The sequence below is a fragment of the Streptomyces barkulensis genome, assembly GCF_002843305.1.
GTDB classification, from domain to species: domain Bacteria; phylum Actinomycetota; class Actinomycetes; order Streptomycetales; family Streptomycetaceae; genus Streptomyces; species Streptomyces barkulensis.
The window spans coordinates 1-53,846 of sequence record NZ_PGSG01000088.1; the positions used below are offsets into that span (position 1 = coordinate 1).

General features: G+C 73.3%; 59 protein-coding genes and 1 pseudogene (1 of these 60 running past the window's edge). 18 read left to right on the plus strand and 42 right to left on the minus strand.

All coding sequences use genetic code 11. The annotated features are described in order from the left end of the window. Nucleotides 1-473 (plus strand): RNA-guided endonuclease TnpB family protein (locus CUT83_RS16435; RefSeq protein WP_143688532.1); only part of this gene is annotated, 473 nt, incomplete at its 5' end. A 106-nt stretch (nt 474-579) separates the two neighbouring features. On the opposite strand, the gene CUT83_RS16440 is transcribed toward CUT83_RS16435, so the two are convergent. Further along, nucleotides 580-1,380, minus strand: a complete 801-nt coding sequence (locus CUT83_RS16440) for a DUF3152 domain-containing protein (protein ID WP_101256741.1) — start codon at nt 1,378-1,380, stop codon at nt 580-582. Nucleotides 1,381-1,725: 345 nt separating this feature from the next. Further along, nucleotides 1,726-2,757: a sulfotransferase family protein gene (locus CUT83_RS16445; protein ID WP_101256605.1), complete on the minus strand. Its 1,032-nt coding sequence runs from the start codon at nt 2,755-2,757 to the stop codon at nt 1,726-1,728. Nucleotides 2,758-3,018: 261 nt separating this feature from the next. On the opposite strand from CUT83_RS16445, the gene CUT83_RS16450 reads away from it, so the two are divergent. After that, nucleotides 3,019-4,047: a MarR family transcriptional regulator gene (locus tag CUT83_RS16450; protein WP_158239022.1), complete on the plus strand. Its 1,029-nt coding sequence runs from the start codon at nt 3,019-3,021 to the stop codon at nt 4,045-4,047. Nucleotides 4,048-4,123: 76 nt separating this feature from the next. On the opposite strand, the gene CUT83_RS16455 is transcribed toward CUT83_RS16450, so the two are convergent. Then, nucleotides 4,124-5,116 (minus strand): winged helix-turn-helix domain-containing protein, encoded by a 993-nt coding sequence (locus tag CUT83_RS16455; RefSeq protein ID WP_101256607.1) that lies wholly within the window; start codon nt 5,114-5,116, stop codon nt 4,124-4,126. Nucleotides 5,117-5,586: 470 nt separating this feature from the next. Between CUT83_RS16455 and CUT83_RS16460 the strand changes: the two genes are divergently transcribed. Beyond that, nucleotides 5,587-6,087, plus strand: coding sequence for an RICIN domain-containing protein (locus CUT83_RS16460; RefSeq protein ID WP_101256608.1), 501 nt, complete (start codon nt 5,587-5,589; stop codon nt 6,085-6,087). Nucleotides 6,088-6,324: 237 nt separating this feature from the next. On the opposite strand, the gene CUT83_RS16465 is transcribed toward CUT83_RS16460, so the two are convergent. Next, nucleotides 6,325-6,549: a hypothetical protein gene (locus tag CUT83_RS16465; protein WP_240957736.1), complete on the minus strand. Its 225-nt coding sequence runs from the start codon at nt 6,547-6,549 to the stop codon at nt 6,325-6,327. Between the two features lie 101 nt (nt 6,550-6,650). Here CUT83_RS16465 and CUT83_RS16470 point away from each other — a divergent pair, with 101 nt between their 5' ends. Continuing rightward, a complete protein-coding gene (locus CUT83_RS16470; protein WP_165869398.1) occupies nt 6,651-6,869 on the plus strand; it encodes a glycine zipper domain-containing protein in 219 nt (72 codons plus the stop codon). Nucleotides 6,870-6,897: 28 nt separating this feature from the next. On the opposite strand, the gene CUT83_RS16475 is transcribed toward CUT83_RS16470, so the two are convergent. From CUT83_RS16475 to CUT83_RS16500, 6 genes are all read right to left on the minus strand, one after another. Further along, nucleotides 6,898-7,140: a hypothetical protein gene (locus tag CUT83_RS16475; protein WP_165869397.1), complete on the minus strand. Its 243-nt coding sequence runs from the start codon at nt 7,138-7,140 to the stop codon at nt 6,898-6,900. A 416-nt stretch (nt 7,141-7,556) separates the two neighbouring features. Beyond that, nucleotides 7,557-7,976 carry an ankyrin repeat domain-containing protein gene (locus CUT83_RS16480; RefSeq protein ID WP_101256609.1) on the minus strand — a complete coding sequence of 140 codons (420 nt, stop codon included), beginning with the start codon at nt 7,974-7,976 and terminating at the stop codon, nt 7,557-7,559. 153 nt (nt 7,977-8,129) lie between these two features. Next, nucleotides 8,130-9,401, minus strand: a complete 1,272-nt coding sequence (locus tag CUT83_RS16485) for a PP2C family protein-serine/threonine phosphatase (protein WP_101256610.1) — start codon at nt 9,399-9,401, stop codon at nt 8,130-8,132. Nucleotides 9,402-9,759: 358 nt separating this feature from the next. After that, on the minus strand, nt 9,760-11,019 hold the full coding sequence (locus CUT83_RS16490) for a GNAT family N-acetyltransferase (protein ID WP_101256611.1): 1,260 nt from the start codon (nt 11,017-11,019) through the stop codon (nt 9,760-9,762). Between the two features lie 24 nt (nt 11,020-11,043). Continuing rightward, nucleotides 11,044-12,069 (minus strand): asparaginase, encoded by a 1,026-nt coding sequence (locus tag CUT83_RS16495; RefSeq protein WP_101256612.1) that lies wholly within the window; start codon nt 12,067-12,069, stop codon nt 11,044-11,046. A 44-nt stretch (nt 12,070-12,113) separates the two neighbouring features. Beyond that, nucleotides 12,114-12,818 carry an RsiG family protein gene (locus tag CUT83_RS16500; RefSeq protein ID WP_165869399.1) on the minus strand — a complete coding sequence of 235 codons (705 nt, stop codon included), beginning with the start codon at nt 12,816-12,818 and terminating at the stop codon, nt 12,114-12,116. A 190-nt stretch (nt 12,819-13,008) separates the two neighbouring features. On the opposite strand from CUT83_RS16500, the gene dtd reads away from it, so the two are divergent. Next, a complete protein-coding gene (gene dtd, locus CUT83_RS16505) occupies nt 13,009-13,434 on the plus strand; it encodes a D-aminoacyl-tRNA deacylase (RefSeq protein ID WP_101256745.1) in 426 nt (141 codons plus the stop codon). Nucleotides 13,435-13,539: 105 nt separating this feature from the next. Here dtd and CUT83_RS16510 read toward each other — a convergent pair whose 3' ends face one another. The 5 genes from CUT83_RS16510 to CUT83_RS16530 all read right to left on the minus strand — a co-directional run bounded on the left by CUT83_RS16510 (nt 13,540) and on the right by CUT83_RS16530 (nt 20,629). After that, nucleotides 13,540-14,523 carry a carbohydrate ABC transporter permease gene (locus CUT83_RS16510; RefSeq protein ID WP_101256614.1) on the minus strand — a complete coding sequence of 328 codons (984 nt, stop codon included), beginning with the start codon at nt 14,521-14,523 and terminating at the stop codon, nt 13,540-13,542. Next, a complete protein-coding gene (locus CUT83_RS16515) occupies nt 14,520-15,932 on the minus strand; it encodes an ABC transporter permease (protein WP_101256615.1) in 1,413 nt (470 codons plus the stop codon). The genes CUT83_RS16510 and CUT83_RS16515 overlap by 4 nt, the downstream gene beginning before the upstream one ends. Before the next feature lie 14 nt (nt 15,933-15,946). Further along, the gene (locus CUT83_RS16520) at nt 15,947-17,287 is read right to left on the minus strand and encodes an ABC transporter substrate-binding protein (protein ID WP_101256616.1); all 1,341 of its coding nucleotides are present in this window, start codon (nt 17,285-17,287) and stop codon (nt 15,947-15,949) included. Between the two features lie 106 nt (nt 17,288-17,393). Beyond that, complete coding sequence (locus CUT83_RS16525; protein ID WP_101256617.1) at nt 17,394-19,100, minus strand: glycoside hydrolase family 13 protein; 1,707 nt, start codon at nt 19,098-19,100, stop codon at nt 17,394-17,396. A 230-nt stretch (nt 19,101-19,330) separates the two neighbouring features. Further along, nucleotides 19,331-20,629, minus strand: a complete 1,299-nt coding sequence (locus tag CUT83_RS16530) for an ABC transporter substrate-binding protein (RefSeq protein ID WP_101256618.1) — start codon at nt 20,627-20,629, stop codon at nt 19,331-19,333. Nucleotides 20,630-20,825: 196 nt separating this feature from the next. Between CUT83_RS16530 and CUT83_RS16535 the strand changes: the two genes are divergently transcribed. Genes CUT83_RS16535 through CUT83_RS16545 form a run of 3 tightly spaced genes read left to right on the plus strand, consistent with a single transcriptional unit; the run spans nt 20,826 to nt 24,491 of the window. After that, nucleotides 20,826-21,332, plus strand: a complete 507-nt coding sequence (locus CUT83_RS16535; protein ID WP_101256619.1) for a PadR family transcriptional regulator — start codon at nt 20,826-20,828, stop codon at nt 21,330-21,332. Beyond that, nucleotides 21,329-22,129 carry an ABC transporter ATP-binding protein gene (locus CUT83_RS16540; RefSeq protein ID WP_101256620.1) on the plus strand — a complete coding sequence of 267 codons (801 nt, stop codon included), beginning with the start codon at nt 21,329-21,331 and terminating at the stop codon, nt 22,127-22,129. Before CUT83_RS16535 ends, CUT83_RS16540 begins: the two co-directional genes overlap by 4 nt. 7 nt (nt 22,130-22,136) lie before the next feature. Further along, nucleotides 22,137-24,491, plus strand: coding sequence for an ABC transporter permease (locus CUT83_RS16545; RefSeq protein ID WP_101256621.1), 2,355 nt, complete (start codon nt 22,137-22,139; stop codon nt 24,489-24,491). Nucleotides 24,492-24,630: 139 nt separating this feature from the next. Here the strand turns inward: CUT83_RS16545 and CUT83_RS16550 are convergent, their stop codons facing one another. From CUT83_RS16550 to CUT83_RS16560, 3 genes are all read right to left on the minus strand, one after another. Continuing rightward, nucleotides 24,631-25,353: a S1 family peptidase gene (locus CUT83_RS16550; protein WP_165869402.1), complete on the minus strand. Its 723-nt coding sequence runs from the start codon at nt 25,351-25,353 to the stop codon at nt 24,631-24,633. Between the two features lie 147 nt (nt 25,354-25,500). After that, on the minus strand, nt 25,501-25,875 hold the full coding sequence (locus CUT83_RS16555; RefSeq protein WP_240957738.1) for a hypothetical protein: 375 nt from the start codon (nt 25,873-25,875) through the stop codon (nt 25,501-25,503). Continuing rightward, a complete protein-coding gene (locus CUT83_RS16560; protein ID WP_101256747.1) occupies nt 25,872-26,111 on the minus strand; it encodes a hypothetical protein in 240 nt (79 codons plus the stop codon). The genes CUT83_RS16555 and CUT83_RS16560 overlap by 4 nt, the downstream gene beginning before the upstream one ends. A gap of 174 nt (nt 26,112-26,285) precedes the next feature. Here CUT83_RS16560 and CUT83_RS16565 point away from each other — a divergent pair, with 174 nt between their 5' ends. Both CUT83_RS16565 and CUT83_RS16570 read left to right on the plus strand, forming a co-directional pair. Next, a complete protein-coding gene (locus CUT83_RS16565; protein ID WP_101256623.1) occupies nt 26,286-27,116 on the plus strand; it encodes a helix-turn-helix domain-containing protein in 831 nt (276 codons plus the stop codon). Beyond that, the gene (locus CUT83_RS16570) at nt 27,113-27,328 is read left to right on the plus strand and encodes a DUF397 domain-containing protein (protein WP_101256624.1); all 216 of its coding nucleotides are present in this window, start codon (nt 27,113-27,115) and stop codon (nt 27,326-27,328) included. Before CUT83_RS16565 ends, CUT83_RS16570 begins: the two co-directional genes overlap by 4 nt. 90 nt (nt 27,329-27,418) lie before the next feature. Here CUT83_RS16570 and CUT83_RS16575 read toward each other — a convergent pair whose 3' ends face one another. From CUT83_RS16575 to CUT83_RS16585, 3 genes are all read right to left on the minus strand, one after another. Beyond that, entirely contained in the window at nt 27,419-27,673 is a 255-nt protein-coding gene (locus tag CUT83_RS16575) for a Txe/YoeB family addiction module toxin (RefSeq protein ID WP_101256625.1), read from the minus strand. Beyond that, nucleotides 27,670-27,930: a type II toxin-antitoxin system Phd/YefM family antitoxin gene (locus CUT83_RS16580; protein ID WP_101256748.1), complete on the minus strand. Its 261-nt coding sequence runs from the start codon at nt 27,928-27,930 to the stop codon at nt 27,670-27,672. The genes CUT83_RS16575 and CUT83_RS16580 overlap by 4 nt, the downstream gene beginning before the upstream one ends. Before the next feature lie 129 nt (nt 27,931-28,059). Continuing rightward, the gene (locus CUT83_RS16585) at nt 28,060-29,022 is read right to left on the minus strand and encodes a helix-turn-helix transcriptional regulator (protein ID WP_101256626.1); all 963 of its coding nucleotides are present in this window, start codon (nt 29,020-29,022) and stop codon (nt 28,060-28,062) included. A 93-nt stretch (nt 29,023-29,115) separates the two neighbouring features. Between CUT83_RS16585 and CUT83_RS16590 the strand changes: the two genes are divergently transcribed. After that, on the plus strand, nt 29,116-29,577 hold the full coding sequence (locus CUT83_RS16590; RefSeq protein WP_101256627.1) for a hypothetical protein: 462 nt from the start codon (nt 29,116-29,118) through the stop codon (nt 29,575-29,577). Nucleotides 29,578-29,949: 372 nt separating this feature from the next. Here CUT83_RS16590 and CUT83_RS16595 read toward each other — a convergent pair whose 3' ends face one another. The 8 genes and pseudogenes from CUT83_RS16595 to CUT83_RS16635 form a co-directional block, all read right to left on the minus strand. Next, nucleotides 29,950-30,171, minus strand: a complete 222-nt coding sequence (locus CUT83_RS16595) for a hypothetical protein (protein ID WP_101256628.1) — start codon at nt 30,169-30,171, stop codon at nt 29,950-29,952. 85 nt (nt 30,172-30,256) lie between these two features. After that, on the minus strand, nt 30,257-31,228 hold the full coding sequence (gene ygfZ / locus CUT83_RS16600) for a CAF17-like 4Fe-4S cluster assembly/insertion protein YgfZ (RefSeq protein WP_101256629.1): 972 nt from the start codon (nt 31,226-31,228) through the stop codon (nt 30,257-30,259). A 9-nt stretch (nt 31,229-31,237) separates the two neighbouring features. After that, complete coding sequence (locus CUT83_RS16605; RefSeq protein WP_101256630.1) at nt 31,238-31,741, minus strand: Fur family transcriptional regulator; 504 nt, start codon at nt 31,739-31,741, stop codon at nt 31,238-31,240. Nucleotides 31,742-31,909: 168 nt separating this feature from the next. Next, nucleotides 31,910-32,320, minus strand: a pseudogene (locus tag CUT83_RS16610) (cytidine/deoxycytidylate deaminase family protein); the annotation flags it as partial. 123 nt (nt 32,321-32,443) lie between these two features. Further along, nucleotides 32,444-33,013 (minus strand): heme-binding beta-barrel domain-containing protein, encoded by a 570-nt coding sequence (locus CUT83_RS16615; protein ID WP_101256632.1) that lies wholly within the window; start codon nt 33,011-33,013, stop codon nt 32,444-32,446. A 358-nt stretch (nt 33,014-33,371) separates the two neighbouring features. After that, nucleotides 33,372-34,352: a hypothetical protein gene (locus CUT83_RS16625; protein WP_101256634.1), complete on the minus strand. Its 981-nt coding sequence runs from the start codon at nt 34,350-34,352 to the stop codon at nt 33,372-33,374. Next, nucleotides 34,349-35,251, minus strand: coding sequence for a hypothetical protein (locus CUT83_RS16630; protein ID WP_194074714.1), 903 nt, complete (start codon nt 35,249-35,251; stop codon nt 34,349-34,351). The genes CUT83_RS16625 and CUT83_RS16630 overlap by 4 nt, the downstream gene beginning before the upstream one ends. Continuing rightward, the gene (locus CUT83_RS16635) at nt 35,248-36,024 is read right to left on the minus strand and encodes a hypothetical protein (RefSeq protein WP_173915091.1); all 777 of its coding nucleotides are present in this window, start codon (nt 36,022-36,024) and stop codon (nt 35,248-35,250) included. Before CUT83_RS16635 ends, CUT83_RS16630 begins: the two co-directional genes overlap by 4 nt. Before the next feature lie 258 nt (nt 36,025-36,282). On the opposite strand from CUT83_RS16635, the gene CUT83_RS16640 reads away from it, so the two are divergent. After that, nucleotides 36,283-36,645, plus strand: coding sequence for a DsrE family protein (locus CUT83_RS16640; RefSeq protein WP_093847175.1), 363 nt, complete (start codon nt 36,283-36,285; stop codon nt 36,643-36,645). A 147-nt stretch (nt 36,646-36,792) separates the two neighbouring features. Here CUT83_RS16640 and CUT83_RS16645 read toward each other — a convergent pair whose 3' ends face one another. The 7 genes from CUT83_RS16645 to CUT83_RS16670 form a co-directional block, all read right to left on the minus strand. Further along, nucleotides 36,793-37,080, minus strand: coding sequence for a DUF1416 domain-containing protein (locus CUT83_RS16645; RefSeq protein ID WP_093847173.1), 288 nt, complete (start codon nt 37,078-37,080; stop codon nt 36,793-36,795). Between the two features lie 53 nt (nt 37,081-37,133). After that, nucleotides 37,134-37,979 carry a sulfurtransferase gene (locus CUT83_RS16650; RefSeq protein ID WP_093847171.1) on the minus strand — a complete coding sequence of 282 codons (846 nt, stop codon included), beginning with the start codon at nt 37,977-37,979 and terminating at the stop codon, nt 37,134-37,136. A 166-nt stretch (nt 37,980-38,145) separates the two neighbouring features. Continuing rightward, nucleotides 38,146-38,229 carry a putative leader peptide gene (locus CUT83_RS31610; RefSeq protein ID WP_369126573.1) on the minus strand — a complete coding sequence of 28 codons (84 nt, stop codon included), beginning with the start codon at nt 38,227-38,229 and terminating at the stop codon, nt 38,146-38,148. A gap of 233 nt (nt 38,230-38,462) precedes the next feature. Further along, nucleotides 38,463-39,149 carry an LmeA family phospholipid-binding protein gene (locus CUT83_RS16655; RefSeq protein WP_101256636.1) on the minus strand — a complete coding sequence of 229 codons (687 nt, stop codon included), beginning with the start codon at nt 39,147-39,149 and terminating at the stop codon, nt 38,463-38,465. Between the two features lie 254 nt (nt 39,150-39,403). Continuing rightward, on the minus strand, nt 39,404-40,609 hold the full coding sequence (locus tag CUT83_RS16660; protein ID WP_101256637.1) for a hypothetical protein: 1,206 nt from the start codon (nt 40,607-40,609) through the stop codon (nt 39,404-39,406). After that, nucleotides 40,606-40,872, minus strand: coding sequence for a MoaD/ThiS family protein (locus CUT83_RS16665; RefSeq protein WP_101256638.1), 267 nt, complete (start codon nt 40,870-40,872; stop codon nt 40,606-40,608). Before CUT83_RS16665 ends, CUT83_RS16660 begins: the two co-directional genes overlap by 4 nt. A 12-nt stretch (nt 40,873-40,884) precedes the next feature. After that, nucleotides 40,885-41,898 (minus strand): alpha/beta hydrolase, encoded by a 1,014-nt coding sequence (locus tag CUT83_RS16670; RefSeq protein ID WP_101256639.1) that lies wholly within the window; start codon nt 41,896-41,898, stop codon nt 40,885-40,887. 128 nt (nt 41,899-42,026) lie between these two features. On the opposite strand from CUT83_RS16670, the gene CUT83_RS16675 reads away from it, so the two are divergent. The 5 genes from CUT83_RS16675 to CUT83_RS16695 all read left to right on the plus strand — a co-directional run bounded on the left by CUT83_RS16675 (nt 42,027) and on the right by CUT83_RS16695 (nt 47,237). After that, on the plus strand, nt 42,027-42,851 hold the full coding sequence (locus tag CUT83_RS16675) for a response regulator transcription factor (protein WP_101256640.1): 825 nt from the start codon (nt 42,027-42,029) through the stop codon (nt 42,849-42,851). 23 nt (nt 42,852-42,874) lie between these two features. Next, a complete protein-coding gene (locus CUT83_RS16680; protein ID WP_101256641.1) occupies nt 42,875-43,900 on the plus strand; it encodes a LacI family DNA-binding transcriptional regulator in 1,026 nt (341 codons plus the stop codon). 133 nt (nt 43,901-44,033) lie between these two features. Then, nucleotides 44,034-45,005 (plus strand): S1C family serine protease, encoded by a 972-nt coding sequence (locus CUT83_RS16685; protein ID WP_101256642.1) that lies wholly within the window; start codon nt 44,034-44,036, stop codon nt 45,003-45,005. A 22-nt stretch (nt 45,006-45,027) separates the two neighbouring features. Then, on the plus strand, nt 45,028-45,810 hold the full coding sequence (locus CUT83_RS16690) for a response regulator transcription factor (protein WP_101256643.1): 783 nt from the start codon (nt 45,028-45,030) through the stop codon (nt 45,808-45,810). Continuing rightward, nucleotides 45,807-47,237, plus strand: a complete 1,431-nt coding sequence (locus CUT83_RS16695; protein WP_240957740.1) for a HAMP domain-containing sensor histidine kinase — start codon at nt 45,807-45,809, stop codon at nt 47,235-47,237. Before CUT83_RS16690 ends, CUT83_RS16695 begins: the two co-directional genes overlap by 4 nt. A 43-nt stretch (nt 47,238-47,280) precedes the next feature. Here the strand turns inward: CUT83_RS16695 and CUT83_RS16700 are convergent, their stop codons facing one another. The 5 genes from CUT83_RS16700 to CUT83_RS16720 all read right to left on the minus strand — a co-directional run bounded on the left by CUT83_RS16700 (nt 47,281) and on the right by CUT83_RS16720 (nt 51,446). Further along, the gene (locus tag CUT83_RS16700; protein WP_101256644.1) at nt 47,281-48,135 is read right to left on the minus strand and encodes a hypothetical protein; all 855 of its coding nucleotides are present in this window, start codon (nt 48,133-48,135) and stop codon (nt 47,281-47,283) included. Nucleotides 48,136-48,177: 42 nt separating this feature from the next. Next, nucleotides 48,178-49,308, minus strand: a complete 1,131-nt coding sequence (locus CUT83_RS16705; RefSeq protein ID WP_240957741.1) for a helix-turn-helix domain-containing protein — start codon at nt 49,306-49,308, stop codon at nt 48,178-48,180. A 512-nt stretch (nt 49,309-49,820) separates the two neighbouring features. Continuing rightward, entirely contained in the window at nt 49,821-50,180 is a 360-nt protein-coding gene (locus CUT83_RS16710; RefSeq protein ID WP_101256645.1) for a DUF4180 domain-containing protein, read from the minus strand. A 97-nt stretch (nt 50,181-50,277) separates the two neighbouring features. After that, nucleotides 50,278-50,733, minus strand: coding sequence for a hypothetical protein (locus CUT83_RS16715; RefSeq protein ID WP_101256646.1), 456 nt, complete (start codon nt 50,731-50,733; stop codon nt 50,278-50,280). Between the two features lie 164 nt (nt 50,734-50,897). After that, nucleotides 50,898-51,446 (minus strand): hypothetical protein, encoded by a 549-nt coding sequence (locus CUT83_RS16720; protein ID WP_143688573.1) that lies wholly within the window; start codon nt 51,444-51,446, stop codon nt 50,898-50,900. A gap of 302 nt (nt 51,447-51,748) precedes the next feature. Between CUT83_RS16720 and CUT83_RS16725 the strand changes: the two genes are divergently transcribed. Next, entirely contained in the window at nt 51,749-53,530 is a 1,782-nt protein-coding gene (locus CUT83_RS16725; RefSeq protein ID WP_101256648.1) for a serine/threonine-protein kinase, read from the plus strand. 128 nt (nt 53,531-53,658) lie between these two features. On the opposite strand, the gene CUT83_RS16730 is transcribed toward CUT83_RS16725, so the two are convergent. Then, nucleotides 53,659-53,846 carry the 3' portion of a bifunctional metallophosphatase/5'-nucleotidase gene (locus CUT83_RS16730; RefSeq protein WP_101256649.1) on the minus strand. 1,630 nt of this gene lie beyond the right edge of the window, so 188 of the gene's 1,818 nt are visible here — the last part of the coding sequence; the start codon falls outside the window, past its right edge; its stop codon occupies nt 53,659-53,661.

Consider the following 53,846-nt stretch of genomic DNA (forward strand, 5'->3'; position numbering starts at 1 on the left):
CTGCCGAGGTCTACGCCCGCATCACCGACCGCAGGCGTGACCACCTGCACAAGCTCACCACTCGGCTCGTTCGTGAAAACCAAACGATCGTGATCGAGGACCTCACCGTCCGGAACATGGTGAAGAACCGGAGCCTGGCCCGCGCCATCAGCGACGCGGCCTGGTCGGAATTCCGGAGCATGCTGGAGTACAAGGCCCAGTGGTACGGCCGCGAGGTGATCGCGATCGACCGATGGTTCCCCTCCTCCAGGCTGTGCTCGACCTGCGGCACCTTGCAGGACAAGATGCCGCTGAACGTCCGCACCTGGACGTGCGACTGCGGGACGGCCCACGACCGGGACGTGAACGCGGCGAAGAACATCCTGGCCGTCGGGCTGACGGCGTCTGTCTGTGGAGCTGGTGTAAGACCTCAACGGAGTACTCCGGGCGGGCAGTCGGCGATGAAGCAGAAAACCCCACGGCGCGAGCCGTAGGAATCCCCCTCCTTCAGGAGGGGGAGGAAGTCAAGGCCGGACCGTAGCCGTTCCCACCGACAGTGCGGCCGGGCCGGGCCGGGCCGGGAGCGGGCGGCGGGGCGGTTCAAGGCACGGAGGGGCCGCCCAGGTAGGTGGTGCCGTCGGTGTCGTAGGGCCAGGCGTTGGCGACACAGCCCTTGAGCCCCTTGATCTGCTGCATCATCGCGGGCGCGGGCCGCCCGGGGCCCGGGCAGGTCTCGTGGCCGTGGCCGATGCGGTGGCCGACCTCGTGGTTGACGATCAGCGCCCGGTACTCGGTGACGGGACCGGCGAACTGCGGCGAACCCAGCACCCAGCGCTTGAGGTTGACCACCACGGTGGGGCCGACGGCGCAGTTCAGCTCGCCGCGGGTGTTGAGCCCGGCGGCTCCGCAGATGGCGTCGGCGGTGCCGGGGGTGGCGATCTTGACGGTGAAGTCGGCGGGCCCGTCGGCCACCAGGCGGAAGCCGTTGACACCGTCGTTCGTCCAGCCGCGCGGATGGGCGAGGATCGCGGCGACCTCCTGCGCGGCCTGCCGGGCGGAGAGCTCGATGCCGTCCTCCACCTGCACCCGGTAGGTGCGGATGGTGCCCTGGCCGACGGCCTCGCCGGATGCCTGCGCGGTGGTGAAGGTGCCCGGCCCGGTGGCGGGGACCGGAATCGCAGACGGCTCGGTCGGCTCCTGCGTGGAGGGGGACGGCGAGGGGGACGGCGACGCGGAGGCCGAGGCGGAGGCGGAGGAGGAGGGGGAGGGTGGCACGAACACCGCCTCCTCCGAGGCCCTCAGCTCGTCCGGATCCTGCGGCGTGGCCATGGTCCGGGATTCCGCGGAGTCCTGCTGGGCGACGAGTAATCCGCCGAGGGCGAAGGCCCCGACGGTCGCCATGGAGGCCAGCACCCGTATGTGCGGGCGCCTTTGACGGCGGCCGCCCCGGCGGACCCGCCTGCCCCGTCCCTCCTGGCGGACGGCACCGCGGTGAGCGGTACCCCGGCGGGCGGCACCGCGGCGAGCGGTGCCGGTGCGCCGGTCGTTGCGGCGGCGGCTCAAGATGCACTCCCCCCGTGGTTCGGCGTGCGCGAACGTGCCGAACGCGCGGTCTGCGACTCGTGGGGGGGCGGTCGAAGATCACCGTAACACCGCCGTACGACAGACCGGTGGTGGGACCAACGACCGCCGCTCCCGGGGCGGGCCCCGCGGCGCACTCCGCGCCGGTCCGCGCCGCCCCCGGTGTCACACCGCGGCGAGCGCCCGCTCCCCCGGCTCGCAGGCCTCCCGCAGCGTCTCCAGCTCGTCCGGCGGCAACCGCAGCGAGGCCCCCCGCCTGCCCGCGTCGAGCATCGACCGGCCCGCCGCCAGCCACTCCCCGTCGGGCGCCACACCGGCGAACCCGGCCAGCCGCGACAGCTCCCGCTCCGGCGCGTCCAGCAGCTCCTCGTACGACAGGCTCGTCCGGGCCGCCTCCGGCACCTGGTCCAGATGCTCCAGGCACTCGGTCACCAGCCGCGACCACAGCTCCCCGAACCGGGCCACCGGCACCACCCGGTCGAACACCAGCCGGGGGTCGAACGGATCCCTCAGGAGCCCCGCCAGGTCCGGCGGGAGCTCGCGGGCGTGCTCGGGCGTCAGCTCGTCGCCGAACTCCAGGCCCAGCAGCGCGTACATCTCCTCCAGCATCGCGATCATCCGGAAGCCGGTGTGCCGGCTCATCGACAGCGCGCAGTCGGGGCCGCCGCGGTGGAGGTGGACGAACCTCGCCTCCGGGAAGCCCGCCCGCAGCCGGGGCACCCACCGCACCGAGAAACCCGAACGCTCCACCACCGCCCGCCGCCCGAACCGGGCGCACAGCAGCCCGAACAGCTCCCGGTACTGCTCCTCGACCGGGCGGCGCGGCCAGGCGCGGACCTGCGGGGCGAGCTCGTCCAGCAGGCCGTCGGGGTCGTCGGTGAGGTGCGGCAGCACCATCATGGACAGCCGGGGGATGCCGGTGGTGTCGGCCGAGAAGCGCCCGGGACGGCGCGGGTAGAGGAACTCCGGAATGGGCGCGCCGCTGCGGACCATCCTGTCGAACGTCGGGTTGGGCTCGGCCAGCAGACGCCAGAACTCCGTTCCCTCCAGGGTCCCTTCGGGCATCCCCTCGGATCCGACCGAGGCCAGCAGTTCGTTGAGGCTGAGGACGTCCCGGTGCAGGTTCAGCACGCGCGACAGCGCGGTCGAACCGCTCCGCCCCGTGCCCACCACGAACGTCAGCGGCTGTTCGGTCACGCCCCACTCCTCCGTACCGTCTCCGTGGGCGCGGGCCGCCGACGCGGCCGCGCTCCCCGTCCACGGCAGCGTATGGATCCCGGCCGATGTCGCGACAGGGTGACTTCCGGCCAGGGCGGCCGGCGTTTCCCGGTGGTTTCGGGCTGGGCCGAAAGGACTTCGTACGCCGGTGCGCCCGCCGCACACTGGCGGCAGGTACGGCACGGGGGCGGCGCGGACGGACGCGGCCCGGGGGAGACGTACCGAGGGGGAGGACGCCGGATGTCCGGGATATCCGAACTGAGGCTGGGACCGATCGATGCGCTTGTGCCCCGGGTGGTGCCCCACCCGGGGGCCACGCTGCTCTCCCTGGTCGCCGACGCTCTGGGCGGACGCGACCACGGTGTCCGTCCGCACGCGCGGCGGCTCGTCCGTGCGGCGGCGCCGCAGGGGGCCGCGGATGTGCTGCGCCCCCTCTTCGCTCCGGGGGTCTCCGTCATCCCCGACTGCATCACCCCGACGGCCACCATGTCCCGGGAGGAGTGTGCCCACCATCTGGAACAGATCGAGGAGGTGTCGGCGGACACCCTGCTGGCCGAGATCGAGGGCGAGTTCGGCGGTGACGTGCCTGCCCGGTGGCGCCCGGTGGTGCGCCGGCCGAAGATGTGGAAGGACGCCTACGCACGGCTGATGCGGAGCGTGTGGAACGAGATCGCCCCGGTGTGGCGCGCGGCCGGCCGGCTGGTCGAGAGGGAGGCCGAGCGTGTCGGGGCCGCGACGGTCGGCGGTTCCCTGGACTGCGTCCTGGCCGGTCTCGGCCCCCGCCTCCGGTTACGGGGAACGACCCTGCGCCTGCCCGGCCGGCAGGGGGAGACGTCCGAGCTGGGCGGGCGGCGACTCATCCTGGTACCGGTCGTCTCCGGCGGCGGCGCCTCGCTCTTCTCCTTCGACCTGTCCGACGCCGTGTGGATCGGGTATCCGGTGCCCGGGCTCGGCGGCTTGTGGGGGAACGACGAGCCGCGGGACCGGTCCTCCGCTCCCCTGAGCCTGCTGTTGGGCGAGGCCCGCGCCGCTGTGCTGCACGCCCTTTCCGCTCAGCTGACCTCGGGAGAGATCGCCGAACGCCTCCACTACGCGCCCGCCACCGTCACCTACCACTGCACCCGTCTGGAGGCGGCCGGATTGCTGGAGCGCCTGCGCTGCGGGCAGCACGTGCTGGTCCGCCGCACCGATCGGGGCGAGGAACTGATGAACGTACTGGGCGGGACGGGCCGGGGGGAGGGCGTCGGCCGGAGGCCCAGTCACCGGTGAGGCCGAACACCGCCGTCCACCGGGCCCTCGGTGACGAACGCGGTGGCCGCTTTCGGGACCGGCGGCCGGGCCCGGCTCACGTGGTGTCCAGCAGGGTTCGTCCGGTGGGCGTCATGGTGTGGAGGGCCGCCTTGCGGTGGCGGATGGTGGTGATGAGCCCGGCCCGTCTCAGGACCGTCGCGTGTTCGCTGGCGCTGGAGACCGATATGCCCACCGCCGCGGAGAGCTCGGTCGTGGTGCAGCCGGCCCTGCCCGCGACGGCGAGCAGGACGGCGGCGCGGGTCCGTCCCAGGAGCTGTGCCAGCGTCGCCGGGGACCCTGCGGCCCCCGTGCCCGGCCGGACGACGTCGGGGCTCCGGGAACCGGACGACGCGGGGTAGAACAGCATCGGCTGCGGCTCGGCGTCCGGGACGATCAGCGGGGCGTCGGATCCGAAGAAGGACGGCGCGAGAAGGAGCCCCCGCCCCTCCAGCTTCAGGTCGGCGTCCAGGCCCGAGGCCATGTTCACCGTCAGCACGGGGGACTCCCAGCGGATCCGTCGCGGGTGGAGCCGAGTCAGTACCTCCTCCATCCCGCCGTGCAGGAGGGCTCTGACCCGCAAACCCCTGTCGGCCTCGATCCGGGCCTCCACCTGGGGCCGGTACGGTGCCAGCAGCACGTCGTGGGCCGTGGACAGGCTGTCCACGAGCCGTCGCAGCACCGAGGGGTCCTCGCCGAGCAGGCGGGACCACCGCGGAACGGGCTGCCGCGCGGCGATGTGCTCCATCTGGTCCCGCAGCAGACGCCGGGGGGTCGCACGCATCCGGTCCAGGAGTTCCCGGGGCTCGCCTTCCGCGGCCGGGGCCAGGAAGTCCGGCACCCAGCCGTGGGACGGCGTCATCTCGAACGCCATCCGCGCCGTGGCCGGCAGGCGGGAGAGGACATCGTGCCGCCAGGCGTCGAAGCGTGTGGACGGGGTCCTGTCCCTCAGAACCCGCATGGCGATGCTCAGTTCCTGGAGCGGGTGGACCGAGGACGCCGACCGGGTCCTGGCCAGATCTGCGAACGTGAAGTGGATCCGAAGGGCCATGGCGACTCCCCCGCCGTCTCGTCTCCGCCGTCTCGTTCCCGCCGTCTCGTTCCCGCAGTCGCGTCCCCGCAGTCGCGTCCCCGCAGTCGCGTCCCCGCGGCACCGGTGTCCTTCTGTGCGGGCTCGGAAACCCTGTGTGACCTCCCCGTCTTCCTACAACCACTCCCCACAGCCTTTCCACGAGTGCCGGAAAGCGGAGTTTCAGGGTGAAACAGAAGGTTTCACCCCCCTCCGGGAGGTCTCGGCGGAGCCCTCACGGGGAGAGGGGGGCACCCGGGACGACAGGTCCGGGCGCTTTTCGAGAAACGTGGAACTGCTTGTCCGTGCCGGGCGCCGACGGCCAGTCTCGATGTGGCCGGGCGGTGCTCACGACAGCGTCCCGAGCCGGCTCCGGCTCTGCCGGGGGAGCGAACACGCCCGAGGACGGCGGTTCGCGCAGACAGCCGATCGACGACAACCGGAGGATTCTCATGAGGACTCGCCGTGCCGCCAGACTGGCCGGAGTGGTCTTGGGAGGGGTGTCCCTCGTCGCCACCGCCACCACGGCGGCCCACGCGACCGCAGGGCAGACCGGCGCCCCGGAGCGGTCCGGGCAGATGATCGCGGCCGACGTGATCAACACCCTCAAGAACCAGGGGACCGGGCGGTGCCTGGACGACAGCAACTCGTACGGGCTGCGCACCTACGCCTGCAACGGTTCCGACTACCAGAAGTGGCGCGTCCGTGTCTGGGATGACGGGACGCGCCGGTTCCAGAACGTGCTGACCGGCCGCTGCCTGTCCTACAGCGGCGCCGGTCTGAAGACCTACAGCTGCAACACCTCGAAGTACCAGAGCTGGTGGATCAAGCGCTGGAACGACGGCACCATCCGGCTCCGGAACCAGTGGAGCGGGAAGTGCCTGCAGGACTCCTTCTTCGGCGGGCTGTCCGTCGCCACCTGCAGCACCTCCAAGTACCAGAGCTGGTACTGATCCGGACCGCGGTCCCGGTGCGGGGGCACCGGGACCGCCCGGCGGGCTCCCGGAGGGCGAGTGGCCTCCCGGGGACGGCGCCCCGGCCGTGAACGGCTCTGGCCGGGGCGCACCTCCTTCCCGCTCCTGCCCACCGGGGGCCGGGGCAGGGCGCGACGGTGCCGGGGCGGAGGCGGTGGACGCCGCCGTCGGGTACGCGCCGGCCGCCGTTCTCCGCGGCCCGTACGGCCGGAGCCGTCAGGCGGGCGGCGGCAGCGGCCGTCCCTCGACGGCCGCGCGGATGTGCTCCGGGGTGAGGGCGTCGCCGCCGTGCTCGGCGGCGAAGGCCGTGACACGGCCCAGCGGCGAGTCCGGGTGCGGAGGTTCCTCACTGATCACCGTGCCGGTGACGATCTCGGCGAAGCGCATGCCGACGGTCACGGGGTCCTGTTCCAGGGGGTCTTCCTGACGGTGTGTGCTCATGCCCGGAGCCTAGGCCCGGCCTGTGACAGCGAAGCGGCGGCGACCTGCGCGGGCCGCCCAACCGCTCGCCGGGGAGGGCGGACGGATGGGAGAGTGTCGCCATGGTGAAGAGAGACGGCAACGGCGGCGGAAACGGGCCGGGGAACGGCGATGTCGCGGTGGGCATCTCCGTCGGGACGGCGATCGGGGTCGCCCTGGGCCTGACGGTGTTCGACAACATCGCCCTCGGGATCGGTGTGGGCATGGCACTGGGCATCGCCCTCGGGTCGGCCCGGCGCAGCCGCCGGGAGCCTCCCGGCGGCTCCCGGGGCGAGCGCTAGCACCTCCCCGCGGTGACGGCGGGTCCGGTCACGGCAGGGCGCGGCGGCTGCGGGCGTTGGCGGCGGCGAGGCGGGCCCTGAGCTGCTCGTGCGCGGTGAGCGGCCGGACGTCGTCCGGCTTCGCGTCCCACTCCCGTCCGCCGCCGAGCGGGCGCAGCCACACCCGCCCGGGGCGGACGTCCATCACGTCGCCGACCCGCCCGTCCCGCAGGTCCCGTGCCACCGAACCGACCGTGATCGCGGGCAGTTCCTCCCGCCTGTCCACGCTCACCGCGCCTCCCGCGCCCGCGGCGCCGCCACGGCCCCTTCCGGCGGTCCGTCCGGTGGCACGGTCGGCCCGAAGTCCGTTGCGCATGAGGCATGTACGGGTGCCGGCGACCACCGGGACCTCCTGCCGCCGAGGCCCGGAGGGGCCTCGGCCGCCGGGCCCGTGGTCGCGTCCGCGCCCGCGTCCGCTGCGGCGCGGGCGCGACCACGGGCGTCCTTGCCGTCGGCGAAGGCCGCCGAGAAGTACTGAGTTCGGGATTCCATCGCGCTCCGTGATCCGTCCATGCCCTCTGACGGGCGACTATCACTTTCTGTATCCAGATAGTCGCTGCCTGACGCCGGTGGCGGTGGATTTTTCACCGTGACCCCACATGCGCGTCGGGAAGAAGAACGGACGGTGACGGCGGAGCGCGCCGCGGCTCACTCCGCGCCGAGCAGCTTCAGCAGCTCGTGGCGGCCGAACATCCGCGCCGTGTCGATGGCCGAGGGGTTGCCCGCGGCCGGGTCGGCGCCGGCCTCCAGCAGCAGCCGCACCATCTCCTGCTGGTCCTTGAAGACCGCGCCACCGATGGGCGTCTGGCCGCGGTCGTTGACCCGGTTGGGGTCGGCGCCGCGCTCCAGCAGGGCGCGCACGGTGGGGGTGCGGCCGTAGTAGGCGGCGAGCATCAGGATCGAGTCGCCCTTGTCGTTGGTCAGGTTGGCCGGTACGCCCGCGTCCACGTACGCCGCGAGGGTGTCCGTGTCGCCCTCCCGGGCGAGGTCGAAGACCTTGGCCGCGAGCTGGAGCACCTCCGGGTCGTGCGCGGGCTGGGAGGTCTCGGGGGTCGGGGCGTCGGACATCGGGTGCCTCCTCGTCGTACCGTCTCGCCGCCACGGCGGCCGATCATGTTCAGATTACGTATGCCCGCTTTCCGGCCGTTGCCGCCGCGCTCCCGCCGCCGCGCTTCCGCCGCCGGACCCCCGCCGGCGTCCGCACCGCCGGGGGCCGGCCGTTCAGAGCTTGATGACCACCAGGGCCGCGTCGTCGGCGGTGCCCCGGTTCATGCCGAGGTCCTCCAGGAGGTTGTCGGCGATCTCCTCCGGGCCCAGGTCACGGTGCCGGGCCAGGCTCTCCGACAGCCGCTTCAGCCCGACGTCGATGGACTCCTCGCGGCGCTCGACCAGTCCGTCGGTGTAGAGGATGAGGGTCGAGCCCGGCACATAGGTGGTGATCGCCTGCGGCCGGTGCGAGGGCCTGCTCCGGGCGGCCAGGGGCACGTCGGTGGCCTGGTCCAGCAGCTCGGTGAAACCGTCCGGGTGGCACAGCATGGGCGGCAGGTGGCCGGCGCTGCTGTAGGTGAGCGTGTGCGTGTGGGTGTCGATGTCGAGCTTGACTGCGGTGGTGGCCAGCGCGCCGTCGAGGGAGCGTGCGTACAGGTCCAGGCCGTACAGGGCCTGCGCGGGGCCGTCGGCGACCCGCATGGCGGCGCTGAGGGCACTGCGCAGCTGCCCCATCACGCTGGCGGCCTCCAGGCCCCGGCCGACGACGTCGCCCACGGCCACGGCGAAGCGGTCCTCGCTGAGGTTGATCATGTCGTACCAGTCGCCGCACACGTTCAGCGAGCCCTGGGCGGGCCGGTAGCGCACGGCCGCGTTGCGGCGCTCCAGCGGCATGTGCGTCGGCAGCATGGCCTTCTGCAGGGTGAGGGCCACCTCGTGCTCACGGGCGTGCGCCTGCCGAAGCCGCTCGTTGTGCTCGTACAGCTCCCGCGCGCGGGCGTACAGCTCGGCCTCGGCGACCTTCCCGCCGACCGCCCGCAGACCGGTGCCGGCGCCGGCGCCGGTCAGGCTGGTGGGGTGGGCGAGACTGTCGCGCACGTACGCCGTGGCGTCCTCGACGCGGTTGACGATCAGGAGCACCGAGCCGTCCTCGCCGAGGAGGGGGGTGTTGACCGGGCTCCAGTACCGCTCCTCGTAACCGCCCTCGGCGCCGGGGCGGGGGATGTCGTACCGCTGGAGGACCATGGTGTCCGGTTTGCCCGTCTCCATCACGCGCCGGAACGAGGTGAGCAGGTTTCTGGGGCCGTCGGCGTCCGGGTCGTCCGGGTTGACGGGGAAGACGTCGAACAGGTGGCGGCCGATCAGCTCGCCGCGGGTGCGCCCGGTGATCTCCAGATAGGCCTGGTTGGCCTCCACGAAGACGAAATCCCGGTCCAGTACCGACAGGGGCGTGGGGGTGGCGTCGAACAGGGCGGCGTAGTCGATGCCGCCGCTCACCTCGCTCATGGCCCCTCCCCTCTGCGTGGTGCCGGCCGGAGCCGGGGACCTCTTCGTCATGGTGGCACGTACCCTCTGCCGTCTCGAACACTACCGCGAGGCTTACGGGGGCAGCAGCCCGTGGACGGGGCGCCGGGGCCGCCTCCCGGCCGGGCGTACCGCGGACGGGTGGGCGGTCCGCTCGGTACGGAGAGGGGTGATTCGGCCGTTGAGCATATCTTTTGTGCGATTGTGCACCGCCTGGGCGGGTGTGTGCCGTACCGGATCGGCGAGGCACGACCGTACCCGATCATGGAAGGACGTGTGGCGGGTTCCACAGCGTCTCCACACCCCGCGGCCGCGCTTCGGGACCGCGCCCCGGCGGGCGTCAGAAGACGTCCGGCGCCCAGGGCCTGCGGCCCGTGCGCAGCAGGGCGTCCGCCAGGGCGGCCGCGCCCGGGCGCTCCTCGTCGAGCTGCCCCAGCTCCCGCAGCCGCGAGGCGGACTCGTCCCCCAGGTACATCGAGCTCAGCGCGCCCACCCCCATCGAGAGGTCGGCCGGGCGCGTGGTGGGGGCGCAGGTGGCGCCCTCGGGGGAGGCGTCCAGCAGGAAGCGTCCCCCGGCGATGCCCATCGGGTCCTCCAGCTCCAGCACCAGCGTGCCGGAGACCGGGTACGTACGGGCCCGGAGCAGCGCGGGGACGTCCAGCGGGCGCAGCCACAGGAAGTCCGCGTGGGAGGTGATCCGGGCGGCGCGCGGGTTCGGCAGCAGCCGGGGCATCAGGCAGTCGGGGGCGAGCCGGCGGCAGTGGACGGTGGCGACCCAGTCCATGGAGAGCAGGAAGTGCCACAGGGCCCGCTCGGCGGCCGCGTCGGCGGCGATCAGATCGCGGACGTGGGCGTTCAGGCGCGGCGCCTTGTTCTCCCAGTGGTCGTCGGCGGTGTACGTCAGCAGGCCCCGCACCCGGCCCGCGGCGTCGCGGTACACGGCGTGGGAGGCCTGGGTGAAGCCGCTGCCGGGCCAGTCGATCGCGCCGGTGTTCAGCTTCCACCAGCGCTCGGTGCGGTCGGTCATGCCCTGCCGGTCGGGCAGCGCGCGCACCCGTTCGTGCAGCGCGGCGCCCAGGACGCGCGCCCGGGCGGGCTCCACCAGATCGATCCGGGCGCCCTCCTCCCGCGGGCGTGACCAGCGCGGGTCCAGTCCGGCGCGGGCGGCGTCCACGGTCCAGTCGGTGGACCAGGTGGCCGGGCCGTAGCCGTAGCGGCCGTAGATCGGGTACTCGGCGGAGTCCAGCGTGGAGCAGACGTCCCCGCGCTCCCTGCCGTCGGCCAGCGCGTCGCGCATCATCCGCGTCAGCAGCCCGCGGCGGCGGTGGGTGGGCAGGACGGAGACGTTGGTGACGGCCAGGGAGTCCACCGCCGCGCCCCCGGGAACGGTCAGCCGCTGCGGCAGCGTGCGGAAGGTGGCGACGCAGCGGCCGTCCTCGAACGCCCCCCGGGTGCGGTCGAGTTCGATCGCGCCGCGCCGGGCGGCGAGCTCCTCGGCGGTGAGCTCCGCGGAGTGCAGGAAACCCGCTCGGAGGGCGCGCAGCCAGCCCGGGTACTCGTCCTCGGTGATGGTGCGGATGTCAGGGGCGTTCGAGTCCATGGCGGTTACGTTAGGGCCGCCGTATCAGAACGTCGCGCGGATTTCCCCCACCCGCCGCCCCCCGCCCAGCAGCGGGGCGTCGCCTATCTCCGCCAGCACCGGGGACTCCACGCCCATCCGCGCCAGCGTCCGGGCCAGGACCGGGCCGAGCGCCCGCAGCCCGCCGTCGTCGATCTTGATCGCCAGCGCGCGGCCGTCGGGCAGGGCCACCGCCTGGACCGCCTCGGCGCCCACCTTCGCCAGCGTGCCCGGCACCCCGCGCATCAGGCGGGTGTCCTCGCGCCGGGCGCCCGCCACGTACTCGGGGTGGGCCCGCATGGCGTCGGCGACCCGGCGCTCGGGGGTGCCCGCCTCGGCCAGTACGAAGGAGCGGAAGGCGCGGGCCAGGCCGGTGAGGGAGATCGCCATCAGCGGGGCGCCGCAGCCGTCGGTGCCGGTGTGCGCGACCGGCTCGCCCGCCGCCGCCTCGATCCGCTCGCGCACCAGCGTCTGGAGGGGGTGTCCGGGGTCGAGGTAGCCGGTGCCGGACCAGCCGCTGACCCGGCAGGCGGCGAGCATGGCGGTGTGCTTGCCCGAGCAGTTCATGGCGACGCGGGAGGGACGCGAGCCCGCCGCCAGGAACCGGTCGGCCTCCTCGCGGTCCAGCGGCAGGTCGGGCGGGCAGCCCAGATCGTCCTCGGTCAGCCCGTGCTCGGCGAGCATGGTGCGCACCAGTTCCAGGTGGAAGGGTTCGCCGGAGTGGCTGGCGGCGGCCAGCGCCAGCCGCTCGCCCGACAGCTCCAGGCCGGCGTGCAGCACGGCCGCCGCCTGCATCGGCTTGTTGGACGAGCGGGGGTAGACCGGCGCGGCCACCTCGCCCAGCGACCACTCCACGCCGCCGTCCGGCCCGAGCACCACCACCGAACCGCGGTGGCTGCCCTCGGTGAACCCCGAGCGCACGACCTCGGCGAGGACCGGGAGTTGCGCGCGGGGCGCTCCGGCGAGCGGTCCGGGCCGCTCGCCGGGAGCGGGGGCGGGGACGTTCGCTGGCGGGGTGGTGCTGGCGGACATGGGCGGCCTTCCCTGGGTGTAGGGGAGGACGACCGCCCCCGGGGTCAGGGCAGCAGGTCGTCCACGTGTGCTTCGCCCTCACGGTACCTGCGCGCGATCTCGGCGCTGCACCCGTTCGCCGTCCGCTGGAGCGCCCGGCGGCGCCGGGAGATCCGGTGCTCGTGCCCGCCCAGCCGCGCCATGGCGGCGTGCAGCTCGGCGTCGGTGCGGGCGCCGAGGTCGGACAGCTCCACCTCGGCGAGCACCTCCTCGGCCAGCCGCCGGTACTCCTCGCTGCGCGGGGTGCGCAGCGTCACATGGCGGGCAGAGCGCGCGGGCCCCCGGCCGGGCGGGGGGGAGTCGGCGAGGATCTCCGCCAGCCGGTCGATCAGGGGGACGTCCGCCGCGCTGCGGCGGGCCAGTTCGGCGCGGAGGATGTCGACGCGGCCCTGGATCAGCCGCCGCACGTAGCTGAGGTCGGCCTCCTCCTGCTGTGCCTGGCGGCGCAGCTCGCGCAGCTGGGGCAGGCGCAGACCGGTCAGCTCGGGAGGCCCGGCGTCGTGCGGGACCGCGGGGGGCGCCCCGCCCGCGCCGGTGGCGCCACCGGTGTCGGCCCCCGTTCCCGCCGGAGCGGTCTCCGCGGCGCCCGCCGGGGCGGCTGAGCCGGTCGTGGAGCCGACCGTGGAGTCGGTCGTGGAGGTGGTCGTGGAGGCGGCCCCGCGGGCCGCCGGTACGGCTCCGGGCGTCCGCCCGGTTCCGGCAGTGCTCATCTTCTGTGTGCCCCTCATCCCCTTCGCCGTGGACCACAACGCGGTGCCACGGCCCGTCACGGATACGCCGCAGGCCACCGCGCGCACCGTGCTGCACGCATCGTGCCACCGCGGGCACCCTGCGTGCAGTCCGGGCCACCCGTCCGGCGGCGGTCGGCGGGCGCACGACCGGGGCGGCATGATGGTCGGCATGCGAGCTGTGGTGCAGAGGGTCAGTGGCGCGAAGGTCGTCGTCGCGGGGGAGAGCGTCGGCGAGATCACCGGGGAGGGGCTGTGCGTGCTGGTCGGGGTGACCCACGACGACACCCCCGAGAAGGCCGACCGGCTCGCGCGCAAACTGTGGGGCCTGCGGATCCTGGAGGACGAGAGGTCCTGCTCGGACACCGGCGCCCCCCTGCTGGTCGTCAGCCAGTTCACCCTCTACGGCGACGCGCGCAAGGGGCGCCGCCCCACCTGGCAGGCCGCCGCCCCCGGCCCGGTGGCCGAGCCCCTGGTCGACGAGGTGTGCGCCAGGCTGCGGGCGCTGGGCGCGCGGGTGGAGACGGGCCGCTTCGGGGCGAAGATGGAGGTCTCGCTCACCAACGACGGCCCGTTCACGGTGCTGCTGGAGGTCTGAGGCGGTGTCCTCCGGGCCCGCGCCGGCCCGGAGGACACGCCCCCGGGCCCCTGCCGCCCCCCGTATCGGCGACAGGGACCGCTCACGGCCCCCCGTCTTCCGCGGTCACTTCACCGACCCCGCCATGACGCCCTGCACGAAGTGCTTCTGGAAGGCGAAGAACACCACCAGCGGAACGGCCAGCGACAGGAAGGCGCCGGGCGCGAGGATCTCGATGTTGCTGCCGAACTGCCGCATCTCCGACTGGAGCGCGACGGTCAGCGGCTGCGAGTCGCTGTCGGCGAAGATCAGCGCGACCAGCATGTCGTTCCACACCCACAGGAACTGGAAGATGGCCAGGCTCGCGATCGCGGGCCTGCCCACGGGCAGGACGAGCCGGACGAAGATCCGCCACTCCCCGCCGCCGTCCATCCGCGCGGCCTCCAGCATCTCCCGCGGGATCTCCGCGAAGTAGTTGCGCAGCAGGAAGACCGCGAACGGCAGCCCGTATGCGACGTGGAAGAGGACCACACCCGGGATCGTGCCGAACAGCCCGACCGCGCCCAGCATCTTCGCCACCGGCAGCAGACCGACCTGGACCGGCACCACCAGCAGTCCGACGACCACCAGGAAGATCCAGTCGCGGCCGGGGAACTCCAGCCAGGCGAAGGCGTATCCGGCCAGCGCGGCGACCACCACCACGGCGACGGTGGTGGGCACCGAGATCAGCACGGTGTTCCAGAACGCCTGGGTGATGCCGGAATCCGCCAGCAGGGCCGTGTAGTTGTCGACCGACAGCTGGCCCGGCTCGGTCAGCGCCGTCCACCAGCCGCTGGCGGAGTTGGCCTCCTCCGACCGCAGCGAGGACAGGAACAGCCCCAGTGCGGGGGTGATCCACACCAGCGCGGTGACGACGAGGAAGACCTGGACCGCGGTCCTGCCCAGCAGGGAGCCGATCCGCGCGCCGGCGGGCCGCCGCGCCCGCCCCGCGCCCCGGGGGTGGTGCCCGGCTCCCGCGGCTGCCGCCGCAGCCGCGGGAGCCGGAGCCTGTGCGGCCGCTCCCTTCCCGGCGGGCTTCCCGGCCGGGCCGTCGACGGTGCCGTGGGTCATGACTGGCTCCTGCGGAAGCGTCGGATGTTGAAGACCATGGCCGGGACCACCAGGAGCAGCAGCAGGACGCCGATGGCGCTGCCCAGTCCCTGGTTGTTGCCGCCGCCGAAGGACACCAGCCACATCTGCATGGCCAGCACGTTGGCGTCCTGGAGCACCGGGCCCGGGGCGATGATGTAGACGAGGTCGAAGACCTTCATCACATTGATCACCAGCGTCACGAAGACCACGGTCAGCACGGGCGCGAGCAGCGGCACGGTGATCCTGCGGAAGATCTGCCACTCGTTCGCGCCGTCCATCCGCGCGGCCTCCAGCACGTCCCGGGGCATCGCGGCCAGTCCGGCGCCGATCAGCACCATCGAGAAGCCGGTCCAGATCCACAGGTAGGCGCCGATGATCGCCGGGGTCACCAGGGCGGGACCGAGCCAGGAGATCCCGCCGTAGGGCTCGGCGAAGTTGGACGCCGGCAGCCGCAGGGCGTACGGGCCGCCGTCCAGGCCGGTGATGCGGAACGAGCCGTCGGCGGCGGTGGTGGTCTCGCCCACCGCCTTCCCGTCGCGCACCGCCTGGACGGTCATGCCGGGCAGGCCGCGCTCGCCGGAGTCGATCCGGCCCGGCTCGCCGCCCCCGCCGGGGGTGAAGTCCAGGTGGACGGTGCCGGCGAGCGAGCCGTCCCCGGCGCCGGAGGTGCCTTCGGGCGCGGTGGCGGGCTCGGCGTCGGAGGGCACCTCCTTGGGGGGCACGCCGACGACGCCGAGCGAGACGGTGCGGCCGGGCGTCAGGTCCGCGGCGGTGCCGTAGGAGCCGTCCTCGCCCTTGGTCAGCGGGGTCTCGCCGGCGTCCTCCCTGCCCCGGGCGCCGGGGTAGGCGGGGCGGTCGGCGAAGACATCGTGGACGCCGACGGCGACGGCGTTGAGGACGCCGCGGTCGGGGTCCTGCTCGTAGGTGATGCGGAAGATGATCCCGGCGGCGAGGAAGGAGATCGCCATCGGCATGAACATCAGCAGCTTGAACGCGGTGGCCCAGCGCACCTTCTCGGTGAGCACGGCCAGGATCAGGCCCAGGCCGGTCAGCAGGGCCGGGGCGACCACGACCCAGATCGCGGTGTTGCGGACCGCCTTGAGCGTGGTCGGGTCGCTGAACATCTCGACGTAGTTGTCCGCGCCGACGAAACGGGTGCCGGAGGCGTCGAAGAGACTGCGGCCGACGGAGAACAGGATCGGGTAGGCGACCAGCGCGCCGAGCAGCAGCAGCGCGGGCAGCAGGAAGGCGGCGGCGACGAGCCTGCGGCGGCGCGCCGCGCGCCTGCGGGGGTCGTCGCCCCGGGCGGGCGCCCCCCGCGAGGGGGAGGCGCCGGCCGGGGCGCCGCCCGCTTTCGCGGGCGGCACGGCGGATGCTTCGGCGGACATCGGTGCCTCTCGCCTCAGCTCTTCTTCCAGGCCTTGGCCGCGGCGGCCTCCAGCTTCTTCGCGGTGCCCTCCGGGTCGGAGGGGTCGCGCAGGAAGTCCTGGAGGAGCTTCCACTCGCCGGCGCCCTGGGTGCCGCCGAAGGCGGCCGGGGCCTGGTCGGACATGTCGAACCGCACGCCGTCACCGGCCTCCACCAGGGACTGGGCGATCTGCCGGGTGGTCTCGTCCTGGTAGGCGTCCAGGTTCAGGGCCTCGTTGGGGGAGATGAAGCCGCCGGCCCCGGCCCACACCTCGGCGGCCTCCGGGGTGGCCAGGAACTCCACGAACTTCATCCCGGCGTCGGAGTTCTCCCCGTCCTTGAGGACGACCGCCGCGTCTCCGCCGCCGACCACCGGCGGCTCGCCGCCGTCCACGGACGGGAACGGGAAGAACTTGGCCTCCTCGCCGACCTTCTTGCCGAACTGCCCGCTGATCAGGCCGGCGACGAAGTCGCCCTCGTAGACCATGCCCGCCTTGGGGTCGTCGCCGAAGACCTTCTCGACGGACTCGGGGAAGTCCGTGCGCAGCGCGCCCGCGCCGCCGCCCTCCACCAGCTCCTTGTCGCCGAAGAGTTCGCCGAGGGTGGTCAGGGCCTTGACGACGGACGGGTCGGTCCAGGGGATCTCGTGCGCGGCGAGCTTGTCGTACATCTCCGGGCCCGCCTGGGAGAGGTAGACGTTCTCGAACCAGTCGGTGAGCGGCCAGCCCGCCTCGCCCGCCACGGAGAAGGCGGCCACACCGGAGTCGGACAGGGTCCGGCCGGCCTCCAGCATCCCCTCGTAGTTTTTCGGCGGGGTGACGCCGGCCTGCTCGAAGGCCTCGGGGCCGTACCAGACGGTCGACTTGTTGGACGCCTTGAAGTACAGGCCGTAGAAGACGTCGCCGATCGTGCCGTACTCCTTCCACACCGGGGCGAAGTAGTCGCGCGCGCGGTCGTCGGCGGTCTTCGACAGCGGCTTGAGCCAGCCCTTGTCGGCGAACTGCTCGAGCACGCCGACCTGCGGGACCATCACCACGTCCGGCGCGTTGCCGCCCTGGATCTTGGAGCCGACGACGGTCGAGACGTTGTCGCCGGTGGAGACGAACTTCATCTCGGCGCCGGTCTTCTCGGTGAAGGCGTCCATCACCTTCTGGAAGTTCTTCTGCTCCACGCCGGTCCACACCCCGGCGACCGTGACCGTCTCGCCCTTCAGCTCCTGGCCGCCCTTGCCGTTCGCGGAGGTGTCCTCGCCGCCGCAGGCGGACGCGGTCAGGGCGAGGACGAGCGCCGTCGCCGTGGCGGTCGCGGTGCGTCTGGCGGTGCTGCCTGTGTTCATGGCTGTCCCTCTCGGGGTCGGCCGGCCCGGGGGCCGGAGGGTGGATGGTGTGGGGAGGTCGGTGAAGTCGGTGAGTTCCGGGGGTTTTCGGGAGGTCAGCGGGAGGTCAGCGGGGGGCGGGCGCGGGGTCGGCGACCCACCAGGCGGCGGTGGAGCCGGGGAGCGTCCCGTCCGGGCACTCGCCGCTGGCCAGCAGCGGGGTGCCGGGCACCGGGGCGGGCACGGGGGAGGTGCCGAAGTTGACCGCGCAGACCAGCCCGTCGCCGCGTTCGAAGGCCAGGACCTGCGGCGGCGCGTCCAGCCGGCGCAGCGTCCCCTCGCCGAGCTGGGGCAGATCGCGCCGCAGCTGGAGGCCGTCGCGGTACAGGTGCCAGAACGAGCGGGTGTCGGCCAGCGCCCGGTCGGTGGCGTGCTCGGCGAACCACTCGGGCTGCGGCAGCCACGGGCGGGCCTCCTCCGCGCCCGAACTGAAGCCGAAGGGCGAGGCGTGGCCCGACCACGGCAGGGGGACGCGGCAGCCGTCGCGGATGCGGCTGCGGCTTCCGGTGCGGCGGAAGATGGGGTCGGTGAGCACCTCGTCGGGCAGGTCCACCACCTCGGGCAGGCCCAGCTCCTCGCCCTGGTAGACGTAGGCGGCGCCGGGCAGCGCCAGCATCAGCAGGGCTGCGGCGCGGGCGCGCGCGGCGCCCAGGCCGGGGTTGCCCGGCCCGCTGCCCTCGCCCGCGTAGCGGGTGACGGTCCTGACCTGGTCGTGGTTGTTGAGCACCCAGGTGACGGTGGACCCGGTGCCCGCGATGTCCCGCAGCGCCTCGCCGATGACCTTGCGGAAGGCGTCCGCGTCCCAGGGCGCGCCCAGCAGGTGGAAGAAGAACGCCTGGTGCAGCTCGTCGGGCCGTACGTACTCGGCGTGTTCGCGGGCGGTGGGCACCGACACCTCGCCCACCAGCAGCCGGTCGAGGCCGTCGCGCTCGGCGTACTCGTCGCACAGCGCGCGCCAGCGGCGCCACACGCCGTGCACCTCGGGCTGGTTCCAGGCCAGCGGGTTGACCGAGTCGCGGGTGCGCTCGTCGGCCTCCGGGTCGGGGGAGTCGGGCAGTTCGGGGTGCTTGAACAGCCCGGCGGCCACGTCGACGCGGAAGCCGTCCACGCCCCGGTCCAGCCAGAACCGCAGCACCTGGTCGAAGTGCTCGGCGACGGCCGGGTCGCGCCAGTTGAGGTCGGGCTGCTCGGGCGTGAACAGGTGCAGATACCACTGACCGGGCTCGCCGTCCGGCTCGGTGACGCGCGACCAGGCCGGGCCGCCGAACATCGCCCGCCAGTTGTTGGGCGGCAACTCGCCCTCCGCGCCGCGGCCGTCGGCGAAGTGGAAGAGGGCGCGGTGCGGGCCTCCCGGCCCCTCGGCCAGCGCGGCGCGGAACCAGGGGTGCTCGCTGGAGCAGTGGTTGGGGACGATGTCGAGGACGACCTTCAGGCCCAGGCGGTGGGCGGCGGCCACGAGGCGGTCGAACTCCTCCAGGTCGCCGTAGACCGGGTCCACGTCGAGGTAGTCGGCGACGTCGTAGCCGTGGTCGTGCTGGGGGGAGGGGTAGACGGGGCTGAGCCAGATGCCGTCCACGCCCAGTTTCCGCAGGTACGGCAGCCCGGCGCGGACGCCGGCCAGGTCGCCGATGCCGTCGCCGGTGCTGTCCAGGAAGCTGCGGACGTAGACCTGGTAGACCACCGCGTCCCGCCACCAGTTCCGGGACGCGCCGGGGGAGGAAGCGGGTCGCGCGATGCGGGGTGAGACGCCGTGGTCGGTCGTGGCTGTAAGCATCCCTCGTGATCCCGTTCCCGCTCGCGGAGCACATGCTTCGGAGCCGCTGTTCGGAGCCGCTGTTATGCATGCATGTTATGTACGGGTGTCATCGAGGTGTCAACGAGTGGTCGAGAAGCCGCCCTTGTATGCCCTGGTATGTCTGGGCAGGGGGTGCTGAAGAAGGAGTGCTGGTACTTAACGTGTATGTAGAAGCTGGATGGCTGAGAGGGCGCGAAGCCGCGAGCCGATCAGTCCTCGCGGGAAGGCCCGGCACCCTCGTGCGCGAGGGACCGCAGCTCGCGCGCCAGCCGCGCGACCGCCTGCCGCGGGGTCTGCCGCCCCGCCATCGCGTCGTGCACCACCGCCTGCACCACCAGGCTCACCTGGTCGTAGCGCGGGCTCTTGGGGCGCGGCTCGGCCGCCAGCACGCTCTTGCGCAGGGCCGGCAGATGGGGGAAGGCGCGCACCAGCTCCGGGTCGGCGTACAGCGACGCCCGCACCGGGGGCAGCGCCCCCTCGGTGAGCACCCGGCGCTGCACCTGCTCACCGGTCAGGTACGCGATCAGGTCGGCCGCCGTCTCCGGGTGCCGGGACAGGGAGCTGACCGCCAGGTTGGAGCCGCCCAGCACGCTGACGCCCGGACCGTCCGGGCCGGGCAGCGGCACCGCCCCGAACCTCCCGGCCACCTTCGACCCCTCGCCGCCGGCCAGCGCGTACACGTACGGCCAGTTGCGCAGGAAGAGCAGCCGCCCGTCCTGGAAGGCCTGCCGCGACTCCTCCTCCTTCCAGGTCAGCGACTCCTCGGGGATCCAGCCCTCGCGCACCCCGTCGGCCAGGAAGGCCAGCCCCTGCACGGTCGCCTCGGAGTCGGCGGTCACCGTCGCGCCCTCGTCCCCCAGGAGCGAGCCGCCCGCCGAGCGCACCGCCTCGGTGGCGTTGGCCGTCAGCCCCTCGTACGGCAGGAACTGGCCCGCGTAGCCCTCTAGCCCGTACCGGGGGGCGACCTCGCGCGCCAGCCGCTCCAGCTCGGCCCAGGTGCGCGGCGGACGCTCGCCCTCCTTCGCCAGCACGTCCGAGCGGTAGTACAGCAGCCCGGCGTTGGTCACGTACGGCACCGCGTACAGCCGCCCGCCGAAGGTGGCGGTGTCCACCACCGGCGGCAGGAGGGCGTCCAGCGGGAAGCGACCGGGGTCCACCGGGGCGATCCAGCCCGCCGCCGCGAACTCCGAGGTCCAGGCCACGTCGATGTTGAGCACGTCGAAGCGGGAACTGCCCGAGCGCAGGCCGGTGACCATCTGGGCGCGGGTCTCGTCGGCGGAGTCCGGCAACTCCACCAGGGTCGCCTCCTCGCCCGGGTGCGCGCGGTTCCAGTCCTCCAGCACCGGGTCGAGGTAGTCGGTCAGGTCACCGGCGGTGACCAGGGTGACGGGGCCGCGCCCCCCGGCGTGCGCGACCGGACCGGCGGCCGGCGAGCCCAGCCCGGCGTAACCCGCCAGCACCACGGCGGCGGCCAGGAGCCCCCTTCCCGCGGCCCGCGTCCACCGCATAGGTCCCTCCCCAGCGCACCGGTCGTGCGCGGCCTCACCGTCGAGCACCGGACGCCCATATATACCCGTTGGGCATGGGCGATACTAGACGCCGACCGACAGACAGCCGGCGCACCGCCGACCGGGCCGCCGCCGCCCGGAAGGGGCCGCCGGCCCGGCACCGGCCCGGCACGGGACGGGGAGGAGGAGTGCGCGCGTGCGTCTGCCGCTCCTGGCCCTCCTCGCGGCCGGCCCCGCCCACGGATACGAGCTCAAAGGTGCCCTTGAGAAGCTGCTGGGCGCCGCGTACCCTCAGCCGAACGTCGGGCAGATCTACGTCACGCTGGGCAGGCTGGAGAAGTCGGGACTGATCGAGGGCGAGGACGTCGAACAGTCCGCCCGGCCCAACAAGCGGATCTACCGGCTCACCGACGCGGGGCGCGAGGCGGTGCGGGCGTGGTTCGAGGAACCGACCGACGAACCCCGGGTGCGCGACGAGTTCTTCATGAAGCTCGCGATCGCCCCGCAGACCGGCCTGGCCGACCAGATCGCACTGATCAACAAGCAGCGCCGCCAGTACCTCAACACCATGCGCGAGCTGTCCCGGCTCGCCGCGGCCGAGGACCGGGACAACCGGGTGGCGCAACTGCTGATCGAGGGCGCGATGCTGCACCTCCAGGCCGACCTCGACTGGCTGGAACGCTGTCAGGAGGAGTTGGAATGAGCCGTTCCCAGGCGCCGGCCGGCACCGGCCCCGCCGCACCGGCGAAGGCGCCCCCTCTTCTGCGGGCCGAGGGCCTGGTCAAGACCCACCACGGCGAGGGAGCCCCGGCCAGGGCGGTACGGGGCGTGGACCTGACCGTCTCGCGCGGCGAGTTCGTCGCCGTCACCGGCCCCTCCGGCGCGGGCAAGTCCACCCTCCTCCACCTGCTCGGCGGCCTCCAGAGGCCGGACGCCGGCAGCATCTGGTTCGACGGCACCTGCCTGGACTCCTACGGCGAGTCCCAGTGGGCGGTGCTGCGCCGCCGCCGCATCGGCATCGTCTTCCAGTTCTTCAACCTCGTCTCCAACCTCACCGTCGCCGACAACGTCGAACTGCCCGCCCTGCTGGCCGGCGGCAGCCCGAAGGGGGCCCGCGCCGACCGCGCCGAACTCCTGGCCGAACTCGGCCTGGAGGGCAAGGAGCGCAGCATGCCCGGCGAGCTGTCCGGCGGCGAGCAGCAGCGCGTCGCCCTGGCCCGCGCCCTGGTCAACCACCCCGACCTGCTGCTGGCCGACGAGCCCGCCGGCAGCCTCGACAGCCGCGGCACCCGCGAGGTGCTGCGCCTGCTCTCCCGCTTCCACGGCCGCGGCCAGACCATCGTGCTGGTCACCCACGACGCCCGGATGGCCAGCGCCGCCGACCGCGTCATCAGCTTCTTCGACGGCCGGATAGCCGACGACGCCGCCCTGGACGCGGACGGCCCGGGCCTTCGGCGGCGCGGCAAGGGCGTGGCCGGCGTACTGGAACTGAAGGACTGAGGACGACGTGCGCGCCACCCTGCGCTGGGCCCACGCCGACCTGCGGGCGCACCGCGGCGAGGCGCTGTTCACCGTCCTGGCCACGGCCGGGATCGTCGCCTCCCTGCTGCTCGCCGGCGCGCTGTTCTCCTACACGGCCGACCCCTGGCAGCGGGTCTTCACCCAGTCCGAGGGCGCGCACGTGTGGATCCACACCCGCGACGGCGCCCAGCCCGGGCAACTGCGCGACCTGGAGGGTGTCACGGGCCTGTCCGGCCCCTTCCGCACCGCCCGCACCACCGTGGAACTGGGCGGCGCGCGGGCGACCGCGGAGCTGCGCGCCACCGGGCCCGAACCGCCGAAGGTGGGACGCCCGCTGGTCACCGCCGGCCGCTGGCCGGCGGCCGGAGCCGCCGACGAGATCGTCCTGGAGGGCTCCCTCGCCCGCGCCCTGTGGGCCGAACCCGGCGACACCCTCACCGCACGAGGGGCGCGCGGCACCGAGCACACGCTGCGCGTCACCGGCGTCGCCGACACCGCCGAGCCCCGCTACGCCCCCGGCGACACCCCCGGTATCGGCTGGCTGCCGAGAAAGGCCCTGGAGGCGATCCAGCCCGACCCCGAGCGCACCGGGCAGACCGTCGGACTGCGCCTGGCGGACCCCGGCGACACCGACTTCATGGTCCAGCGCGCCGTCACCGCCCTCGGCGCCGACCAGGTCTCGCAGGTCACCCGCTGGCAGCAGGCCCGCGCCGAGGCCGCCGGCGAGGGGCGGCTGCTCGGCCTGCTCCTGGCCCTCTTCGGACTCGGCGCGCTGCTGGCCGCCGCCCTGGCGGTCGCCGGGGCGATCAGCACCCGCGTCCACGGGCATCTGCGCGACATCTCCGTGCTGAAGGCCATCGGCTTCACCCCCGCCCAGGTCGTCCGCGTCTTCCTCGTCCAGCACCTGGGCTTCGCCCTCCTCGGCGTCGCCGGCGGAGCGGCCGGCACCGAACTGCTGGGCGCGCGCATCCCCGGCCGCATCGGCGAGGCGGTGGACGTGTGGCGGCAACTGCCCGGCCACACCTGGACGGTGCTGGCCACCACCGGCGCCTCCGTCCTCTTCATCGCCACCGCCACCTCGCTGGCCGCCTGGCGCGCCGGCCGGGTGCCGCCCGTACCGGTGGCGCGTACGGCCGTGCCGCGCGGACTGGGCCCGCTGACCCTGCCCGAGCGGCGCGCCCTGGGCCGGGACGCACCGCCCGCCCTCGTCCTCGGCTGGCGCGGCGCCTTCCCCGGCCGGGCCCGCTCGCTGGCCGCCGTCGGACGCCTGGCCGTGCCGCTGGCGATGATCACCGCCGCGCTGGGCGCCTGGGCCACCGTGGACCGCTTCCACGAGCACCCGGAGGAGGTCGGCCTGCCCGCCGCCCTCACCGTGCGCGACAACTCCCCGGACGGCTCCGGCTTCCCCGGCTCCTCCGAGGCCGGCCACCGCGCCCGCACCGAGCGGCTGCTGGCCGCGCACCCCGACGTCACCGCAGTCCACCCCGGCACGGAGGTCGAGGCCCTCGTCCCCGGCCAGACCGCCACCATCACCCTGCGCGGCCTGGGCACCGACGCCGACCCCTACCCGTTCGCCCTCGCCGAGGGCCGCCTCCCCGACGGCCCGGACGAGGCCGTCGCCGGGCAGGGGCTGCTCGACCTGCTGGACGTACGCGTCGGCGACTGGGTGCGGATGACCGTCCAGGGCCGCCCGCAGATCCTCCACATCACCGGCCGCTCCATCGAACCCGAGGACGGCGGCCGGGTGATCTCCACCTCCCTGGACAACCTCGACCTGGGCGACGGCCCGGGCCCGGCCGCGCCCGACGTCCACCACCTCGTCCTGCGCGAGGGCGCCGACGCCGGGGAGGTCGGCGCCGAACTGACCGCCTCCTTCGACGGGCGCCTGGAGGTCCGCGAACCGGCCAACCCCGCCGACGAACTGGCCGGAGTGCGCGGCGTCCTCGCCGGACTGATCGCCGTCCTCGCCCTGATCGGCCTGACCGAACTGTCCACCGTCCTCGGCGCCCGCGTCCGCGACCGGGGACGCGACCTGCTCGCCCTGAAGGCCATCGGCCTGACCCCGCGCCAGATAGCGGGCGTGATCACCGTCTCCACCGCCTTCACCGCCCTGGCCGCCGCCCTGGCCGGCACCGTGCTGGGGGCCGCCGCCGGACGGTGGCTGATCGACGCGCAGGGCCGCTCCAGCGGCATCGGCGCGGGCATAGCCCAGTACCCGCACCCCGGCGTCCTGCTGCTGGTGGCCGCCGCGGCCGTGTCGGGCGCGGTCGCGGTCTCGGCCGTCCCCGCCGCCCGCGCCTCCCGCCGCCGCATCGCCGACACCCTCAGCGAAACCCTCTGACCGGCCGGGCGTGACCGGCCGGGGCCGACCGCCCGGAGCCGGAAACGGGTCCTCCCCGCTCCGCCGAGGCGGAACGGGGAGGACCCGGAGGAAGAGACCGCCGTGAGAACGGACCGCCGTGAGAACGGACCGCGCGGGATCAGACGCCCGCGATCGACTGGATCCAGGAGCGGTAGGCCGTCACGTTGGTGTAGGCCGTGGTGGTCTGCCGGTCGCTGGTGGACGCGACGCCGACCTGGACGCCGTTCGCCATCATCGGGCCGCCGGAGTCACCGCCCGCGGTGATGCCGTCGCCGCGGCGGGCGCAGATCGCCGAACCGTAGTAGGCGTCATAGCAGCCGCCGGTCACGATCACGTTCGCGACCTTCAGGTACCGCGACTGGCAGTTGGCCTCGGAGCCGCACCGGGAGGTGGCGCCCCAGCCGTAGACCTGCACGGTCTGGTTGACCCGCACCGAACCCGGCTGCCCCAGGCGGGCGTAGGTCGCCGAGACCGAGCGGTCCAGGCGGACCAGCGACAGGTCCGAGGAGGAGTGGTTGTAGATCTGGGTGCCGTTGGCGACGGTGCCGCCGCTGTGCTGGTCGAGGCTGCCGATGCGGAACGACAGCCCGCCGCCGCTGACGCAGTGCTTGGCGGTGAGGATCCAGGTCGGCGCGATGATCGTCGCGGAGCACGTCTCACGGCCGTTGGAGAACAGCCGCGCGGCCCAGGGCGCGTTCTGCGCGTACCCGCCGCCGATGATCGGCTGCGGTCCGCCGCTGCCGGGCGCGTCCTTGGCGGACGCGGCCGGGGCCAGCACGAAGAGGGAGAGAACGGCGGCCATGGCCGCGATCAGAGCGGGGACGAGCCTGGTTATTCGCAAGGGGTGCCTCGCTTCCGGATACACGCGGTGGTTCGCGTGTCGCCTGTGGGGGAGGCACCAGGATTCCCGCAAGCGGAACGGGCTGGGTACTACCACTTGGCCATAACACGGTGTTATGGCCCGGGGTTTCGCAGCCTTGAGGGCGACTCAGAGGTAGATCTGCCGCCCGCAGTCGCGGCAGCGGACCTTGCCGCCGAGCCTCCCGATCCGCCGGTGCCCGCACGCGACGGTCCCCGTAGCGCCGCCTGCGCCGCCCGTTCCGCCCGGCGGCTCGTCCCGGCCGTGGGACTGGAGGCGCACCATGTGGTCCAGCCCCGCGATGCACGGGCCGCACGCGTACACGTCGCCCGCCGCGCCGGGAGTGCGCACCGAACCGATCCACAGCACGCGCACGCCCTCGCGGCGGCAGTACAGCCAACAGCCGCCCGTGGTCCAGCCGTTGGCGTCGTCGGTGTGCGCCGGCAGCGGCCACCCGTCACGCCACGGGCGCTCGACGGCCGGGGTGAACGGGAGTGCCGTCACACCGCACTCCTCTTGGCGCCCCGCTCGATGACGGCCGCCAACTCCCGTGCCACCGGCGCGGAGCACTCGCCGAGGACCACCATCGCGTAACCGGCCGCCCCGTCCGCGCGCACGGGGGTGCGGACGTCCACGGCCGGGAACCGGATCCCCGCCCGCCGCAGCGCCTCGGCGAGCGCGTCGCGGGCCGCCTCCGCCTCCCCGGTTCGTTGCTCCCCAACCTGATCCGAGTCCTTCATCACCATATGGTGTGATCCCTCCACCGTATCCCTGTGCGAGAAGCGACAGCGCGACTACCGTCGGTCGCGTTCGCTTTACGAGCATGAACCGGAGTGGAGCGCGAACACCCGTGGCCGGGAAGCCCTTCCCGGCCGCCCGGCGCCGCTTCCACACATTCCACGGAGGGGGACGGAATGCCGCCGAGAAGAGTGGTCACGGGCCGCAGCCAGGAGCCGCGCCGGCGGTTCGCCGAGGAGTTGCGCACCCTGCGCACCGAACGCGGCGACAGCCTGCGGAAGCTGGGTGAGGCCCTGGGCTGGGACTGGTCGCTGTTCGGCAAGATGGAGAGCGGCCACACCATCGGCAGCCCGGACGTCGCCCAGGCTCTCGACCAGTACTACGGCACCCCGGGCCTGCTGCTGGCCCTGTGGGAACTGGCGGCCGGGGACGCCACCCAGTTCCGCGAGAAGTACCGCCGCTTCATGGCACTCGAGGGCGAGGCGGTGAGTATTCAGACCTACTCGCCCAGCCTCATGCCGGGCTTGCTCCAGAGCGAGGAGTACGCCCGCGAACTGCTGATGCTGGGCGGTCTGGACCCTGGCAGCGAACTGGATCAGCAGGTGGCTGCACGGATGAGCCGTCGGGATGTGCTGACGGGTGACGGCGCACCCCAGCTCCGCGCGATCCTCGACGAGGCGGTCCTGCGCCGCCCGCTGCCGAGCATCGAGGCATGGCGCGGTCAGTTGAAGCACCTGGAGGAGATGACGAGACGGCGGAACGTGACGGTCCAGGTGCTTCCCTTCTCCGCGGGCCTGTGCGAGCTGGTCAACACGGACACCTGGCTCCTGCGGCTACTGGACGGCCGAACGGTCGCCTGGGTGGAGACGGGCTACAACGGGGAGTTGGTCGAGGAAGCGGCCAAGGTCGAGCGGCTCCAGGTCGATTACGATCGGCTGCGCGACAAGGCCCTTACCCCGCGCGACTCGGCGGAGTTCCTACTCCGACTCCTGGAGGAACTTTCATGACCACCTCCCCGCACGAGATAACCGCCGCACGGTGGCGCAAGTCCAGCTACAGCAACCAGGACGGAGGCGCCTGCGTCGAGGTTGCCGACAACCTTCCCGGCACCGTCCCCGTGCGCGACAGCAAGACCCCGCACGGCCCGGCCCTCGCCTTCGCCCCGGACACCTGGGTGTCGTTCCTCACCGCCGTCAAGGACGACCGGCTCGCCGGCTGAGCCGAACCAGCGGGTGCTGCCTGCGGGAGTGGCCCGGGGACGGAAGTGGTAGAGCCGCGCTGGACCGCCCCCCGGCCTTCACGCCCGAGCTCAATAGTGGTAGCGGGCCTGGACCACGATGAGTTCATCGCCTCTGACCCGGTAGACGAGCCGGTGTTCCTCGTCGATCCTCCGGGACCAGTAACCGCTGAGGTCGCCCTTGAGCGGTTCCGGTTTGCCGATGCCTCCGAAGGGGTCTCGCTTGCTCTCCTCGATGAGCCGGTTGACACGTCTGGTCATACGGCGGTCCGTCTCGGACCAGTGGACGTAGTCAGCCCATCCGTGCTCGGTGAATACGATCTTCACTCGGCGTCGTCGACCTCGATCAGCTCACGAGGCGAGACCCGGCCTTCTTCGGCCTCTGCGATCGACTCGGCCAGACGGCGGGCGTTCGCGGGTGAACGCAGGAGGTAGATCGTCTCCTGCCAGGAGGCGAAGTCCTCCTCCGACAGCAGTACGGCGTTCCCGTTGCGGGACGTGATGTGCACGGGAGCGCGATCGTTGTTGACCTGCTCGATCAGGGGAAACAGGTTCCTGCGAGCCTCGCTGGCGGTGATGGACACGGTCACCCCTCTCTTCGTGTGGTACAAGAAACGGTACCACTCGCTGTTGTGTGGGGCCAGTCGCGCCCATGAGTCGCCGGATACGGTCCTTTCGCGTTGCGGCCGTGGTGGCCGCAGGGCGCGCGGGTGTCAGGCGCCGTCGTACAGGGAGTGGATCTCCGTTGCCGCGCGGGCCAGTTCCGCGCGGGCCTCGGGTGGGGTGAGCACCTCCACGTCGGCGCCGAACTGGAGGAGCTGGCGGACCGCCGGGAGGACCGGGTAGTCGAACTCGGCGCGCGCCCAGCCCGCTTCGTCCGGGGCGGAGGGCTCGCCCGCGAGGTGTGCGCCCGCGATGCGCACCACCATGTCCAGCCGTCCACGCCGCACCCGCGCCGTGATCCGGACGCCGCCGGGACGGTCCTCCACCTCGCGTCGCAACTCCGCCCACACCTGAGCCAGTTCCACGCCCTCGCGGCGCCGCACCGGCGACTCGGCGACGGCGAGGTCCGACAGCCGGTCGGCGCGGAACAACCGGCCGCGCCCGCGGTGGTCGGCCACCAGGTACCAGGTGCCGGCCTTGGCGACCAGCCCGTAGGGATCGACGGTGTAGGTGCGCGCCTTTTCCCGGCCGCCGTGCCGGTAGCGGATGCGCAGCCGCCGGTCGGTGAGGACGGCGGCGTGCAGTGGCTCCAGGTCCACGGCCGGGCGCGGTGGCGCCAGCCACCGCTCGGGATCGACCAGTACGCGGCGGCTGGTCAGTTCGGCCGCCGGGCGGTGCGGTGCGGGGAGGGCGGCCATCACCTTGCGCAGCGCGGAGGCGAGCGCCCCGTCCAGTCCCAGAGCGGAGTGCGCACCCCGCCCCGCCAGGACGAACAGGGCCCGCGCCTCGTCGGCGGTCAGCCCGGTGACGTCCGTGCGGAAGCCGGGCAGCAGGGCGATGCCGCCGTGTCGGCCGCGCTCGGCGTACACCGGGACCCCGGCGGCCGACAGGGCCTCGATGTCGCGGTGGACGGTGCGCACCGACACCTCCAGGCGTTCGGCGAGCTCCGCGGCCCGCACCCGGCCGCGGGTCTGGAGGAGCAGGAGGATCGACAGCAGCCGGTCGGACTTCACACCGCCGAGTGTGTCCGGAAAACATGACGGCGGCTGTCAGGTTATGGGGCCAGTCTGCGGCCGTACGTGCGGTGCGGACGGACGGAGGAGCCCATGAGCAACGGGAACGGCCCGGTCGCGGCCGGAGGGGATGAGAAGGCAGGTGGAAGGGCAGGACGGGACGCCGGTCCCCCGGTCCGTCGCCTGCTCGCCCTGGACGCGGCCGGGATGGCCGTCGTCGGGCTCGTCTACCTGGCCGCCGCCGCGCCGCTGGGCAGGGTGCTGGGGCCGGGTACGGCGGTGGTGGCTGCGGTGGGCGCGGGGATGCTGGCGGGCGGGGGAGCGGTCGGCCTGGTGGCGCGGCCGCCGTACGTCCGGCCGGGGGCGGTGCGTGCGGTGGCCGCCTGCGGGTTCGGCCGGCTCGCGCTCAGTCTGGCCGTCCTGGCGTCCGGCCTGCCGGACCTCACCGCGATGGGGAAGGCGTGGACCGTGGTGCAGACGGTCCCGGTGGGCGTCCTCGCCGTGCTCCAGGCCAGGGCGGCGGCCGCCGTCAGCGGCGGGGGGCGCCCCGCCTGACCTGCCGGGAGCGGTCGCGCCTGCGGCGCGAGGGGTTCGACGGCCGCTTCCTGCCGCCGCCGCCGTCCCGTCCCGGGCCCTCGCCCTTGGCGGCGCGGGACGCACCGGCCGTGTCGGCGGCAGGGGCGGTGTCGGCGTCGAACGGCGGCTCTCCGGTCTCCTCCGCCTCGTCGTAGTCCGGGATGTCTCCGAAGTCCGGTGCCTGGAAGGGGTTCCGGGCCGGTGGCCGGGCCGCCGCCTTGGGGGTCGTGGGCGCCTGGTCGGGAGCGGAGAACAGTTCGGTGGTGTCGATGGGGAGATCTGCCTCTCGGGGCGGAAACGTGGTGTGGGGGGAGGCGGCCGGCCGCCGTGCGGCGGCCGTGCGCGGCGGCCTCAGAGAGCGTTCAGCTTGAGGTACGGGCTGAGGATCCGCACCTGCTTGGACCCGAAGTCGACGAGTACCGCGACGCCTTCCTCGACGGTGACGATCCGGCCGAGGCCGTACGTGTCGTGGGTGACCCGCTCGCCCTCGGCGAAGTGCTTGTCGGGCGGTGCGACAGGGGCTTTGAAGGGGCTGGTGGGCAGGTGGCGCCGGGCTACGGCCGATTTTGTCATTAACGCCAGTATGCACCCGGCGGTCGGGCTCGCGCCCCTGCGTGCCGCTTCCACTTCCCGGGCCGCACCGCCCGCCGGGGCACGCTCACGGCTCGACGACGGTCTCCTGGGCAGCGGCCGTGTCGCCTGCGAGCAGCTCCGCGTCCACGGGGACGTTCCGCTTCACCAGGGCCAGGGCGATCGGGCCCAGCTCGTGGTGGCGGGCCGAGGTGGTGACGAAACCGAGCTGCCGCCCCTCCTCGCCGTCCTTGGCCAGCCGCACGGGCGTGCCGTGGCCGGGCAGGTGCACCTCGCTGCCGTCCAGGTGGAGGAAGACCAGCCGGCGCGGCGGCTTCCCCAGGTTGTGGACGCGCGCCACGGTCTCCTGGCCCCGGTAGCAGCCCTTCTGCAGGTGGACGGCCGTGCCGATCCAGCCCAGCTCGTGCGGGATGGTGCGGTGGTCGGTCTCCAGACCCAGCCGGGGCCGGTGCGCCTCGACGCGCAGCGCCTCCAGCGCCAGCACGCCGACCGCCGGGCCCAGGGAGGCGGCGTAGGACTCCAGCTCGCCGCGCGGCAGGAACAGGTCCCGCCCGTACGCCGTCTCGCGGACGGCCACGCCCTCGGGCGCATCGGCGATGGAGCCCGCCGGGAGGTGCACCACGGCGTACTCCGCCGTGGCGTCGGCGACCTCGACCCGGTAGAAGAACTTCATGCTCTCCAGGTAGGCGATCAGCGCCTCCTTGGTGCCCGGCTCGACGTGCATCCAGGTCGTGGCGCCGTCGTCCACCAGATAGAGCGCGTGCTCGATGTGGCCGTTGGCGGAGAGGATCAGCGCCTCGGTGGCGTGGCCGGGCTCCAGCTCGCTGACGTGCTGGGTGATCAGCAGGTGGAGCCAGCTCAGCCGGTCCTCGCCGGTGACGGTGACCACACCGCGGTGCGAGAGGTCGACCACTCCGCCGCCGTCGGCGAGCGTGCGCTGCTCGCGGAAGAGGTCGCCGTAGTGCGCGGCGACGCCTTCGTCCGGCGCCTCGGCCGGGACGGCGCCGGGCAGCGACAGCAGGGGGCTCTTGTACGACATGCGGCCAGCCTACGACCCGGAGCCGTCCGCGCTCCCGTCCGCGTCCCCCTCGGTGTCCTCCGCCCCGGTGTCCTCCACCGCGTTTCCCCCGGCGGCCCGCCCGGCGCAGTCGCGGCAGCGGCCGAAGATCGCGAAGTGCTTCATGTCCGTGTCGAAGCCGAACTCCTCCCGCAGCCTGCCGGTGAAGTCGGCGGCGAGCGCGATGTCGGCCTCGATCACCGTGGTGCAGTCCCGGCACACCAGATGCATGTGGTCGTGCCGGTCCGCCAGGTGGTACGTGGGAGCGCCGTGGCCCAGATGGGCGTGGCTGACCAGCCCCAGCTCCTCCAGGAGCTCCAGCGTGCGGTAGACGGTGGAGATGTTCACGCTCCCCGCCGTGCGCCGCACCTCGGCGAGGATGTCGTCCGGAGTGGAGTGCTCCAGCTTGTCCACGGCTTCCAGCACGAGCTGGCGCTGCGGCGTCAGCCGGTATCCGCGTCTGCGTAGGTCGCTCTGCCAGTCGGTGCTCACCACAGTGGCCAGTGTAGGAGGGGCGCCGGGAATGCGGACGGAATCGGTGTTGCCGGAGGCCCGGCCCCGGCCGGGGCTTCAGCCCGCACCGGGCGGCGCGGTCTCCCCGGCCCTCGGTTCGGTGCCCGGCCCGGTGGCCGGTTCGGTGGCCGGTTCGGTGTCCGGTGCGGTGTCGAGCTGGTGGTCGGCCCAGACGTAGCTCTCGGGCAGCAGGTCGGCCACGGGGACGGCCCGGGCCCCTTCGCCGCCGGGGGCGCCGACGATGACCTTCAGCGTGGGGAAGTAGTCGAGAAGCGCCTGGCGGCACCGTCCGCACGGAGGGACGATCCCCCGGTCGCGGTCGCCCACGGCGACGACGGTGTCCAGTTCGTAGATCCCCTGGGCGGCCGCCGTGCCGATGAGGACCAGTTCGGCGCAGGGTCCTCCGGTGAAGTGGTAGGCGTTCACCGCGGTGACGATCCGGCCGTCGCGGGCGCGGGCCGCGGCGGCCATGGTGTGGTTGTCGCCCCGGCAGCGAGTGCGGGCCACCCGGGCCGCGGCCTGGACGAGTTCACGGTCGACCGGGTGGGCCTGGGTGGTCATCTCTCCGCCTTCGTCGGGTACCGGACGAAGGCTGCCCCGGGCGGCGGGGGCGCGCAAGCGGATATCGGCGCCGCCCGGGCCCGCCCGGGGAAACGGGGAGTGGTCTGCCTGTGAGGAAGCGGCCTACTTGAAGAAGGCGATCCCGTCGTCCGGGAGGTCCTTGAGGTCCTTGGCCCACTCGCTGGGGTCGACGACCTTCTTCAGGTGCGCCGACATGTACGGGCGCAGCGGGCGCTCCGGGTCCGGGGTGGCCAGCTCGCCGACCCACATCAGGTCGCCCTTGACGTAGCCGTACAGCCGCTTGCCGCCGGAGTACTCGCCGGCCGAGGACAGCCGGGCGAAGGCGTCCGTGACCAGGTCGATCTGCGGCTTCTGCTCGGCCATCTCGCCGTGCCAGACCTCGACGATGCCCCGGTCGCGGGCCATGACGGCCTCGACCCGGCGCTCCGCGTCGATCCTCCAGTAGCCGCTCTCGCTCTCCAGCGGGCGGACCTTCTCGCCCTTGTCGTCCAGCTCCCAGGTACGCGAGACGTACTCCAGGAAGTCCCGGCCGTCGTGGGAGAAGGTGACCTCCTGGCCGAAGTTGCACTGCTCGCGGTCCGGGAAGTCCGCGACGCCCGCGCCCGCCCAGTCGCCCAGGAGGAACGCGAGGGGGACGAGGTCCGGGTGCAGGTCGGACGGAATCTCGATCATGGGGTGCTCAGACGATCTGTCGAGGGCGTGTGGTCTGCGGTGCGGCCCGGGCCCAGGCCGTACGCGTGGCCCAGGTTATGGGACGGAACGGGTCAGCGCTGGCCCTGGTAGAGCTTCTTCACGGTCAGGCCCGTGAACGCCAGGACGCCGATACAGACCAGGACCAGCAGGGCGGTGAAGAATGCCTCAAGCACGGGAGCGCTCCTCGGGGGCTCGGCACGGACGTACGGGCCGGTGGGCGGCCCGCCGACGAGTCTAGTCGGCCCGTGGCGGGGCGTTGCTGTGAGGTGCGCCGCCCCGCCACGGGGCCGGTCCCGGCGGGCTCCGGGGCTCAGCCCAGGAGCTGGACCCGGCAGGCTCAGCCCAGGAGCTGGGCCTGGAGGATCACCGTCTGCCGGAACGGCACCGCGGGAGCCGTCCCCCTCCGGGTCTGGACGATCAGGGCCACGGTGTCGCCGGCGAGCAGGTAGGCCTGGCGGGTGTGGGTCTCACCGCGGGGCTTGGGCTCGTCGTACACCTCGATCTCGACGTTCTCCGGTACGGCCTTCGACGGCCAGCTCTCGTCCAGCTCCGAACCCGGTGCCCTGTCCAGCGTCAGCCCCGGGGCCAGGCCGCCGTACACCGCGTCGGTGTAGAAGTCGTCCGCGACGGCGCCGCTGTTGAACCGCAGCAGGTGGACGCTGGTGCGGGTGCCGTCCGGCATGACCCAGCCGCGGGCGGCGATGTGCCGTACGGCGTCGTCCGCCAGCCGCTGCCGCAGCTCCTCGTGCTCGCCCTTCGCGTAGAGGCCGGTGTACTCCTCGACCGTGACCCAGCCGCCCTTCGCCGGGGGGAGTCCGCCGTCCTTCCCGTCCTTACCGTCCTTCCCGTCCTCCTCGGCCCCTTCGGGCGGGGGGATCAGCAGTTCGCGCAGGTCGGCGTGGTGGACTTCCCCCTCGTTGCCCTGCGCGAAGGGGCGCGGGGAGCCGGAGGGGAGGGCGGGCAGCGTGAGCCGCGGGTACTCCCAGCGCCCGTCGCTCTCGGTGGCCAGGCCCGGCACCTCGTGGCGTTCCAGCCGCGTGATGCCGTAGGCGGTGCCCGCGCAGAACACGCCGAAGACCGTCACGGCGGCCGTCCATCGGCCGACGGCCCGCAGGACGCGGGCCGACGGGCGGCGGCGCTTCGTCGGCGCGGGGGGAACGGGCACGGCCGGAACGGGGGCCGGGGGAGCGGACGGCTGGGGAGGCACGGCGGCCGCCTGCGCGGTCTGCGCGGTCCGCGCCGCCCCGGTGCTCGGCTCCGCCTGCGGCGGGACGGCGGGCGCGGCCGGCTCCGGCCGGTCTGTCACGGGCTCGGTCATACGTACTCCCCGGGGGACACCAGGTGGTCGAGCTGGTCCTTCAGCAGTTCGGCGGCGTCCTTCCCGCGGAAGGGCTTGACGCCGTCGGCCTGGAACGAGATCAGGTACTCGTCCTGGTAGGCGGTGCAGAACATCGTCTCCAGTTCGGAGTCGCCGTCCTTGGGCGGCAGGAAGCACCGCGCGTTCTTGTGGCCCTTGATACTCGGGCCGTCGCGGAAGACCGACAGGGCGTCGGCCAGCCCGGACTGGAAGCGGCTCAGGTCCTTGACGCCCTTCTCGTTCTTCATGCGCGAGATCTGGATCTCGGCCGTGAACTCGTCGTCGTACGAGGCGTACGTACGCATCACGATGCCCTGGACGCGCAGCTTCTCCACGAACTCGCGGTGCCGGCGGCGCTCCCTGCCCGGCAGGTCCTTGCCGCTCTGGCGCAGCAGGGCCTGGGCCTGCCTGCCGCTGAGTTCGGTGTCGTTGCCGAACTCGGAGACGTCCGGGCCGAGCCGGAAGTCCTCGGGGACCGGCAGCAGCTTCTTGCGCAGCTCGCCGTCGGTGCGGCCCTCCCTGGGGTCCGGTGCCGGATCGTCCTCGGAGGGGTCCTTCGCCGGCTTCTCCCAGATCTTCGTGGGGGCCGAGACGTCGGCGGCCTCCACGGTGGCCTTGGTGTAGGCCAGTCCGCCGCCGGCCGCGCCGAGCACCAGGGCGGCGGACAGCAGGGGGAGGAGGACGCGGCGGAGCCGGCCCGCCCCGCCCTTTCCGGTGGTCGGCGGCCCGTCCGGAGCCGCGGCGGGGGGCGCCTCCGGGGCGGCTCCCGGCTCCGGAGCGGGGGTGGGTGCGGCCGGCGGTGCGGCCGGGGGCTCGGCAGGGGCACCGTCGGTGCCGTTCCGGTTCTCCTGGTCGCTCACAGCCGCTCCAGCTGCCGCTCGGCCAGGGACCTGATGTCGCGCTTGGCGATCGGCTTGGTGTCGTAGATCCAGATGTCCATCATGATGTCGCCGCGCTGGGCGATGGCCCGGGCCCGGTACATCGGGAGGTAGCCGGACTCGCGGTGGGGTTCGTCGAAGACGTAGTAGCGGCCGTTGCCCGACCCCTTCAGCGCGGTGCCGTCGTTGCCCGCGTGGTCTTCGTCGGACATGTACTCCTGCTGGCCCTGGGCGTGTTCGAGGGCGGACCGGCTCTTCTCCTCGCGGAACTGCACGAGGTTGACGTTCACCGTCCGGTACCTGCCCTGCTCCCAGCCGGTGCTCGCGACGCGGCGCAGGTCCCCGCCGGTCAGGTAGGTGAACATGTACTCGGGGTTCTCGAACTCCCGGGCGTAGGCGGACGGCGAGAGCCAGCCGTCGATGTCGGGGCTCAGCTCGAGCTCGCGGGCGCCCTCGGGCCGGTCCAGGAGCAGCTTGCGCAGATCGCCGTCCGTGCGCACCCGCCGGTCCTCCTCGGCGGTCAGCGGCTCGGGCGCCTCGTCCTCGGGCAGCGGCTTCTGCGGGTACGACAGCTTCGCCTGGGACAGCGGGGGCAGCGGGGTGGGCGCGCGGTCGGCCTGGACGGTGTAGCCGCCCGCGAGGCCGCCGACGGCGCCGAGCAGGGCGGCGCAGGCCAGCAGCAGGGCCGTACGGCCGCGGCGGCGGCGCGGCCGCTCCCGGGCCGGTGGCGGGGGCTGTGCCGCGGGCTGGGACACGGGCTGTGCCGTGGGGGGTGCCTCCGGCGGAAGCGGGGGCGGGGAGCCGGCCGGGAGAGCCTGCGCGGGCTCGGGCGCGGATGCCGGCTCGGGTGCGGGCTCGGGAGGTTCCGCCGGTGTCGGCGGGGGCGTGGACATGAAATCTCCTCACACGTTTGTCAGTTCGCTGACAAGAACGCGGGGAAGAAGGTTGTGCCCGAGCCGGTCACGATCGGATTGCGGTACGCACCACGGGCTACCGTGGTCCGCATGGCAGCTGTGTCGAAGAAGCTCGTGATCAAGGTGACGGCCGGGGCGGACGCGCCCGAGCGGTGCTCGCAGGCCTTCACGGTGGCGGCGGTGGCCGTGGCCAGCGGGGTGGAGGTGTCGCTCTGGCTGACCGGGGAGTCGGCGTGGTTCGCGCTGCCGGGCCGGGCGGCGGAGTTCGAGCTGCCGCACTCCGCGCCGCTGCCCGATCTGCTCGACGGTGTCCTGGCGGGCGGGCGGATCACCCTGTGCACCCAGTGCGCGGCGCGGCGCGGGATCGAGGAGAAGGACGTGATCGAGGGCGTCCGCATCGCCGGGGCCCAGGTGTTCGTCAGCGAGATCACGGGCGAGGGTGTGCAGGCCCTCGTCTACTGAGCGCCCGCCCGGCACCTGTTCCCGCCGGCGTGCGCCGGACATCCGCGTCCGGACAGGACGGAGGCCGTGCCCCGCACAAGGTGTCCAACCCCCGGGGCACGGCCTCCGTACGTCACACGGCCGTCGGCGGCCGTCACGCGGTCACGGTCACACCGCGATGGGAACCTCCACCAGGCCGCCCTGCTGGGCGACGACGGTGCGGTCCGCGGTGCCGCCCGGCACCAGGGCGCGCACGGTCCAGGTGCCCTCGGCGGCGTAGAAGCGGAACTGGCCGGTGGCGGAGGTGGGGACCTCGGCCGTGAACTCGCCGGTGCCGTCCAGCAGCCGGACGTACCCGGTGACGGGCTCGCCGTCGCGGGTCACCTGGCCCTGGATCGTCGTCTCACCGGGCTTGATGGAGGAGGCGTCGGGGCCGCCTGCCTGTGCTCCGCACATGTCGGGTGCTCTTCCTTCCGGAACGAGGAGTTGAGTGTGGAGGGGGAGGTGGCTCAGGCGCTCTTGCCGTCGCCGAGCTCGATCGGCACGCCGACCAGCGAGCCGTACTCGGTCCACGAGCCGTCGTAGTTCTTGACGTTCTCCTGGCCCAGCAGCTCGTGCAGGACGAACCAGGTGTGGGCGGAGCGCTCGCCGATGCGGCAGTAGGCGATGGTGTCCTTGGACAGGTCCACACCCGCCTCCTGGTACAGCTCCTTCAGCTCCTCGTCGGACTTGAAGGTGCCGTCGTCGTTGGCCGACTTCGACCACGGGATGTTGCTGGCGGTCGGGACGTGGCCCGGGCGCTGCGACTGCTCCTGCGGCAGGTGGGCCGGGGCGAGCAGCTTGCCGCTGAACTCGTCGGGGGAGCGGACGTCCACCAGGTTCAGCTTGCCGATGGCCTCGACGACGTCGTCGCGGAAGGCGCGGATCGACTCGTCCTGCTCCTTGGCCCTGTACTCGGTCTTCGCGCGGGTGGGCACCTCGGAGACCAGCTCGCGGGCGTCCAGCTCCCACTTCTTGCGGCCGCCGTCGAGGAGCTTGACGTCCTGGTGGCCGTAGAGCTTGAAGTACCAGTAGGCGTAGGAGGCGAACCAGTTGTTGTTGCCGCCGTAGAGGACGACGGTGTCGTCGTTCGCGATGCCCTTCTCGGACAGCAGCTTCTCGAAGCCGGCCTGGTCGACGAAGTCGCGGCGGACCGGGTCCTGGAGGTCGGTCCTCCAGTCGATCCGGACGGCGTTCCTGATGTGGTTCTTGTCGTAGGCCGAGGTGTCCTCGTCCACCTCGACGATGACCACCTTGGGGTCGTCGATGTGGGCCTCGACCCAGTCGGCGTCGACCAGGACGTCACTGCGGCTCATGTCTCTCCTCCGGAGGGCAGGTACTACGGGGTGTGCGGTGCGGTGGACGTGCGTGCGGCGGCGCTGGGCGCCGGCGGGCGCGCACGGGGCTGTACGCCGCGGTGGCGGGACAGCGGGGTGGTGTGCGGCTGCGGTCCGGGCTGCGAAGGGCACCGAGAGCCGGCCGTCAGACGACGGCGCGACAGAGCATGGCGGCGACACGGCAAAGATCGACTGCCCGTCGCTTCGTGAGATCCGCCTGTCGCTTCATGAGGGCGATCGTAGGGACGGAGGGACGGGCGTGTCACCGTAGTTCCAGATAGTGAGAAGCGAATGCCCGTGATACGAGACGGCGGGAGGGGTGGAGCGCCCCTCCGAACGGATGCGCGGATCTTCGGGAGGCGGTTTCTGGAAAGCGGACGCGGACGTCTCGGAGAGTGGACGGGCCGGTTGGTGCGCGAGCTGCGCGCCGAGCTGGACGGGCGGGTGCCGGCGGACCCGGCGTCAGCCGGCCAGATCCACGTTCGAGCCGCTCAGGTGCAGCACGACGCCCTTCTCGTCCACCTCCGCCTTCTCCAGCTTCAGCCCCTTGGGAAGGCCGGTGATCTCCAGTTTGCGGTCTATCTGCGCCCGCACCACGTCCTCGGCCACGGGCAGGTCGGGGAGGTCCTCGGCGTGCAACGCGACGGTGTCGCCGTTCTCCACCTTCAGTGAGCTGTGCAGGGTGAGCTCCACGAGGGTGAGGTTCACGTCCAGCCTCACCTGGTTCTTCGCGGCCCGCTCCGCGCCGGCGTAGGCGAGGGAGGCGCCCTTCGCACCCGCCTCGGTCAGATCCTGGTAGCTGATCCGCGCACTGCCGGTGGCCCGGTCGGCGACGGCGGAGGAGAAGTTGTTCTCCAGCCGCACGTCACCGAGGTGCACGTCCACCTCGGTCACTTCCACGTCGCGCCCGCCGACCTGGACCGTCAGCCCGTTCATCGTGGCGTCCACCGACTCCAGCTCCTTGCCCACGACCTGGGTCAGGAAGGGGAAGCCGTTGATCTCCACGGCGGGCCGCTCGTCCAGCCCCCTGGAACTTTGGACCTTCTCGGCGACCTCGTCCTCGGCGAAGTTCACCGCCAGCCGGTCGGCGCCGACGAACAGGCCGCCGAAGAGGACGAGAAGTCCCAGCAGGGCTTTGAGTGCGCGCATCGTGGTGGTCCCCCCAGGGTGGCCGGGTGCGGTCGGGTCGGTCGGACTGGTCGCGCTGAACGGACTGAGCGGATCGGGCTGAGCTGATCAGGCCGAGCTGATCAGGCCGAGCGGAACGGACTGATCGATTTGATCGACGCCGACAGAAGCCGATCGGGTTCCGGCGAGCCTAACCCGTGGTGTCCCACGACAGGTCTGTACCACGGGTCCGCGCAGCGGCCGGGCCCGGTGCGCCCGACGCCCGCCCCGCGCCGCTAGGCGAGCGCCCTGCCGAGCAGGTAGACCGCCGGCACGGCGGCGGTCAGCGGCAGTGCCACGCCGGCCGTCATGTGGACGAAGCGGGAGGGGAAGTCGTAGCTCGCCACCCGCAGCCCGATCAGCGCGCACGCCCCGGCCGCCAGTCCCAGCACCGCGCCGGAACCGCCCAGGGTGGTGAACTGCCCGGCCGCGACACCCGCCCCCGCGGCGGCCGACAGCGAGACGACCACGGAGACCGCCTGCGGCACCGGCAGCGCCCGGGCGAGCGCGGCGGCGGCCACGGCGAGCGCGCCGACCGTCACCGCGTCGGGCTCGGCGGCCAGATGGCCGGTGGCGAGCACCGTGAGTGCGGTGGAGGTGACCCCGGCCGTCAGGGCGTACAGGCGCTCGTCGGGCGAGGAGTGGTTGCGCAGCTGGAGGACGAGGACGAACAGCACCCACGCCCCGAGCGTGCCGATGACGACGGCCGAGGCGTGCTCGGCGCCGAGCGCCAGCAGGGCGATGTCCGCGGTGACGCCCGCCAGGAACGCCAGGGCGATGCCCTGCCGCGCGGGCCACATGCCGTTGAGCCGGAACCAGCCCGCGGCCGTGACCGCCTGGAGCAGCACCACGGCGACGGCCGACACCGGGCGGGAGACCTGGGCGGTGGCCGCGAGCAGTACGGCCAGGAGGGCGGTGAGGGCGGCGGGTGTCAGGCCCGGCGCGATGATCGGGCTGCCGGTGCGCCGCGGGGCGTCGGTGACGGAGCCGGCCGTGGCGGCGGGCGCGGTGGCGGGGGCCGTGGCGGTGGCGGTGGGGGCGCCGCCCTGCTCCGGCGGTAGGGGCCCGGGGCCGGGGTGGTGGGGCGGCGCGGGGACGCCGGGGGCGGTGTACGGGCCCTGGCCCGGGGCGTCGTACCGGCCGTACTGCTGGTGCCGGCCGTGCTGGCCGTACTGCTGGTGCTGACCGTACTGCTGGTACCGGCCGTACCGGTCCTGCCCGCCGTACTCCTCGTACTCCTCGTACGCCTCCTGCCCGCCGTGCCCGCCGTGCCCGCCGTAGGCGTCGTACCCGTCGTACCCGTCGTACCCGTCGTACCCGTCGTACGCGGGGCCCGTGGGGCCCGTGGGGGCCGAAGGTCCGTGGCCGTAGCCCTGGCCGGGGTCGTAGGGGCCGGGTTGGGAGCCGTACGGCTGCCCGGGCGGGTACTGCTGGTCGGTCATCGGGAGCCTCCCGCGAAGGGGGGAAGCACCTCGACGGTGCCGCCCTCGGTCAGTCGGACGAGGTGGTGGTCGCGCTTGCCGACCGGCTCGCCGTCCACCAGGAAGGAGCACAGGCCCAGCACCCGGTCGAAGTCCGGCCGGCCGGCGTGCCGCCGGCGCGCCTCGGCCAGCGCCTCGGCCAGCGTGTGGGCCTCGTATCTCTCCTCGGTGATCCCGGCGGCGGCCTTGGCCGCGGCCCAGTAGCGGATCATGCCGCTCGGCATGGTGTGTCCCTCTCAGCCGTCCGTCGTGCCGTCACCATGATGGCGCGGCGCCCGCCCGGTCCGCGCCGTCGCCCAGGCGGCGATCCGCTCCAGCAGCTCGGGAGGCGCGGCGTTCTCGGCGTGTCCGAAGCCGCGCTCGATCCACAGTTCCGTGGCCGCCGGGTCGGCGGCCTCCGCCAGCGAGTACGGGTGGTCCAGCGGGAAGTAGGCGTCCCGGTCGCCGTGCACCACCAGCAGCGGGGTCGGGGCGATCAGCGGTGCGGCCTCCACCGGCGACAGCGGCACCGGGTCCCAGTCCCGGTGGTGGACGCGGGTGCGCAGCCCGTAGCGGGAGACCAGGCGGCCGGCGGGGTGCTGGATCGCCCAGTGGACCCGCCGCATGGCCGGGGTGCCCCGGTAGTACCAGCGGGCGGGGGCGCTCACGGCGACGACCGCGTCGGTGTGTGCGTCTGTGCGCCCCCGGTGCGTCCTGTGCGCAGCGTCACCGTCACCGGTCCCGTCGGCCGGCTCGGTCCCGTACGCCGCCCCGGCCGGCTCCGCCCGGTGGAGCGCCGCGTGCCGCAGCACCACCGAGCCGCCCATCGAGAAACCGGCCGTCGCCACCGCCGAGTGCCCCAGCGAACGCGCCCAGCGCACCGCCGCGGCGAGGTCGAGCACCTCCCGGTCGCCGACCGTGGAGCGCCCGCCGGAGCGGCCGTGCCCGCGGAAGGAGAACGTGATCACGTCCGCATGCCGGGCGAACACCTGTGACACTCGTCGCACCGCGGGCCGCTCCAGCGAACCGGTGAAGCCGTGCGCGACGACGATCGCCAGGTCCCGCCCCGCGGCCTGCCCCGCGCCCTCGCCCCGGCCGCCGGAACTCCCCTCGCGCGGCTGGTAGCAGGCGTCTATGCCCACCCCGTCGTCCGTCCGCAGCCGTGCCCGCAGGAGCGTGCGCGAAGGCGTCCGCCACCCCGCGTCCTGGCCACTTTGGGTGACCGGTCCGCCACGGGAAAGCCCTTCCGTCCCCTCCGCATCCTCGCTCATGTGGGATATTGTCGATGACGAGAAGGATCCGGGCAGCGCCGCCCCCGGGTCCTTTCGTGCTTTCGGAGCGCAGTACGAAGCAGTGCCGCCACACGCCCCACCACGGGGCCGGGGAAGGACTCGACGTCATGAGCTCGCTACTCCTGCTGACCAACGCCCTCCAGCCCTCCACCGAAGTCCTGCCCGCGCTGGGCCTGCTGCTGCACAACGTCCGTGTGGCCCCGGCCGAGGGCCCGGCGCTGGTGGACACCCCCGGCGCCGACGCCGTCCTGATCGACGGCCGCCGCGACCTGCCGCAGGTGCGCTCCCTGTGCCAGCTGCTGCGCTCCACGGGGCCGGGCTGCCCGCTGATCCTGGTGGTCACCGAGGGCGGCCTCGCGGCCGTCACCGCCGAGTGGGGCGTGGACGACGTCCTGCTGGACACCGCCGGCCCGGCCGAGGTCGAGGCCCGGCTGCGGCTGGCCACCGGGCGGCGGCAGATCTCCGGCGAGGACGGCCCGGCGGAGATCCGCACCGGCGACCTGTCGGTGGACGAGGCCACCTACAGCGCCAAGCTCAAGGGGCGCGTGCTGGACCTGACCTTCAAGGAGTTCGAGCTGCTGAAGTACCTGGCGCAGCACCCCGGCCGGGTGTTCACCAGGGCGCAGCTCCTCCAGGAGGTGTGGGGCTACGACTACTTCGGAGGCACCCGGACCGTCGACGTCCACGTACGGCGGCTGCGGGCCAAGCTCGGCCCGGAGCACGAGTCGCTGATCGGGACCGTGCGCAACGTCGGCTACCGCTTCGTGCTGCCGGAGAAGAAGGAGCCGACCGCCGAGGAGCGCAGGGCGCGCAAGGACGCGAGGGCGACCGTGGACGCCGCCGAGAGGATGGCGCAGGACGCGGCGAACGGCGTCGGCGGGGAGACGGCCGGCGGCGGGCGGAAGACCGCCGCTCGCCGGGGAGGGAACTGAGTCGGCGCGCGTAGACTTCCGCTGTGGCGAAGGTGACGCGGGACGATGTGGCGAGACTGGCGGGTACGTCGACCGCGGTCGTCAGTTATGTGATAAACGATGGGCCCCGGCCGGTCGCGCCGGCGACCCGCGAGCGCGTGCTCGCCGCGATCAAGGAACTGGGGTACCGGCCGGACCGGGTCGCGCAGGCGATGGCGTCCCGGCGCACCGACCTGATAGGGCTGATCGTCCCCGACGCCCGGCAGCCGTTCTTCGCGGAGATGGCGCACGCGGTCGAACAGGCCGCCGCCGACCGCGGGAAGATGGTGCTCGTCGGCAACTCCGACTACCTCGACGAGCGCGAGGTGCACTATCTGCGGGCCTTCCTCGGCATGCGCGTCTCGGGCCTGATCCTGATCAGCCAGGGCCCCAGCGAGCGCGCCGCCGCCGAGATAGAGGCGTGGGACGCGCGCGTGGTGCTGCTGCACCGGAGGCCCGAGGCGATCGACGACGTGGCCGTCGTCCTCGACGACGTCGGCGGCGCCCAGATGGTCACCCGGCACCTGCTGGAGCACGGCCACGACTACGTGGCCTGCCTGGGCGGCGTGGAGTCCACCCCCGCCTACGGCGACCCGGTCACCGACCACGTCGAGGGCTGGCGCCGGGCGATGAGGGAGGCCGGCCGCTCCACCGACGGCCGCCTCTTCCAGGCCCCCTACAACCGCTACGACACCTACCGCGTCGCCCTGGACCTGCTGGCCGGCCCCGACCGCCCGCCCGCGCTGGTGTGCGCCACCGACGACCAGGCCATCGGCGTGCTGCGCGCCGCCCGCGAGCTGGGCCTGGACGTGCCCGGCGAGCTGGCGGTGGCCGGGTTCGACGACGTCAAGGAGGCGGCGCTGACCGACCCGCCGCTGACCACGGTGGGCTCGGACCGCGAGGCGATGGCCCGCGCGGCGGTCGACCTGGTGCTGGACGACGGGGTGCGCACCACGGGCTCGCGGCGCGAGCGCGTGCGCCAGTTCCCGTCGGGGCTGGTGGTGCGCCGCTCCTGCGGCTGCGGCGGCTGACGGGGCGCTCGACAAGGCGTTCGACGGGGCGGGGCGGGGCGGGCTCCGGCCCGGGGCGCACCCGGGATGGTTCTTCCCCGGGTTTCAGCCCGTCCTCATGGAGTTCTCATTCCGGGCGCGCACGGTTGTGTGCATGAGCGACCACGAGACGAACCGCGCGTATCCGCCCCGCCCGCCGTACGAGCCCTCCGTTCCGGACACCACCCCCGAGCCCGTCCCCGAGCCCGTCCCCGGCGTGCACGCCCGGCGGCGGGCGCGCCGCCCCGCCGGACTGCTGGCGGCCGTGGCGATCGTGGCCGCCGCGGTCGGCGGCGGTACGGCCACCCTGGCCGCCGGGACGTTCGGGGGCGGCGCCGCACCCGCCGCCACATCCTCCGTCCTCGGCACCAACGCCGCCGACACCGGCACCGGCGTCGCCGAGGTCGTCAAGGCCGTCACCCCGAGCGTCGTGGAGATCGGCGCCTCCTCCCGCTCCGGCTCCGCCACCGGATCCGGCGTGGTGATCTCCGAGAGCGGCGAGATCCTCACCAACAACCACGTCGTCTCCGGCGCCACCGAGATCGAGGTCACCTTCTTCGACGGCCGAACCGCCCGCGCCGAGATCGTCGGCACCGAGCCCGACCTCGACATGGCGCTGATCCGGGTCGAGGACGCCGGCGACCTCACCCCCGCCGAGCTCGGCGACTCCGACGCCGTCCGCGTCGGCGACCGCGTCGTCGCCTTCGGCTCGCCCCAGGGCCTGTCGGGCACGGTCACCAGCGGCATCGTCTCCGCCAAGGGCCGCGAGGTCACCGTGGAGCGGACGGGCGGGGAAGGCCGGCCCAGGGACGACCGGTCCTGGCCCTTCGAGTTCGACGGCGACCGGTACAACGGCGAGCTGGGCTCCGAGACCACCACCTACGAGGCCATCCAGACCGACGCCTCCCTCAACCCCGGCAACTCCGGCGGCCCGCTGGTCGACATGAACGGCCGCGTCGTCGGCGTCAACTCCGCCATCCACGGCAACGCCTCCACCGCCGCCGAGGCGGGCAGCGTCGGCCTGGGCTTCGCCGTACCCGTCGACGACGTCGAGGAGATCCTCGACGACCTGCGCGCCGGCGGATGAGGCGGGTGCGACACTCGCCACCATGACCACCGCCTCCTCCGCCACGTCCCATCCCGCCCCGCCCGCGCGCGTGCTGGTCGTCGACGACGAGCCGGCCGTACGGGAGGCCCTGCGCCGCAGCCTGGCCTTCGAGGGCTACGAGACCGAACTCGCCGCCGACGGCCTGGAGGCGCTGCGCCAGGTGGAGGCGTACCGCCCGGACCTGGTGATCCTGGACGTGCTGATGCCGCGCATGGACGGGCTGACCGCCGCCCGGCGGCTGCGCGCGAGGGGGGCGACCGTCCCCGTGCTGATGCTCACCGCCCGCGACACCGTCGGCGACCGCGTCACCGGCCTGGACGCGGGCGCGGACGACTACCTGGTCAAACCGTTCGAACTGGACGAGCTGCTGGCCCGCGTCCGAGCCCTGCTGCGCCGCAGCTCCTACGCCCGCGAGCAGGCCGGCGCCGAGCGGACCGAGGTGCTCTCCTTCGCCGGCCTGCGCATGGACCTCACCACGCGCGAGGTCACCCGCGGCGGGCGGCCGGTGGAACTGACGCGGACGGAGTTCACGCTGCTGGAGATGTTCATGGCCCACCCGCGCCAGGTCCTCACCCGCGAGCAGATCCTCAAGGCCGTCTGGGGCTTCGACTTCGAGCCCTCCTCCAACTCCCTGGACGTGTACGTGATGTACCTGCGCCGCAAGACCGAGGCGGGCGGCGAGCCGCGCCTGGTGCACACCGTGCGCGGCGTCGGCTACGTCCTGCGCGACACCCCGGGCCCGGGCCCGGCCCCGGGCAGCACCGCGGGGGAGCCGCACCCGTGACCTCCCGGCTCGACTCCCTGCCGCCGCGCTCGCGACTGCCGCTGCGCTCGCGCCTGGCGCTGCTGGTCGCGGTGGCCGTGGCGGTCGCGGTGGCGGCGTGCTCGCTGGCCGCCTGGCTCCTGGTGCGGGCACAGCTCGTCGACTCCCTCGACGACGCCCTGCACGCCAACCGGGTCCCCGACAGCGGGCTCATCGAACTCGTACGCGCCGGGCAGTGCCGGGCGGTGCCGGAGGAGGAGCGGCTGGACACCCCCAACCCGTTCGACTCCACCGTGCAGCTCGTGGACCGCGACGGCGACAGCTGCATGGCCTTCGGGGAGCGGCCCCTGCCGGTCTCCGCCGCCGACGTGGCCGTCGCCCGCGGCGAGCGCGCGGAGGCCCTGCACACCGTCACCGCGGGGGGCGAGGAGTACCGGGTGCTCACCACCCCCCTGCGCGGCACGGACGCCGCCGTGACCGTGGCCCGCCCGATGGCCGAGATCGACCAGAGTCTGGACACCCTCGCCCTCGTCCTCGGCCTGGTCGCCGCCACCGGCGTGCTCGGCGCGGCGGGCGCCGGCGTCCTGCTCGCGCGCGCCGGCCTGCGCCCGGTGGACCGGCTGACGGGCGCGGTCGAGCACGTCGCCCGCACCGAGGACCTGGCCGTCCGCATCCCCGTCGACGGCGACGACGAGATCGCCCGGCTGTCGCGCTCCTTCAACGCCATGACCGCCGCCCTGGCCACCTCCCGCGACCTCCAGCAGCAGCTGATCGCCGACGCCGGACACGAACTGCGCACCCCGCTGACCTCGCTGCGCACCAACATCGACCTGCTGGTGCGCAGCGAGCAGGCCGCCCGCCCGCTGCCGCCTCAGGACCGCCGGGAACTGCTGGAGTCGGTGCGCGCCCAGATCGGCGAACTCGCCGCCCTCGTCGGCGACCTCCAGGAGCTGTCCCGGCCCGACGCGGCGCCCGCCGGCGGGCCGGTGGAGATCACCGGCCTGCACGAGACCGCCGAACGCGCCGTGGAACGCGCCCGGCTGCGCGGCTCGGACATCACCATCGACCGCGACCTGGCCCCCTGGTACGTGCGCGCCGAACCGGCCGCACTGGAGAGGGCGGTGGTCAACCTGCTGGACAACGCCGTGAAGTTCTCCCCGCCCGGCGGGACGATCGACGTCCGCCTCGACGGCTCCACCGGCACCCTGCGCGTACGCGACCGGGGCCCCGGCATCCCCGAGGACGAACTCCCCCACGTCTTCGACCGCTTCTGGCGCTCCCCGTCCGCCCGCAGCCTCCCCGGCTCCGGGCTGGGCCTGGCCATCGTGGCCCGCACGGTGCGCCGCAGCGGCGGCGAGATCGCCCTCCACCCGGCCCCGGGCGGCGGCACGGAAGCCGTCCTGCGCCTCCCCGGCGCCCCGGTGCCCCCGCCGGATCAGCGCCCCTGATCGTCCGATCCGCCGATCACTGAATGCTCCCCACCGGGATGGTCTATTCCGTAAGGCGCGTGATGAAGGCAGGGGCGAGGGACCGGATGCGGTCCTCTTCGAGTGAGCCCGCAAGCGCCTTGACTGCCATGTCGACGCCGGGGGTGGCACGCCCGCCAAAGAGCTGACGCAGCTTCTCCAGCCCATCCGCCGCGACGTCGCCCACGCGCGGGTTGTCGCGCAGCACGGTAAACGTTTCGGAAACCTGTCGTGCCCTGGTGGTCATCATGATGCGCAGGACGTCACCGGCGTCCTTGTCGGTCAGGCGGTCCGGGCGCCTCTCGGCCTGGCTGAGCCGATCGGTGATTTTGAAGGCTTTGGCGACCAGGAGGGCTGCGGGGCCGGCGACGTTGACCGTGATGGAACGATCGTCGGCGGAGTCGAGGCTGCCGACGTGCAGGGGAGAACGGTCCACGGCGGCGACCTCAAGGCCCTCGATCCAGCGTGCGGACATCGTGCCGTGCGGCGGGACCTTGGCACTGCGGCGCCCGTTCTTGCGAGAGAGCTGCCGGGGGATGAGGAGATCCAGCTCCACGGGAACGATCTGGCCTCCCACGGTCTCCTGCCGTTCCCACAGCCCGGGTTCGCTGTCCTTCTTCAGCGTAAAGCCGGCCTCGCGCAGGGACGCGTCGAGAAGCGGCTGATCCTCGAGAAGTGCGGGGTCGATGCTCAGGTCACCGTCGGAGGTGAAGGGCGAGTTGCGGATCGCCGCGCCCGGGGTACGCAGGTAGACGGCCTGCGCACCCACGACAGTCAGGGCATCGAGATGAGGGCTCAACGCGATCAGACCGTCGAGGAGAACACGTCGGGCCACCACCGTCAGCTGGTCGGGATCGACGCCCTTCGGGATTTGTGACATAGCGCCTCGCGCTCTCGTCGGCTTGTGTCCTGCGTTGTGATCTTAGTGCTGAATGGGCGGCACCCCGACGTCGTTTCCGGAATCTCGCCACTGCTCGGGATATGTCTCCATGAAGTCCAGGAGTGCCTCTCCCTCGGCAGGCATCCGGCCGGGGCCGGCCAGGCAGTCGAGTGCCGCTTGGCTGGGCGCGACGTACTGCACGCCGTCGACGAAATCGGACTGTCTCCGGACGAAGGGATCCGGCTCGTTCAGCAGCAGAACGTCCGCGCCCTCTGCGACCGGCAGGAGTCCGAGTTCGTCAGCTACGTCGTCGATGTTCAGCCAGGGCCCGACGTAGAGCATCAGTTGGCCTCCCACGGCGACCTGGACGAAGCGCTGCACGGTGTAGGAGCCGGTGACGGAAAGCCCGTCGACACACTCCGTGGGCAGCTGTGAGATCTGCTGCAGCAGGGCCGGTACACCGTTGGGAGCCAGGAAGCCCTGGTACGACCCATGGGCGAGGAGACTGGTCTCCCGGGCTCGGGCGCGCAGAAGCTGAGCCCAGTCGACGTCCGTGATGATCCGCCCTTTGCGGCGAATCAGGAGCTGGTCTTCCAGGGTGTTCAGCAGCCGGGATACATAGGGGAGGCTCAGCTTGGAGATCCGGTGCAGGTCGGTGGCTCGGTGAGGAGGCGGCACATCGGCCAGAAGCCGCACCAGGCGCCCTGCCTTCAGCCCCGCCAGAGTGGTCCTGCTGGTTTCCCGGGGAGCTGACCGCGGGGCCTTCTCGGCTCCTACGGTGCGGATGACGATGGCCGGTCGTGCCACGCGGATGTCGATGTTGCCCGTCAGGTCCAGATACGCGATGCCGTTCCGCCGCAAGAGCTCCCGGGCCTGGGACGAGATCCATGGCGCGATGACCAGCAGGTTCGTGTAGTGGTTGACCTCGCGGAGCAACTGCACCCTGGGTACCAGCCGCTCCACCACGAACCGTGGTGGAGCCGCCGGGGTCGCCTCCACCAGCAGTTGCGTGAAGGTGCTGTCGCCCTCCGCTCTTACCTCCAGGACGGCGTCGAAGACCTTGCTCTTGTTCGGGCGCTGCGTGACCTGCCACCCAGGCCCCAGAAGGGCGTGCAGGGCTTGAACGCCCTGCTCCAGCAGGTCCGTCTCTCTGGTCGGCGGAGATTCCACCATGCCATCGTCGCATACCAAGCAGGCAAACTTGCCTGGATCGCCAACTTTACCGCACGGGTAAAGTTGGCATCCTGGGCAACTTTACCCGTGTTTCGCACTTGCCCGTCTCGGGCAAGTTGCATTACCCAGGCAACCAGCCGCAGCGCCGTTTCTACCGGAGGCGATGGCCTGTCCAAGCTGCGCAGGCCATCGCCAACCGGAATGCGGGCCTACGGACCATGGGTGATCACCGTTGTCCGGAGCGTTGTCGATCAAGGAAGCATGACCGCTGCGCCGGACACGCTCGGCTCGGGCCCGGCGCAGCACCGGGGCCGTACCACCGAGTGGTATGCGGCGCACGCTCCTTGGCGTTCTCGCCCGACGGCTGCTTCTTCGAGGAGTGCCAGGGTCCGGAGGTCGTCCTCTTCGATCGAGGGACGCTGCAGGGACCGCCGGTCGCCGATCTCGCGGAAATCCATGGGACGACCGTAGGGCACAGGCCGGCGCGCCGCGGCGGAACGGCGCGGAACGCGCTACGGGGCGAGGCGCTCGGCGAGTTCCGTCTCGTCGGCGACGAACCACGTCTGCCGTCCGCGGTCGCACTCGCGGACGAAGTCCCGCAGCGCCGTGCCGGCCGCCGTGCGGGCGGAGACGTCGCCGACGACGGCGAGCCCCAGGCGGTAGTTGGCGAACTTCTGGACGATCTCCCCGGCGAGGCCGGTGCGCAGCCGGAAGAAGTCCTCGTGCAGCCGCCCGGCGGGCACGGCGACCCACCGGGCGCCCTGGTAGCCGGCGTCGCCGATCAGGTCCAGCGCCTCGCGCTCCCCGATGGCCGCGCCCTCGTCGGCGCACATCAGGACGGGGATGCCGTGGAACGTCCGAAGGGTGGTCATGGCGGCCGAGCCTAGGCGGGACGGCGTACGGCGTCGAAGCGTTTTCCGGTGCCGGGACCCGGCCCGGTGCCGGGACCCGGCGGGATCCGGGCGCCGCTCAGTCCAGTTCCACGTCCTCGGCGATGCGCCGGGCCCTGATGTAGGGACCGCCCTCGTACTCCTCGTACAGCGTCTCCGCGAGGTCCACGCCGAGTTCCCGCTCGACCACGGCGATCTCGAACTCGCCCACGACGCCGGTGACGCGGACCGCGTCGTCCTGGTCCACGGCCGGCATGTCCCCCTCGACGACCAGCAGCGGTTCGATGTCGCTGGGCTCGTCCCCGCCGACGGTGAAGGCCCAGGGCGAGATGACGTCCTGGACCCGGCCCTCGACCGTTCTCTCCTCCCCGACCACGGACTCGGCGTCGCCGCTCTCGAAAGCCTCGTTCACCTCGGTGATGCCCTCGGCGCCGTTCCCGCCGCATCCCGCCGACGCGGAAAGCGCGAGCAGCAGCGCGAGCAGCGCCGCCGGCCGTCGGCGGCCGGGAACGCCCCGGGTGTGTCGCGTGGGCATCTCCTGTCGTCCTCTCACTCTCGGGAAGCCTCCGGGCGGGCCGTCGGCGGGCGTCCGGCCGGACAAGCCGGGCACGGCTGGGAACAGGGGGTTCGCCGTCCTCGGCGCCGTCCTCCGCGTCGTCGCCGGAACGGGGCCGGGCCGCCGCGCGGGACGGTGCTTCCTCATTCCAGACGGGCCGAGGTGTCGATGGAGGAGGCCACGACGTAGTGCTCCTGTTCCCAGTCGGTGAAGGCGTCCTCGTTCCAGTCCACATCGAGTCCGTTCGCCACCTCCTCGGGGACGAAGCCCTCCCGCACGATGCCGGTGACCCGCACGGTGTCACCCTCCGCCACCTCGGTGGTGTCCGCGGAGACGACCAGGAGGCTCCTGACGTCGCCCGTGTCGTCACCCCTGTTCTCGGGGTCGGCGCGGGCGACGGTGAAGGCGTGCGCGTCGACGACCTCGCCGACCTCGGCCGTCAGGATGATCCGCCTGCCCGTCCAGGTGGTGACGTCGTTCCAGAACTCGGCCTCCGCCAGATCCCCGTAGACGAACTCGTACCCGTCCTCCGCGCCCTGCGCGGCCCCGACGCTCACGGACGCCTCGGGAGCGGGCGACTCGTCCCCGCCGCAGCCGGTCAGGACGGCGGCGCCGGCCACGACCGCGGACACCACCGACAGCGGCAGGGCGGCACTCCTCCGCGTCCGGCGGCACTTCACGCTGGGGCGCATCTCCTCGGATCCTCTCGACGTGCGGGCGGTCCCGTGCGTCACGGGTGACCGGACGCCGGGGCCGTCAACCCGGCGAACCGACGCGCGGAATCATTCCGGCCCCGGCGCCGGACCATGCCGCGCACGCCGTTTCCACCCCTGCGAGAGCCGGATCTCCACCCGGACGGCGGTACGCGGTCCGCCGCCGCGGGGACCGGCCGGGCGACGTGCGGCTGCGGACCGCGCCGAAGCGTTCTCCGGTGCCGCACCAGGCGGAACGGCCGGTAACATCCCACTTCCGCAATGTAGTTGGGGGTATCGCGATGACAGGGGCCGAGCACGCCGCACTCCGTCCGCTCCAGCCGGACGATCCCCGGGAGGTCGCCGGCTACCGGCTGACCGCCCGGGTCGGCGAGGGCGGCATGGGCGCGGTCTACCTGTCCGGCACCCGCGGCAACCAGCCGGTGGCGCTGAAGGTCATCCGGCGCGAGTTCGCCCGGGACGCGGAGTTCCGGCGCCGTTTCGAGCAGGAGGTGCGGGCCGCCCGGCGGGTCCAGGGCTACCACATCGTGCCGGTGCTGGACCACGACACCGGCGGCGAGCAGCCCTGGCTGGCCACCGCCTACGTGCCGGGCATCCCGCTCGACGACGCGCTCGCCCTGCACGGGCCCCTGCCGCTGCCCGCCGCGCTCCAGCTCACCGCCTGCACGGCGCGGGCACTCCAGGCCGTACACACCGCCGGAGTGATCCACCGGGACCTCAAGCCCAGCAACATCCTGCTGGGCACCGACGGGCCCTGGATCATCGACTTCGGCATCGCGCGGGCCGCGGACTCCACCCAGCTCACGCGCAGCGGCGGCTTCATCGGCACCCCGCAGTACATGTCGCCCGAGCACGCCTCCGGAGACACCGTCACGGCGGCCTCCGACGTCTTCTCGCTCGGCCTGGTCGCGGCCGTCGCCGCCACCGGGCGTCACCCGTACGGCGACGGCGCCGCCATCACCCTCGCCGCCCAGATCGCCAACACCGCCCAGCGCCCGCCGGACCTGTCCGGCTACCCCGAGCCGCTGCGGGGTGTGCTGGAGCGCTGCCTGGCGGCGGACCCGGCCGCCAGGCCCGCACCGGAGGAGCTGGCCGAGCTGTGCGAGAAGGCGTCCGGCAGGCAGGCCCGGGACTTCGCCGGCTGGCTGCCCGCCCCGCTCGCCGCCGGGATCGGCGAACGGGCGCGGGCCGCCCAGAGCCCGCCCCCGCCGGTGCCGCCGTCGTACGCCTACACGCCCACCCAGGGCCCCGGCGGCCCCGCCACCGGGCCGTACGCCGCCCCGACGGCCACCGCGTACGGGACCCCGCCCACCGCGCCCCCGCACGGGCCGGGACAGGGGCCGGTGGCCGATCCGGGTGCGGGGGGCGGGCGGAGGCCGCGCCGCCGCACGGCGCTGCTGGCCGCGGGGGCCGTCCTGGTGCTGGCCGCCTCGGTCGGGGGGACGTGGGCGGTGGCCACCGCCGGGAACGAGGGCGGTGGGAACACCGGAGCCGGGAAGGACGCGAACGCCGGGAGCGGCGAGCAGGCGCCGAAGAACCCGCGGACGCCCGGGGAAGAGGCGCCGGAGGACACCGGCACGCCCTCCCCCGAGGAGGCCGGGCAGAACTCCCCGGAGGCGAGTGCCGACGCGTCGGCCGCAGAGGGAGGCTCCTTCGAGCCGGTCTTCGAGAAGCGGCCGATCACCATCGCCACGCCTCCCACCCTCGGCATCACCTACGTCGACCTGGACGAGGCGAGGGTGGACCCGACCAGCGAGATCAGCATCTCCGACACGGAACTGATCGTCCACAGCGGCACCTTCGACTTCAGGAGGGCGATGGGGGAGAGCGCGGGCAACACCCCGCAGGAGTGCGAGGCCGCGGCCGTGTCCAACCCGCTCCCGGAGGAGCTGAAGGCCCGGGAGATCAACGACGAGGGGGCTCCGGACGAGGGCGACGTGCTGTGCACGGTGACCACTGAGGGCCGCCTGGCAATGCTGGAGGTCACCGACATGGTGCCGGCGGAGAAGGCCTACCACGTCCCCGCCGTCAAGGCCGACCTGACCCTGTGGAAGACCGGCTGAGTCCAACGGGCGGGCCGGGCACGGAGAACGCCGCCGACCGGTCGCGGGACCGGTCGGCGGCGTTGTGGGGGGATTCCGCGGGCCGGGGGAAGGCGGCCTGCGGAGGGAGGGTCATCCGCCGTGGGGGGTCACCGGATGACCGTGATCCGGTCCGCCGCCGGGGCGCCCAGCGGGTCGGCGGCGGAGGAGTTGGCGGTCAGGTAGTCCTGGAGGGCGGCCAGGTCGTCGCTGCCGACCAGCGGGTCGGTGCCCTGCGCCAGGGTCGGGAAGCCGTCGCCGCCGCCCGCCAGGAAGGAGTTGACCGCGACGCGGTAGG

Excerpts from the sequence above, each read along its gene's own strand:
- CUT83_RS16595 (WP_101256628.1), bottom strand. The coding sequence starts at position 30,171 with ATGACAAAATCGGCCGTAGCCCGGCGCCACCTGCCCACCAGCCCCTTC.
- CUT83_RS16650 (WP_093847171.1), bottom strand. The coding sequence starts at position 37,979 with ATGAGCCGCAGTGACGTCCTGGTCGACGCCGACTGGGTCGAGGCCCAC.
- CUT83_RS16530 (WP_101256618.1), bottom strand. The coding sequence starts at position 20,629 with ATGCGGTGGACGCGGGCCGCGGGAAGGGGGCTCCTGGCCGCCGCCGTG.
- CUT83_RS16690 (WP_101256643.1), top strand. The coding sequence starts at position 45,028 with ATGACCACCGCCTCCTCCGCCACGTCCCATCCCGCCCCGCCCGCGCGC.
- dtd (WP_101256745.1), top strand. The coding sequence starts at position 13,009 with ATGCGAGCTGTGGTGCAGAGGGTCAGTGGCGCGAAGGTCGTCGTCGCG.
- CUT83_RS16700 (WP_101256644.1), bottom strand. The coding sequence starts at position 48,135 with ATGTCACAAATCCCGAAGGGCGTCGATCCCGACCAGCTGACGGTGGTG.
- CUT83_RS16455 (WP_101256607.1), bottom strand. The coding sequence starts at position 5,116 with ATGGCCCTTCGGATCCACTTCACGTTCGCAGATCTGGCCAGGACCCGG.
- CUT83_RS16590 (WP_101256627.1), top strand. The coding sequence starts at position 29,116 with ATGAGCAACGGGAACGGCCCGGTCGCGGCCGGAGGGGATGAGAAGGCA.
- CUT83_RS16450 (WP_158239022.1), top strand. The coding sequence starts at position 3,019 with ATGTCCGGGATATCCGAACTGAGGCTGGGACCGATCGATGCGCTTGTG.
- CUT83_RS16720 (WP_143688573.1), bottom strand. The coding sequence starts at position 51,446 with ATGCGCCCCAGCGTGAAGTGCCGCCGGACGCGGAGGAGTGCCGCCCTG.
- CUT83_RS16645 (WP_093847173.1), bottom strand. The coding sequence starts at position 37,080 with ATGTGCGGAGCACAGGCAGGCGGCCCCGACGCCTCCTCCATCAAGCCC.
- CUT83_RS16725 (WP_101256648.1), top strand. The coding sequence starts at position 51,749 with ATGACAGGGGCCGAGCACGCCGCACTCCGTCCGCTCCAGCCGGACGAT.
- CUT83_RS31610 (WP_369126573.1), bottom strand. The coding sequence starts at position 38,229 with ATGAAGCGACAGGCGGATCTCACGAAGCGACGGGCAGTCGATCTTTGC.
- CUT83_RS16485 (WP_101256610.1), bottom strand. The coding sequence starts at position 9,401 with ATGAGCGAGGTGAGCGGCGGCATCGACTACGCCGCCCTGTTCGACGCC.
- CUT83_RS16465 (WP_240957736.1), bottom strand. The coding sequence starts at position 6,549 with ATGAGCACACACCGTCAGGAAGACCCCCTGGAACAGGACCCCGTGACC.
- CUT83_RS16660 (WP_101256637.1), bottom strand. The coding sequence starts at position 40,609 with ATGACCGACCAGCAGTACCCGCCCGGGCAGCCGTACGGCTCCCAACCC.
- CUT83_RS16625 (WP_101256634.1), bottom strand. The coding sequence starts at position 34,352 with ATGACCGAGCCCGTGACAGACCGGCCGGAGCCGGCCGCGCCCGCCGTC.
- CUT83_RS16510 (WP_101256614.1), bottom strand. The coding sequence starts at position 14,523 with ATGACCCACGGCACCGTCGACGGCCCGGCCGGGAAGCCCGCCGGGAAG.
- CUT83_RS16705 (WP_240957741.1), bottom strand. The coding sequence starts at position 49,308 with ATGGTGGAATCTCCGCCGACCAGAGAGACGGACCTGCTGGAGCAGGGC.
- CUT83_RS16470 (WP_165869398.1), top strand. The coding sequence starts at position 6,651 with ATGGTGAAGAGAGACGGCAACGGCGGCGGAAACGGGCCGGGGAACGGC.
- CUT83_RS16515 (WP_101256615.1), bottom strand. The coding sequence starts at position 15,932 with ATGTCCGCCGAAGCATCCGCCGTGCCGCCCGCGAAAGCGGGCGGCGCC.
- CUT83_RS16520 (WP_101256616.1), bottom strand. The coding sequence starts at position 17,287 with ATGAACACAGGCAGCACCGCCAGACGCACCGCGACCGCCACGGCGACG.
- CUT83_RS16615 (WP_101256632.1), bottom strand. The coding sequence starts at position 33,013 with ATGATCGAGATTCCGTCCGACCTGCACCCGGACCTCGTCCCCCTCGCG.
- CUT83_RS16710 (WP_101256645.1), bottom strand. The coding sequence starts at position 50,180 with ATGACCACCCTTCGGACGTTCCACGGCATCCCCGTCCTGATGTGCGCC.
- CUT83_RS16540 (WP_101256620.1), top strand. The coding sequence starts at position 21,329 with ATGAGCCGTTCCCAGGCGCCGGCCGGCACCGGCCCCGCCGCACCGGCG.
- CUT83_RS16675 (WP_101256640.1), top strand. The coding sequence starts at position 42,027 with ATGAGCTCGCTACTCCTGCTGACCAACGCCCTCCAGCCCTCCACCGAA.
- CUT83_RS16560 (WP_101256747.1), bottom strand. The coding sequence starts at position 26,111 with ATGAAGGACTCGGATCAGGTTGGGGAGCAACGAACCGGGGAGGCGGAG.
- CUT83_RS16685 (WP_101256642.1), top strand. The coding sequence starts at position 44,034 with ATGAGCGACCACGAGACGAACCGCGCGTATCCGCCCCGCCCGCCGTAC.
- CUT83_RS16490 (WP_101256611.1), bottom strand. The coding sequence starts at position 11,019 with ATGGACTCGAACGCCCCTGACATCCGCACCATCACCGAGGACGAGTAC.
- CUT83_RS16480 (WP_101256609.1), bottom strand. The coding sequence starts at position 7,976 with ATGTCCGACGCCCCGACCCCCGAGACCTCCCAGCCCGCGCACGACCCG.
- CUT83_RS16500 (WP_165869399.1), bottom strand. The coding sequence starts at position 12,818 with ATGAGCACTGCCGGAACCGGGCGGACGCCCGGAGCCGTACCGGCGGCC.
- CUT83_RS16715 (WP_101256646.1), bottom strand. The coding sequence starts at position 50,733 with ATGCCCACGCGACACACCCGGGGCGTTCCCGGCCGCCGACGGCCGGCG.
- CUT83_RS16665 (WP_101256638.1), bottom strand. The coding sequence starts at position 40,872 with ATGCCGAGCGGCATGATCCGCTACTGGGCCGCGGCCAAGGCCGCCGCC.
- CUT83_RS16460 (WP_101256608.1), top strand. The coding sequence starts at position 5,587 with ATGAGGACTCGCCGTGCCGCCAGACTGGCCGGAGTGGTCTTGGGAGGG.
- ygfZ (WP_101256629.1), bottom strand. The coding sequence starts at position 31,228 with ATGTCGTACAAGAGCCCCCTGCTGTCGCTGCCCGGCGCCGTCCCGGCC.
- CUT83_RS16525 (WP_101256617.1), bottom strand. The coding sequence starts at position 19,100 with ATGCTTACAGCCACGACCGACCACGGCGTCTCACCCCGCATCGCGCGA.
- CUT83_RS16440 (WP_101256741.1), bottom strand. The coding sequence starts at position 1,380 with ATGGCGACCGTCGGGGCCTTCGCCCTCGGCGGATTACTCGTCGCCCAG.
- CUT83_RS16670 (WP_101256639.1), bottom strand. The coding sequence starts at position 41,898 with ATGAGCGAGGATGCGGAGGGGACGGAAGGGCTTTCCCGTGGCGGACCG.
- CUT83_RS16495 (WP_101256612.1), bottom strand. The coding sequence starts at position 12,069 with ATGTCCGCCAGCACCACCCCGCCAGCGAACGTCCCCGCCCCCGCTCCC.
- CUT83_RS16655 (WP_101256636.1), bottom strand. The coding sequence starts at position 39,149 with ATGCGCGCACTCAAAGCCCTGCTGGGACTTCTCGTCCTCTTCGGCGGC.
- CUT83_RS16570 (WP_101256624.1), top strand. The coding sequence starts at position 27,113 with ATGACCACCTCCCCGCACGAGATAACCGCCGCACGGTGGCGCAAGTCC.
- CUT83_RS16565 (WP_101256623.1), top strand. The coding sequence starts at position 26,286 with ATGCCGCCGAGAAGAGTGGTCACGGGCCGCAGCCAGGAGCCGCGCCGG.